Origin of the sequence: Clostridium sp. (assembly GCF_036781005.1) — a bacterium.
GTDB lineage: Bacteria > Bacillota > Clostridia > Clostridiales > Clostridiaceae > Clostridium_B.
Window position 1 is genome coordinate 1 of sequence record NZ_DAIQBT010000021.1, and the last position, 49296, is coordinate 49296.

53 protein-coding genes and 5 pseudogenes are annotated in these 49296 nt (G+C 30.7%); 15 read left to right on the forward strand and 43 right to left on the reverse strand.

Translation table 11 applies throughout. The annotated features are described in order from the left end of the window. Nucleotides 1-787, reverse strand: a 787-nt coding sequence (locus tag V7Q02_RS09745) for a DNRLRE domain-containing protein (RefSeq protein ID WP_333860824.1), incomplete at its 3' end; no start/stop codon positions are given. Nucleotides 788-1217: 430 nt separating this feature from the next. Next, nucleotides 1218-2669 (reverse strand): DNRLRE domain-containing protein, encoded by a 1452-nt coding sequence (locus tag V7Q02_RS09750; RefSeq protein WP_333860825.1) that lies wholly within the window; start codon nucleotides 2667-2669, stop codon nucleotides 1218-1220. Between the two features lie 190 nt (nucleotides 2670-2859). On the opposite strand from V7Q02_RS09750, the gene V7Q02_RS09755 reads away from it, so the two are divergent. From V7Q02_RS09755 to V7Q02_RS09765, 3 genes are all read left to right on the forward strand, one after another. Beyond that, nucleotides 2860-3321, forward strand: a complete 462-nt coding sequence (locus V7Q02_RS09755) for a PPC domain-containing DNA-binding protein (RefSeq protein WP_333860826.1) — start codon at nucleotides 2860-2862, stop codon at nucleotides 3319-3321. Between the two features lie 267 nt (nucleotides 3322-3588). Further along, nucleotides 3589-3984, forward strand: coding sequence for a metal-dependent transcriptional regulator (locus V7Q02_RS09760; RefSeq protein ID WP_333860827.1), 396 nt, complete (start codon nucleotides 3589-3591; stop codon nucleotides 3982-3984). A gap of 54 nt (nucleotides 3985-4038) precedes the next feature. Beyond that, a complete protein-coding gene (locus tag V7Q02_RS09765) occupies nucleotides 4039-4539 on the forward strand; it encodes an amidase domain-containing protein (protein ID WP_333860828.1) in 501 nt (166 codons plus the stop codon). A gap of 145 nt (nucleotides 4540-4684) precedes the next feature. On the opposite strand, the gene V7Q02_RS09770 is transcribed toward V7Q02_RS09765, so the two are convergent. Both V7Q02_RS09770 and V7Q02_RS09775 read right to left on the reverse strand, forming a co-directional pair. After that, nucleotides 4685-5440, reverse strand: coding sequence for a class I SAM-dependent methyltransferase (locus V7Q02_RS09770; protein WP_333860829.1), 756 nt, complete (start codon nucleotides 5438-5440; stop codon nucleotides 4685-4687). A 29-nt stretch (nucleotides 5441-5469) separates the two neighbouring features. Further along, complete coding sequence (locus V7Q02_RS09775; protein ID WP_333860877.1) at nucleotides 5470-5790, reverse strand: heavy metal-binding domain-containing protein; 321 nt, start codon at nucleotides 5788-5790, stop codon at nucleotides 5470-5472. A gap of 194 nt (nucleotides 5791-5984) precedes the next feature. On the opposite strand from V7Q02_RS09775, the pseudogene V7Q02_RS09780 reads away from it, so the two are divergent. Beyond that, a pseudogene (locus tag V7Q02_RS09780) lies at nucleotides 5985-6179 on the forward strand (peptide-methionine (R)-S-oxide reductase); the annotation flags it as partial. Here the strand turns inward: V7Q02_RS09780 and V7Q02_RS09785 are convergent. Further along, nucleotides 6089-6314: pseudogene (locus V7Q02_RS09785) on the reverse strand (winged helix-turn-helix domain-containing protein); the annotation flags it as partial. The pseudogenes V7Q02_RS09780 and V7Q02_RS09785 sit on opposite strands and share 91 nt — an antisense overlap. A 179-nt stretch (nucleotides 6315-6493) precedes the next feature. Between V7Q02_RS09785 and hcp the strand changes: the two are divergent. The 3 genes and pseudogenes from hcp (at nucleotide 6494) to V7Q02_RS09800 (ending at nucleotide 9245) form a co-directional block, all read left to right on the forward strand. Then, a complete protein-coding gene (gene hcp, locus V7Q02_RS09790; RefSeq protein WP_333860830.1) occupies nucleotides 6494-8146 on the forward strand; it encodes a hydroxylamine reductase in 1653 nt (550 codons plus the stop codon). 415 nt (nucleotides 8147-8561) lie between these two features. Further along, nucleotides 8562-8700, forward strand: a pseudogene (locus V7Q02_RS15945) (IS982 family transposase); the annotation flags it as partial. Nucleotides 8701-8948: 248 nt separating this feature from the next. Then, nucleotides 8949-9245, forward strand: coding sequence for a 5-fold beta-flower protein (locus tag V7Q02_RS09800; RefSeq protein WP_333860832.1), 297 nt, complete (start codon nucleotides 8949-8951; stop codon nucleotides 9243-9245). A gap of 229 nt (nucleotides 9246-9474) precedes the next feature. On the opposite strand, the gene V7Q02_RS09805 is transcribed toward V7Q02_RS09800, so the two are convergent. From V7Q02_RS09805 to V7Q02_RS09835, 7 genes are read right to left on the reverse strand one after another with little or no spacing between them, the layout of a single operon-like run. Beyond that, nucleotides 9475-10218: a TIGR03943 family putative permease subunit gene (locus V7Q02_RS09805; protein WP_333860833.1), complete on the reverse strand. Its 744-nt coding sequence runs from the start codon at nucleotides 10216-10218 to the stop codon at nucleotides 9475-9477. Then, nucleotides 10218-11882, reverse strand: coding sequence for a permease (locus tag V7Q02_RS09810; RefSeq protein ID WP_333860834.1), 1665 nt, complete (start codon nucleotides 11880-11882; stop codon nucleotides 10218-10220). Before V7Q02_RS09810 ends, V7Q02_RS09805 begins: the two co-directional genes overlap by 1 nt. Nucleotides 11883-11897: 15 nt before the next feature. Then, entirely contained in the window at nucleotides 11898-12866 is a 969-nt protein-coding gene (locus tag V7Q02_RS09815) for a GTP-binding protein (RefSeq protein WP_333860835.1), read from the reverse strand. Between the two features lie 22 nt (nucleotides 12867-12888). After that, nucleotides 12889-13545 (reverse strand): potassium channel family protein, encoded by a 657-nt coding sequence (locus V7Q02_RS09820; protein WP_333860836.1) that lies wholly within the window; start codon nucleotides 13543-13545, stop codon nucleotides 12889-12891. Between the two features lie 24 nt (nucleotides 13546-13569). Beyond that, nucleotides 13570-14922: a TrkH family potassium uptake protein gene (locus V7Q02_RS09825; RefSeq protein WP_333860837.1), complete on the reverse strand. Its 1353-nt coding sequence runs from the start codon at nucleotides 14920-14922 to the stop codon at nucleotides 13570-13572. Next, entirely contained in the window at nucleotides 14919-16646 is a 1728-nt protein-coding gene (locus tag V7Q02_RS09830; protein ID WP_333860838.1) for an ABC-ATPase domain-containing protein, read from the reverse strand. Before V7Q02_RS09830 ends, V7Q02_RS09825 begins: the two co-directional genes overlap by 4 nt. 45 nt (nucleotides 16647-16691) lie before the next feature. Continuing rightward, a complete protein-coding gene (locus V7Q02_RS09835) occupies nucleotides 16692-18365 on the reverse strand; it encodes an SWIM zinc finger family protein (protein WP_333860839.1) in 1674 nt (557 codons plus the stop codon). Nucleotides 18366-18851: 486 nt separating this feature from the next. On the opposite strand from V7Q02_RS09835, the gene V7Q02_RS09840 reads away from it, so the two are divergent. The 3 genes from V7Q02_RS09840 (at nucleotide 18852) to V7Q02_RS09850 (ending at nucleotide 22997) form a co-directional block, all read left to right on the forward strand. Beyond that, nucleotides 18852-20441: a spore germination protein gene (locus V7Q02_RS09840; protein ID WP_333860840.1), complete on the forward strand. Its 1590-nt coding sequence runs from the start codon at nucleotides 18852-18854 to the stop codon at nucleotides 20439-20441. A 3-nt stretch (nucleotides 20442-20444) separates the two neighbouring features. Further along, nucleotides 20445-21629 (forward strand): Ger(x)C family spore germination protein, encoded by a 1185-nt coding sequence (locus V7Q02_RS09845; RefSeq protein WP_333860841.1) that lies wholly within the window; start codon nucleotides 20445-20447, stop codon nucleotides 21627-21629. A gap of 279 nt (nucleotides 21630-21908) precedes the next feature. After that, the gene (locus V7Q02_RS09850) at nucleotides 21909-22997 is read left to right on the forward strand and encodes a GerAB/ArcD/ProY family transporter (RefSeq protein ID WP_333860842.1); all 1089 of its coding nucleotides are present in this window, start codon (nucleotides 21909-21911) and stop codon (nucleotides 22995-22997) included. A gap of 1 nt (nucleotide 22998) precedes the next feature. Here V7Q02_RS09850 and V7Q02_RS09855 read toward each other — a convergent pair whose 3' ends face one another. The 18 genes from V7Q02_RS09855 to V7Q02_RS09940 all read right to left on the reverse strand — a co-directional run bounded on the left by V7Q02_RS09855 (nucleotide 22999) and on the right by V7Q02_RS09940 (nucleotide 36332). Then, nucleotides 22999-23160: a hypothetical protein gene (locus V7Q02_RS09855; RefSeq protein WP_333860843.1), complete on the reverse strand. Its 162-nt coding sequence runs from the start codon at nucleotides 23158-23160 to the stop codon at nucleotides 22999-23001. A 242-nt stretch (nucleotides 23161-23402) separates the two neighbouring features. After that, nucleotides 23403-24125: a hypothetical protein gene (locus V7Q02_RS09860; protein ID WP_333860844.1), complete on the reverse strand. Its 723-nt coding sequence runs from the start codon at nucleotides 24123-24125 to the stop codon at nucleotides 23403-23405. Next, complete coding sequence (locus tag V7Q02_RS09865) at nucleotides 24122-24832, reverse strand: acylneuraminate cytidylyltransferase family protein (RefSeq protein ID WP_333860845.1); 711 nt, start codon at nucleotides 24830-24832, stop codon at nucleotides 24122-24124. Before V7Q02_RS09865 ends, V7Q02_RS09860 begins: the two co-directional genes overlap by 4 nt. A gap of 42 nt (nucleotides 24833-24874) precedes the next feature. Next, a complete protein-coding gene (locus V7Q02_RS09870) occupies nucleotides 24875-25921 on the reverse strand; it encodes a nucleotidyltransferase family protein (RefSeq protein ID WP_333860846.1) in 1047 nt (348 codons plus the stop codon). Between the two features lie 10 nt (nucleotides 25922-25931). After that, on the reverse strand, nucleotides 25932-27089 hold the full coding sequence (locus V7Q02_RS09875) for a LegC family aminotransferase (protein WP_333860847.1): 1158 nt from the start codon (nucleotides 27087-27089) through the stop codon (nucleotides 25932-25934). Nucleotides 27090-27141: 52 nt separating this feature from the next. Beyond that, nucleotides 27142-27813 carry a PIG-L deacetylase family protein gene (locus V7Q02_RS09880; protein ID WP_333860848.1) on the reverse strand — a complete coding sequence of 224 codons (672 nt, stop codon included), beginning with the start codon at nucleotides 27811-27813 and terminating at the stop codon, nucleotides 27142-27144. Between the two features lie 11 nt (nucleotides 27814-27824). Further along, the gene (gene neuC, locus V7Q02_RS09885) at nucleotides 27825-28982 is read right to left on the reverse strand and encodes a UDP-N-acetylglucosamine 2-epimerase (RefSeq protein WP_333860849.1); all 1158 of its coding nucleotides are present in this window, start codon (nucleotides 28980-28982) and stop codon (nucleotides 27825-27827) included. Further along, entirely contained in the window at nucleotides 28972-29919 is a 948-nt protein-coding gene (locus V7Q02_RS09890) for a GNAT family N-acetyltransferase (protein ID WP_333860850.1), read from the reverse strand. Before V7Q02_RS09890 ends, neuC begins: the two co-directional genes overlap by 11 nt. 14 nt (nucleotides 29920-29933) lie before the next feature. Next, nucleotides 29934-30932, reverse strand: coding sequence for an N-acetylneuraminate synthase (neuB, locus tag V7Q02_RS09895; protein WP_333860851.1), 999 nt, complete (start codon nucleotides 30930-30932; stop codon nucleotides 29934-29936). Further along, complete coding sequence (locus V7Q02_RS09900; protein WP_333860852.1) at nucleotides 30929-31564, reverse strand: acetyltransferase; 636 nt, start codon at nucleotides 31562-31564, stop codon at nucleotides 30929-30931. Before V7Q02_RS09900 ends, neuB begins: the two co-directional genes overlap by 4 nt. Nucleotides 31565-31599: 35 nt before the next feature. After that, nucleotides 31600-32586: an NAD-dependent 4,6-dehydratase LegB gene (locus V7Q02_RS09905; protein ID WP_333860853.1), complete on the reverse strand. Its 987-nt coding sequence runs from the start codon at nucleotides 32584-32586 to the stop codon at nucleotides 31600-31602. A 28-nt stretch (nucleotides 32587-32614) separates the two neighbouring features. Continuing rightward, the gene (locus V7Q02_RS09910; protein WP_333860854.1) at nucleotides 32615-32866 is read right to left on the reverse strand and encodes a hypothetical protein; all 252 of its coding nucleotides are present in this window, start codon (nucleotides 32864-32866) and stop codon (nucleotides 32615-32617) included. 35 nt (nucleotides 32867-32901) lie between these two features. Continuing rightward, a complete protein-coding gene (locus tag V7Q02_RS09915; protein ID WP_333860855.1) occupies nucleotides 32902-33216 on the reverse strand; it encodes a hypothetical protein in 315 nt (104 codons plus the stop codon). A 26-nt stretch (nucleotides 33217-33242) separates the two neighbouring features. After that, nucleotides 33243-33581 (reverse strand): hypothetical protein, encoded by a 339-nt coding sequence (locus tag V7Q02_RS09920; protein WP_333860856.1) that lies wholly within the window; start codon nucleotides 33579-33581, stop codon nucleotides 33243-33245. Then, on the reverse strand, nucleotides 33559-33732 hold the full coding sequence (locus V7Q02_RS09925) for a hypothetical protein (protein WP_333860857.1): 174 nt from the start codon (nucleotides 33730-33732) through the stop codon (nucleotides 33559-33561). The genes V7Q02_RS09920 and V7Q02_RS09925 overlap by 23 nt, the downstream gene beginning before the upstream one ends. Nucleotides 33733-33748: 16 nt before the next feature. After that, nucleotides 33749-35467, reverse strand: coding sequence for a motility associated factor glycosyltransferase family protein (locus tag V7Q02_RS09930; RefSeq protein WP_333860858.1), 1719 nt, complete (start codon nucleotides 35465-35467; stop codon nucleotides 33749-33751). Nucleotides 35468-35639: 172 nt separating this feature from the next. Beyond that, on the reverse strand, nucleotides 35640-35927 hold the full coding sequence (locus V7Q02_RS09935; RefSeq protein ID WP_333860859.1) for a hypothetical protein: 288 nt from the start codon (nucleotides 35925-35927) through the stop codon (nucleotides 35640-35642). A gap of 105 nt (nucleotides 35928-36032) precedes the next feature. After that, on the reverse strand, nucleotides 36033-36332 hold the full coding sequence (locus V7Q02_RS09940; RefSeq protein ID WP_333860860.1) for a hypothetical protein: 300 nt from the start codon (nucleotides 36330-36332) through the stop codon (nucleotides 36033-36035). A 146-nt stretch (nucleotides 36333-36478) separates the two neighbouring features. On the opposite strand from V7Q02_RS09940, the gene V7Q02_RS09945 reads away from it, so the two are divergent. Further along, nucleotides 36479-37345 carry a DMT family transporter gene (locus V7Q02_RS09945; protein WP_333860861.1) on the forward strand — a complete coding sequence of 289 codons (867 nt, stop codon included), beginning with the start codon at nucleotides 36479-36481 and terminating at the stop codon, nucleotides 37343-37345. A 43-nt stretch (nucleotides 37346-37388) separates the two neighbouring features. Here the strand turns inward: V7Q02_RS09945 and V7Q02_RS09950 are convergent, their stop codons facing one another. From V7Q02_RS09950 to V7Q02_RS09960, 3 genes are all read right to left on the reverse strand, one after another. Further along, nucleotides 37389-37568 (reverse strand): hypothetical protein, encoded by a 180-nt coding sequence (locus V7Q02_RS09950; protein ID WP_333860862.1) that lies wholly within the window; start codon nucleotides 37566-37568, stop codon nucleotides 37389-37391. A 51-nt stretch (nucleotides 37569-37619) separates the two neighbouring features. Next, complete coding sequence (locus V7Q02_RS09955) at nucleotides 37620-38252, reverse strand: ankyrin repeat domain-containing protein (protein WP_333860863.1); 633 nt, start codon at nucleotides 38250-38252, stop codon at nucleotides 37620-37622. Nucleotides 38253-38349: 97 nt separating this feature from the next. Then, a complete protein-coding gene (locus V7Q02_RS09960; protein WP_333860864.1) occupies nucleotides 38350-38970 on the reverse strand; it encodes a DUF3885 domain-containing protein in 621 nt (206 codons plus the stop codon). A 224-nt stretch (nucleotides 38971-39194) separates the two neighbouring features. Between V7Q02_RS09960 and V7Q02_RS09965 the strand changes: the two genes are divergently transcribed. Further along, entirely contained in the window at nucleotides 39195-39602 is a 408-nt protein-coding gene (locus V7Q02_RS09965; protein ID WP_333860865.1) for a hypothetical protein, read from the forward strand. Between the two features lie 125 nt (nucleotides 39603-39727). After that, nucleotides 39728-39826 carry an aminotransferase class I/II-fold pyridoxal phosphate-dependent enzyme gene (locus V7Q02_RS09970; protein WP_333860878.1) on the forward strand — a complete coding sequence of 33 codons (99 nt, stop codon included), beginning with the start codon at nucleotides 39728-39730 and terminating at the stop codon, nucleotides 39824-39826. A 143-nt stretch (nucleotides 39827-39969) separates the two neighbouring features. Here V7Q02_RS09970 and V7Q02_RS15950 read toward each other — a convergent pair. The 4 genes and pseudogenes from V7Q02_RS15950 to V7Q02_RS09990 all read right to left on the reverse strand — a co-directional run. Next, nucleotides 39970-40144, reverse strand: a pseudogene (locus tag V7Q02_RS15950) (IS66 family transposase); the annotation flags it as partial. A 107-nt stretch (nucleotides 40145-40251) separates the two neighbouring features. Then, a pseudogene (locus V7Q02_RS09980) lies at nucleotides 40252-40407 on the reverse strand (AAA family ATPase); the annotation flags it as partial. An 84-nt stretch (nucleotides 40408-40491) separates the two neighbouring features. Next, complete coding sequence (locus tag V7Q02_RS09985) at nucleotides 40492-40950, reverse strand: AraC family transcriptional regulator (RefSeq protein ID WP_333860867.1); 459 nt, start codon at nucleotides 40948-40950, stop codon at nucleotides 40492-40494. A 57-nt stretch (nucleotides 40951-41007) separates the two neighbouring features. Next, nucleotides 41008-41184 carry a hypothetical protein gene (locus tag V7Q02_RS09990; RefSeq protein WP_333860868.1) on the reverse strand — a complete coding sequence of 59 codons (177 nt, stop codon included), beginning with the start codon at nucleotides 41182-41184 and terminating at the stop codon, nucleotides 41008-41010. Between the two features lie 220 nt (nucleotides 41185-41404). On the opposite strand from V7Q02_RS09990, the gene V7Q02_RS09995 reads away from it, so the two are divergent. Further along, nucleotides 41405-41959, forward strand: coding sequence for a protein kinase (locus V7Q02_RS09995; RefSeq protein WP_333860869.1), 555 nt, complete (start codon nucleotides 41405-41407; stop codon nucleotides 41957-41959). 108 nt (nucleotides 41960-42067) lie between these two features. Here V7Q02_RS09995 and V7Q02_RS10000 read toward each other — a convergent pair whose 3' ends face one another. From V7Q02_RS10000 to mscL, 5 genes are all read right to left on the reverse strand, one after another. Further along, nucleotides 42068-44968 (reverse strand): DEAD/DEAH box helicase, encoded by a 2901-nt coding sequence (locus V7Q02_RS10000; RefSeq protein WP_333860870.1) that lies wholly within the window; start codon nucleotides 44966-44968, stop codon nucleotides 42068-42070. Nucleotides 44969-45139: 171 nt separating this feature from the next. Further along, nucleotides 45140-45523: a (deoxy)nucleoside triphosphate pyrophosphohydrolase gene (locus V7Q02_RS10005; protein WP_333860871.1), complete on the reverse strand. Its 384-nt coding sequence runs from the start codon at nucleotides 45521-45523 to the stop codon at nucleotides 45140-45142. Between the two features lie 189 nt (nucleotides 45524-45712). Next, nucleotides 45713-46360: an HAD family hydrolase gene (locus V7Q02_RS10010; RefSeq protein ID WP_333860872.1), complete on the reverse strand. Its 648-nt coding sequence runs from the start codon at nucleotides 46358-46360 to the stop codon at nucleotides 45713-45715. A 194-nt stretch (nucleotides 46361-46554) separates the two neighbouring features. Beyond that, nucleotides 46555-46776 (reverse strand): hypothetical protein, encoded by a 222-nt coding sequence (locus V7Q02_RS10015; RefSeq protein WP_333860873.1) that lies wholly within the window; start codon nucleotides 46774-46776, stop codon nucleotides 46555-46557. After that, on the reverse strand, nucleotides 46769-47203 hold the full coding sequence (gene mscL / locus V7Q02_RS10020; RefSeq protein WP_333860874.1) for a large conductance mechanosensitive channel protein MscL: 435 nt from the start codon (nucleotides 47201-47203) through the stop codon (nucleotides 46769-46771). Before mscL ends, V7Q02_RS10015 begins: the two co-directional genes overlap by 8 nt. A 467-nt stretch (nucleotides 47204-47670) precedes the next feature. Between mscL and V7Q02_RS10025 the strand changes: the two genes are divergently transcribed. Next, the gene (locus V7Q02_RS10025; RefSeq protein ID WP_333860875.1) at nucleotides 47671-47841 is read left to right on the forward strand and encodes a hypothetical protein; all 171 of its coding nucleotides are present in this window, start codon (nucleotides 47671-47673) and stop codon (nucleotides 47839-47841) included. A 289-nt stretch (nucleotides 47842-48130) separates the two neighbouring features. On the opposite strand, the gene V7Q02_RS10030 is transcribed toward V7Q02_RS10025, so the two are convergent. Further along, complete coding sequence (locus V7Q02_RS10030) at nucleotides 48131-48694, reverse strand: reverse transcriptase domain-containing protein (protein WP_333860876.1); 564 nt, start codon at nucleotides 48692-48694, stop codon at nucleotides 48131-48133. Nucleotides 48695-49296: the final 602 nt, after the last annotated feature.

The window sequence follows — 49296 nt, forward strand, 5'->3', positions numbered from 1 at the left end:
TGGCTCCAGTTTCTCCGGTTGCTCCAGTTTCTCCTGTGGCTCCGGTATCTCCTGTGGCTCCAGTTTCTCCGGTTGCTCCAGTTTCTCCTGTGGCTCCGGTATCTCCTGTGGCTCCAGTTTCTCCGGTTGCTCCAGTTTCTCCTGTGGCTCCGGTATCTCCTGTTGCTCCGGTGTCTCCCGTCGCTCCTGTGTCTCCCGTTGCTCCGGTTGGACCTGTTGGTCCCGTTGGGCCTGTAATACCAGTAGGTACTAACGTAACATATTCTACATTTAAAAATGGTCTCTGACTAGAAACTTGCCATTCCTTGGAGAAATATCCTATTATAGTATCAATGACATTTTCTATCCCAACCAACGTAATTCCATTATTTGTAATTGAGCCATTAACCCAATCAGTTACTAAATCTGTTATATCAATACTAATAAAACTACCAATATCACCATCCGTTACATTCACAAAATCGCTTGTTGCATTCAATGCAGGCGCGTTATTCCACGTAACTGTATCCTCTGAAAAATCACTTACATTCGTAAATACATTAACAGTTTGCGGTGATAATACTGAATCAGGTGTATCTTTTCTAAAAACAAACAATTCTAGTGAAGCTTGCAATATACTACTTCCAGAAGGAATATTAGACAAATCAAATTTCAGTAAACTTCTAAATATATCATTAAGTGGAACAAATACTCCTGTAAATAAAAGACTTGAACTACCGAAATTTGTATTAGGATTCAATTGAGATATATATGCATCATCACTAGGATTAACTTGTATAACTGGCATAATTTCATCTCCTTATTCTCTTTTGATTCTTATGACAGCATTTATAATTAGCCCATTTATAATATATGTTTCTATAATAAAATTGGTACAATTAAAGCTCAACTAAAAAAGCCCTACAATACGCAGAGGATCAATAATCATTTAATTTAATTGTGCAATAGTCATTTGTATTAGAATTTAACAGGGATATATATGCATCATTACTAGGCTTAACGTGTATAATTGTCATAATTTTATATCCTCGTTCTATTTTAATTTTATAATGCTATTTATACTTTAACTATTATAATATATGTTCTTATTCTAAAGTTAGATATATTAACTAAATATTTACAACGCATGAGAATAAATAATGATCGCACATCAATTTAGATATGCGATCTAAAAAATAATAATTTTAAAAATAATTTTTAGTTAATTTGCTCCAGTATTATCTTTGATCACTGATTGAAGCAACACTATTATTATCAATCAATTCTTGTAAAGGATCATATGGTGCACCTGTTATTGTGCCAACTAATAATGCAATATCTACGGCATTTACCGGAATTCCCCATGAATTGCCTGAGAACACAAATACTGCTCCATCAACAACAAATCCGCGAGTATTATAAACTACATTATCGACTATATTGCCTGTGGAATCTGGATTTAAATAAGCTGGCTGCCTTAAAGAATAAAAGATATTGTTCTGAACTATCAAATCCACTACATTGCTTTGAGTCACAAATCCACGATTCACTACCCATCCTGTTGATGGACCTGCCTGAGGTGGTCCATAAATAACATTATCAACAAGTTTATGATTTGTTCCAGCAAATTGTATGAATTCAACGGCATACGGATTATCGCTGGTAATTGTTAATCCATCTATTGTTACACCACTTCCAGTAACAAGAAACAAAATAACTGCAGCTTGTAATTCCACTAGTGTATTAGGATATCCTTTTAATGTTACTCCAGCTTTATTAATTGTTATTTGAGAAGTAATAGGATAAGTGCCCCCTAATATATGAACAGTTCCTGTTGGTGATACAGCTGTTATACCTTGTTGTATTGTTCCGAATGGCTTGGCCTGAGTTCCATCTCCACCAACTGCTCCTGCTTGAACAAATACTTCAAATGGATTAGGTTCAAAGGTACCTGTTGGTCCTGTTGGACCCGTTGCTCCGGTTGGCCCTGTTGCTCCCGTTGGACCTGTTGGTCCTGTTGGTCCTGTTGGACCGGTATCTCCTGTTGCTCCTCCTGACGGGCCTGTTATTCCAGTTGGGCCGGTTACTCCAGTAGGACCTGTCGGGCCTGTTGGTCCTGTTGGACCTGTTGGACCCGTTGGTCCTGTTGGCCCTAACGTAGTATATTCTATATTTAAAAATGGTCTCTGACTAGGAACTTGCCATTCCTTGGAGAAATATCCTATTATAGTATCAATGACATTTTCTATCCCAACCAACGTAATTCCATTATTTGTAATTGAGCCATTAACCCAATCAGTTACTAAATCTGTTATATCAATACTAATAAAACTACCAATATCACCATCCGTTACATTCACAAAATCGCTTGTTGCATTCAATGCAGGCGCGTTATTCCACGTAACTGTATCCTCTGAAAAATCACTTACATTCGTAAATACATTAACAGTTTGCGGTGATAATACTGAATCAGGTGTATCTTTTCTAAAAACAAACAATTCTAGTGAAGCTTGCAATATACTACTTCCAGAAGGAATATTAGACAAATCAAATTTCAGTAAACTTCTAAATATATCATTAAGTGGAACAAATACTCCTGTAAATAAAAGACTTGAACTACCGAAATTTGTATTAGGATTCAATTGAGATATATATGCATCATCACTAGGATTAACTTGTATAATTGGCATGATTTCATCTCCTTATTCTCTTTTGCTTTTATGACAATATTTATAATTAGGCTATTATAATATATGTTGTTATAATAAAATCGGATACAATAAAAAATATTTATTCCTTTTTAAATAGTAAAAAAACACATTAAATAATATAATTATTTTATAAACAAAATAATTATATATGATAAGAAAGGATAAAAAAATGATATCATCAGAATTAAAAATAGGAAGAACTTTTGGGATAAGGTTTGAGCATGGAAAAGATTTTATGACTGAGCTTGAAGAATTCTGTAGTGTAAATAATGTAAAGCAAGGATACGTACCATTCTTCTCTGGAGATTTCATCGAAATAACTATAGTTGGCACCTGCAACAAAACTGAACATCCTGAAGCACCAATGCTGAATTCACCAGCATATTTCGAAAATGTAGAATCCTTTGGCTGCGGCACTATAGCCTATAATAAAGAAACTGGTAAAATACTTCCTCATTTCCATATAAGCATTGGAAGTAGACTTAGTTCTGCTACAGCACATACAAGCCACTTTATTGGTGGCAAAGTTCAATTTCTTATTGAAATGATACTTGTAGAAGTTCTTTCCCCTTCAATGGAAAGAATCACAGATGAAGATGTATTTAACCTTAAACTTCTGGACTTTATTTAAAATTCTATCAATCAAGTGATTCTTAGATTCAGGTGGAGTTTGATTATAAGGACTTTCTGCCTTTGAACCCTATAACAGTATTTTTAGTGTCCTTAGCACTATAAAATACGTTATCCTTTAGGGAAAGAACTTATCCAGAGGTGCAGCAGTGCTTATCCACCACTTTGAAGAAGATGGGGATGTTGATAAGTAGTAGCCTTCGAATAAACTATTAAAATTTATATCATAGAACTGTTAAAACTACTCTTAATAAGGAGACGAATAATAATGAATAAATTAACCTATACAATGGAAAATTATCTAGAAGCAATATATGAACTTTCAAAAGAAGAATCAGGAGCGAGAGTATCTGACATAGCATATCGTCTGGGTGTTACAAAGGCCAGCACTAATAGGGCAATGACTACATTAAGCGAAAAAGGATTAATTACAAATGAAAAATATAAAGAAATATTTTTAACTGAAGCGGGGAAAAAACTGGCAGAGCAGACTTCTAAAAAACATCATATTCTCCGCAAATTTTTTATTGAGATTTTAAATATTAATCCAGATATCGCAGATAAAGATGCCTGTGCTATAGAACACGTTATCAGCAATGAATCTATTTTTGCCATGCTAGAATATTTTAAAAAATCAGAGCAAATTCCATTAGATAGAAAGTAATTTTTTATTATATATTCACATAAATTATAAAGTAAACAATTTTGTGGAGTACTTATGAATTATAGAAATAATTTATCTTATTCTAGAATAGACGCTGTAAATTATGCCTTAAATTATGCTAAATCGCCAAACCCTGCTTATAAATATTTTCCAGTACACGATGACAACGGAGGTGACTGTACAAATTTTGTATCTCAATGTCTTAAAGCCGGCGGATCCCCAATGGTATCTTCACATAAAAATCAATGGTGGTACAGCGGTCCCAGATGGTCGGTTTCATGGACTGTAGCCGGTTCACTTTATTGGTATTTGAAAATTAATGCTGATGAAAAATTATACGGTACCAAAGGTATAGAAGTTGATTCCGTATCAATGCTTGATATTGGGGATATCATATTTTACAAAAGTAAAAGAGGTAAAATTCAACATTCAGCAATAATAACTTCTTTTTACAAGGATTCTCCCCTAATATCGCAGCATACTCCAAACCATTTAAATATACCCTATGAGAAAGACTGGGCTGTTAAAATGTATTTTCTAAAAATATTCTTATAGCATTTCTTCTTTTAAGAACTATATAATTTGCAATAACACATAGCTAATCTTGAAAAAACTCTTAAATAGCTCGTAAGGTCATTAAGAAAAATTTTTATAATCATCTGTTAGTGTAAATTATATAGTTACAGCAAATACCGTTGGTTCAAATTTTCTTTTTCAAAATTTCTACTCTATATGCGGTTATATAATTCTTACTGTAAGGATAATAATCTTTAACTTTTTGGGGTAAATTATCTAAAATTCCAAATACTTTATCCCTATTTTTTTGTTCTGTTTCCATACGCTCAAACCATTGAGGTAGTTCATATGAAACTTTATGTAAATTCAATTGTCCTCCTTCTAAAGGAAGCTCTCTTAGTAATTTAGTCCATAAACGCGGTGAATATGAAAATACATGAGAACTATCCCTCAATAGTTCAATCTCATTAAATATCTTTTCAGATTCATCTCCATCAACTACAGAGCAATCTAAAATATATAATTTTCCTCCTATTTTTAAAACTCTGCACATTTCTTTAAGGGCGATTTTAATATTTGAAAAGTGGTGGGCAGCTAATCTACAAACAACAATATCAAATGTGCTGTCTGGAATTTTCATATTATGGACATCTTCAATACGAAATTTTATATTGGTAATTCCATTTTCATATGACTGTTTTTTTGCTTCATGTAACATTTCATGTGTAATGTCAATTGCTTCAACCTGCCGAGTATATTGTGCAAGTTTTATAGCTGTGTTACCTGTACCAGTTGCCACATCTAAAACCCTATCTTCAGGTTGTGGATCTAATAATTTTATCATTCTATCAAGATCCCGAGTATTATTATGGACTGAACTATATCTATAATTAGAAGCATTTTTTCCAAAATTTTGTTGTACTTTATTTTGATTTTCCACCTACAGTCCTCCTTCAATTAAATCTATTTTTACCCAACTACTACTGCTGTTCCAGAAACAGTTACCATAAGCATATTTCCGCCCTGTCCCAATACCTCATAATCAATATCTACTCCAATAATAGCATTTGCTCCAACAGCGTATGCCCTATTTTTTAATTCTTCTAACGCTTCTTGTCTAGCCTGTATAAGTTCTCCTTCGTAAGATTTTGAACGTCCTCCAAAAAAATTAGTAAACCCTGCTGCAATATCTTTAATAGCATCTACACCAGAAATTACTTCTCCAAAGACAATCCCTTTATATTCCAAAACTTTTTTTCCCTCTATACAATTTGTAGTTGTTACAATCATCATTATACCTCCATTTTTAAATCTTAAAATACAAAACTTTGAAAAGTTTATTATTAAATATAATCGAGTAATCTTCTATCCACTTTAAATAATATCAAATAATTCTAATATAAAGAAATAATTTAATATCTTAGTTCACTTCTATTATGGTTATAATAAGTATATATTAATATTTTACAATCTAACTGCGGGCTGGCCATGTTTTTGATAACGCTCCAAAGGAATTAACAGGCTTCAGATACTGTATAAATAGTGCTTCCATAAAATTTATACCTTTTTTTATAAATAAAAATTGTATTTATAACTTAAACCTATACCCAGTTCCCCATAATGTTTCTATAAATTCTGGATTTGAGGGATCCTTTTCTATTTTCTTTCTTATCTTCTGAATATGTACTGCTACAGTGGCCAGATCACCAATAAACTCACTTCCCCATATGCTGTCGAATATATAATACTATATTAGGATTTGAAGCTAAAAATATAATCTCGTACTCCTTTGAAGTTAATTTTACTTCTTTCCCATATCCTCATCCCTGTCATCTGAAACAAGTGAGATTAATCTCCCTTCCAATTCCTCCTATATATAGTTAATGAAGTTTGGGTACAATTTTAACACCCACGAAAATATACATGGAATAATTATTATTAAAAATATAATAATAACTATATGAAATAATTATTTACAGGAGGCGATATTAAAATGGGAAATCCTATGTTTTGCTATCAATGTGAACAAACTTTTGGTGGAAAAGGATGTACAAAAAGTGGAGTTTGTGGCAAAACTCCAGAAATTGCAAATTTACAAGATTTATTGATATATCAATTAAAAGGTATATCCTGTTATGCAAAAACCCTAATTGACAGAGGAAAAACCATAGATAAAAATATAGTAATGTTTTTAGAAAATTCCCTGTTCACTACCCTTACAAATGTGAATTTTGACTCAGACTCTCATGTAAAACTACTAAAAGAATCACAGAAGGTAAAAGAATTACTGAGGAATAAATCCCCAGAAAAAGACTATCCAGATGCAGCTACATATAATTTAAGTGACACAAAGGAAGATATGTTAAAGGATTCAGTTAAAGCTGGAATTATGTATGACGAAAATCTGGATGCGGATATCAGATCCCTGCGTTCCACCATATTATACGGATTAAAAGGTATAAGTGCTTATGCCCATCAGGCAAGATTTATAGGATACAACAGCGAACAGGTAGATCAATTCTATTTTTTAGCATTAGAAGCCACCACCAATGATAATTTAACCCTGCAGGATATGATCCGCATGACAATGAGAACTGGTGATATGAGTATAGAGGTTATGAAGACATTGGATAAGGCAAATACATCAAGATATAAGGATCCATCCATTCATAAAGTTAATGTAAGCATAAAAAAAGGTCCTTTTATAATTGTATCAGGGCATGATTTAAGGGATTTAGAAATGCTTCTTAAACAGACAGAAAATAAGGGAATCAATATTTATACCCATGGAGAGATGCTACCTGCACATGGATATCCAGAGCTGAAAAAATATAAACACCTGGTAGGGAACTATGGTTCAGCCTGGCAAAACCAGCAGAAAGAATTTGACGGAATACCTGGATGCATTTTAATGACTACCAATTGTTTAATGAGACCAAGAGAAACATATAAAGATAGAATATTTACCACCAGTGTGGTAGGGTGGGATGGAGTCCAGCACATAGATGTAAATAAAGATGGAACAAAAGATTTTAGTGTAATAATAAATAAGGCCCTGGAACTTGGAGGATTTAAAGAAGATGAAGACCCAAAAGAAATTTTAGTAGGATTTGGTCATAAGGAAACCATGTCTCATGCAAATGAAATAGTAGCCGCAGTAAAAAAAGGCATCATAAGACATTTCTTCTTAATAGGTGGTTGTGATGGAGCAAGGCCTGGCAGAAACTACTATACCAGCTTTGCACAGATGGTGCCAAAGGACTGTGTAATACTTACTTTAGCCTGCGGAAAATACAGATTCAACAAATTGGATTTTGGAACCATTGAAGGCCTTCCAAGATTACTTGATGTGGGCCAATGCAATGATGCCTACTCAGCAGTTAGAATAGCTACAGCCCTTGCAGATGCTTTTGATACAGATGTAAATTCTCTTCCGCTGACAATAATACTATCCTGGTATGAACAAAAAGCAGTAGCGGATTTATTAGCATTACTGTCCCTTGGAATAAAAGGAATATACTTAGGACCAAGTTTGCCTGCATTTATATCCCCTAATATACTTCAATATCTGGTGGATACCTTTGATATAAAGCCAATTAGTACTCCTGAAGAAGACTTGAAAAGTTCTCTTAAACAGACAAATTAAAAAAGTCCTGAAAATAGAAAATTCCCATTTCATAAGAATGTTTTTGGTTTTAAAAATTTGCCATAGAATATATCTATATTTTACGGCTTTTTTTCTGCTCTAAGCCCCGCTTAAGAAGTTAAATTACACTTCCAATCTGTTTTTTAAAAAAGTTATTAAGATTTCTTAATAGTTCACACAGAAGATAAAATTCATGTTAAACTTAAACTATTTCACCAGGAAAAAATTGAAGAAACAGACGAAGACGGAAAAACACAAACTCGTTATAAGACAAGATTCAAGGGTCAGTGGCTTATTTGTGATTTTCACAAAGAACTTGCAGCTCATTTGCAGATCAGAGAGAATCATGAACGCAGAATTTTCAGTTGATAACTAATGTATAGCTTTTGAAGAATACTGCCGGAGCCATTTTATAAATGTATGTCAAATAGAGCACAGCCGCCATAGAAGCTGTACCAATTTTATGGTAAATATAGTTTTCAGGACTGGCAACATATAGTTTTCTTCCTAAAAAGCCTTCTTTGAAATTGGACAAACATTCTTATTTAGCTTAATCACAATATTACTTTAAATTTAAATAAATGTTAAATTATTTTTTAGATTTTCTATATCTATATTTATACAAAATTGTATTTTATTTTTTTCGAACTCAGGTTATTTTAATGTTTCTATTTTTACTATAACTTCCAACTTATAAAATCATCTAATATCTGTAGCAATAGGACTGACTCTTCATATAATATAGCATATAAATTTGACTATTACAACTTATTGAAACACAATAGAAAAAGGTGAGAATTATATGGAAAAAATATACGATAGCAATGATATAAGAGTAGGATGTTTAAAGCATAATGATACTGTTTATGACAGATATCATAGAGTTGTAGGATATATTGATGCTCCAGTGCTTTACGATGCAGATTACAGACAAGTCGGATATGTAAAAAATGGAACCATATATAAACGTAATGGCCATCCGGCCTGTTATTTCAATGGTTGGCATGTTCATGACATGAAGGGGCATAGATTGGGGCATGTAAACAGTTCCTGGTTGGGACTGCTTGCAGCTGGACTGTTGTTAAGTCTGTATTATTAATTTTCAGTACCTAGATAAATCTATGAAAAACTTTGGGTAAAGCAAATAAAAAACACTCCCTTAAAGCAATAATTTCAAATGATAAATTTATAATTATTGGCATAAAGGAGTGGTTTTTTATAAAGTTGGAAAGAACCACTTTCATGCCAGTGCCATTAACATATAGATTTTCCTAATAGTCATGCCGTCTTTTCTAATTGGGAACGTACCTAGGTTTGTGTAAAACAAATCAAGGATAAATATATACATTCTCTGGGGCTTCTATACTTTCTATTTTTTGTACAACTATTAAAGGTATTATGTCTCCCTTATTTGCACCGCCACTTCCATATGTAGTACTTTCAAGGGTACCTTCTACACTTATCCATTGTTCTCTGTTAAGCTGTGGTGCATTGTCCCATCTGCACATTAATCCTACAACTTGAGCATCAGCAGCACAACAGCTCATCATCATTCTTGCCACAACAAATTCATTTTCCTCAAAACCCTCTTCTTTATACACGAAACCTTTTATTATTATCTTCTTTCCAATATACTGCTGAACATTGCCTTCCAATCTAAAAATATTTTCATAATAATTGTGATCCTGAAATAAAATTACATCTCCTGTAATATCTTTATTTATATTCTCTCTGGCTGAACTGTTATTATTTGAATTAGCTATCGTTACCCCTTTGTTGTCAGTAATTTCTCCATTCAAATTACCTGGAACTGTGGTAAATCCAATTAAAATCACTACAAAAAACATTAAATAACTTACTCTAAATTTATTTCTGGTCATTACTGTAAATATTCTTGTGAATTGAAATAAAGCCAATATAAAAATTGCCACTACGGTAATCTTTATATACATAGACATTTTAGGGTTAATAAAGCCATTAATCTTTCCTGTTTTCAATAAATAACATAAAAAAACATTAAAAGTTATAAAAATAATAAATTTTATAAACTCTTCCGTATTAAACCTTCTCATTACACCACCCCCAAAGAGGCTAATATATTTATTATACAGCCGATTATGTAACAAATAGATAAAATACATATTATCAATCTTATGACAAAACCTTTTTTAAAGCTTGCCCCAAGCATTATGGTATTTTTTATATCCAGCATAGGTCCTAAAATCATAAATACAGAAACAGACCCCAGCGTAAACTGATTTAAAAATGTCCTTGCAATAAAAGCATCTGCCTCAGAGCAAACTGATAGCACAAATGCTAAAAACATCATTACAATTATAGAATATAAATTATGTTTTCCAAGAGAAGTTATAATGTTTCTAGGTACAAATGCCTGAAATACCGAGGACAATAGCGCACCTATTATTAAATACTTGCTTATATCAAAAAATTCAATTGTGGTATGCTCTAAAACACTTGAAATTTTTGAATTTTTTAAGCTATATTGATGACTATAACCACATCCGCAGAAAATGTCACCCCGGCTCTGAAACATTTCTTCTTTTACTGGAATTTCTCTGCCTTGAACAATTTCTACGAGGAAACCTATGGTTACAGCTGCTAAAATTCCAAATACTGCCCTTAACAATACAACACTTGGTCTATTATAAAAAGCACTATAGGTGGCTAATAGTACAACAGGGTTCACTATAGGTACCGCAAGCATAAATGTAACAGCTATACTGGCTGGAACGCCTTTTTTCATAAGCCTCCTTGTTATAGGAACAATGGCACATTCACATACTGGAAATACAAATCCCATTAAGGAAGCTCCCATAATTCCTAGAAATTTATTTTTAGGAAGCACCTTTGAAATAAATTTATCTGATATAAAAACTTGTATCACTGCTGAAATAAAAGAGCCTAAAAGTATAAATGGAATAGCCTCCAGCATTATACTGATAAATATGACAAAAAAACTGTTACCAAAGCTTAAATTAAAATCAGTGAATTCTCTTATTCCATTAAACATAAAAAGAAGCAATACCCCTAAAATCATATATATGATTATTTTTGCACTGCTCCGTTGAGTTTCTTCCATATGACAGGAATCATTGTTATTTCCTCCATAAAAGTAATCCCTTATAATTGTTTTTATATTTTTAAAAACTCTATTTTTGAATATACCTGCTTTCAAAAGTTCTTCTTCCAGGCAATGAATATCTTTAATTCCCAGTATAACTGCATGGGAGTTAATTTTTTCAACCTTCTTTTTAATCCTCCATTGGTCTTCTTTATTCATTCCTTTAAAATTATTCATCATTATTAAATTACTATTATACACAGGTGGAAAAATAAAAGGTTCCATATTACTCAAATAAAGTTCAAAACTTTCTGCATCTAATATGTTGAATATAGTTGATATACTGCATGTACTCCTTATTTCATCCTGATTTAATACATCTAACAAATCCTGCAATAAGGTTGCTCCATTATGTTCAATAATAATCCTATGAGGTTTATAACTTTCAATCACATCCATTGAAATTACATTCTCCATGGTAACTTGTCCACTTTTTATATATTTGTCTTCAATACTTTTTTCTCCCATTTCATTTTGAAATATAAGCACTCGTTCCCCCTGAGATAAGGTATTGCCAAGGAAAGCATTTATAAAAGTAGTTTTTCCTGTCCCTAAAAATCCTGTAACTATTTCTATATTAATTTTTTTTATCATACATTATACCTCATATTAAGCAGTAAACAGCTTATCTATATAATCCTTGTTTATTTTACATCCTATTACACATACTCTTCCAATAAAATCAGATGTAGTTTCCCTTATATTCAATTCATTTGGTACATAATCAAACTCTATCCATTTTTCATTTTCAACCTGAAATATCCCCTTTGCCCTGAGCACTTTTCCAGTAAGTTTTTCATTTCCCAACTTATTTAAATTATTAATCAATTTGTTTTTATTGTATACTAATGAAGTTTCCATTCCATAACTGTCAAAAATGTCATCTACACCATTTTGTTTTTTATTTGAAACTCTTGTACCAATTATATTTAATTTCGTCCTTTTAATCCTTACTGCCTGGTTTAAAAGTTCACCCTTGAAATCTTCCCTGGCAGCTTTGACAATTTTATCCCCCTTTAGCTGCTGAATAGGGGTGGTAACAATACTGCACTTCCCATTGAACTTTTTAATTTGTTCTATTACCGATTGAATCTTTTCACTGCTTTGATTTTCTGTTCTAGTTAAAACAATACACCTGGTACTTTTAATCTGATCCTTATAAAAATCTCCAAAATTCATTATATAAGCATTGAATTTTGTTACATCTATCAAAGTTATAACCAGATTTAAATTCACTATTTTTTTAAGGTCATCACTATTTATAATCTTCAATATTTCTGAAAGTTTCCCAACACCGGAAGGTTCTATTATAATGCTTGAGGGCTTGTATTTATTGCATACCTCCTTTATAGCCCTTTTAAAATCCCCGGTAATGGTACAACATATACAGCCTGCATTTATTTCCTTTACTTTCACATTTGTTTCCCTTAAAAAACTTCCATCTATAGGCACTTTCCCAAATTCATTTTCTATTATAGCTACATTTTCTGCATATACTTTTTCAAAAATCAACTTTTTAATAAGAGTAGTCTTTCCTGCCCCTAAAAACCCCGAAAAAATATCGACTCTGGTTTTCATAAATACATACCTCCTTATCCAATCAAATACTATTTTCTAATTTTTCAATTTCCTTTTGTCTTCCTATAGCAACAATTATATCCCCTTCTAAAAATACAAAATCTGAAGCAGGTGATACATTTATATCGTCACCTCTTTTTATTATTATAATATTTATTCCATACTTAGACCTTATATTCAATTGTTTTAGATTTTTTCCAATCCATTTTTTTATACATAGTATTTCCGCTACTCTATATTCCGGGGATAACGCTATAAAATCCAGTATATTATTTGATACCAGATTATGGGCAATTCTAACCGCTGTATCTTTTTCAGGAAAAACCACTTTATCAGCTCCTATTTTATATAAGATTTTGGCATGCAAATCTGTGTTGGCCTTGGCAAGTACAAACTTCATACCCATTTCCTTTAACAGCAAAGTAACTATAACGCTACTTTGAATATCGGTACCTATTCCTATTACAGCTACATCAAAATTGTTCACACCAAGAGCCTTCAGGTTCTCCTCTTCAGTAGCATCTGCTTCAACTGCCTGTGTAACATAAGGAGTTATATCCTCAACATTATCTGCCCTTAAATCTACTGCAAGTACATCATTTCCAAGCTCATAAAGAGTCCTAGCTATTGATTTTCCAAATCTGCCCAAGCCTACTACTAGGTATTGCTTTTTTTTCATAAAATCACCTTCAGTTTTTAGATTTTATCCAATTAACATTTTACCTTGGGGGTATTTTATGGATTTAGGTATTTTTCTATTTACCATAGACAATACTATTGTAAGACTACCTAGTCTTCCAAAAAACATACCCACAATTATAATAATTTTTCCTATGCTGCTTAACTCAGATGTAATTCCTAAACTTAATCCTACAGTTCCAAAGGCCGATACACATTCGAAAATTATAGATTCTAAAGATTGATTTTTTTCACTTACACCCAATATGAAACAAAATGTTAAAATACAAATTATATAAACTACAAATATTGCAACAGCTCTGTAAACCAAATCTTTTTTTATAGTTCTTTTATAAATTTCAGTTTCCCCCCTGCCTTTTATTATGGATACAGCTGTCATTATAATTAGAGCCGCTGTAGTTGTTTTTATTCCCCCTGCGGTAGAACCTGGTGCCCCACCTATAAACATAAATACAATAGATAAAAGTTTACTGTTTTCACTTATATCAGACATAGAAATCGAGTTAAATCCAGCGGTCCTTAAAGAAGTTGAAAAGAAAAATGAAGATAATAACTTATTTTGTAGATTCATATTTTTTATAGTAACTGGATTATCAAATTCAAATAGCAATAAAAGTATAGTTCCAGAAATTAAGAGTATAATAGTCATTGTTATACAAACCTTTGAATGAAAAGAAAGTCTTTTTGTATATTTAAAGCTTAAATTATATATTTCCTGCCATACATAAAACCCCAATCCTCCAATGATAATCAATATACTTATGGTAAATATTATTGTAAAATTATCATAATAAGGCATTAAACTTCTACCCTCTCCCACCAAATCTATACCAGCGTTACAGAAAGCAGACACAGAATGAAAAATTGAATAAAAAAGTCCTCTATAAACTCCAAATTGGGGAACAAACTGAGAACATAGAATAACTGCACCTACGGCCTCTACTAAAAAAGTAAACAGCAATATGTATTTTGACATTTTTACAAGTCCCTGTATATTAAAAGAATTAAGTGACTCGTGAATTAAAAGTCTTTCTCTTAATGTAATTTTCCTTCCTAGAATTAATGCAATAAGCGTAGAAAATGCCATAAATCCAAGCCCTCCAACTTGAATTAAAATTAAAATCACAGTTTTCCCAAAATAATTCCAATGAGTCCCTGTATCCACTGTTGTAAGTCCCGTCACACAGGTCGCAGATGTAGCTACAAATAATGAATCTATAAAATTAGTATACTTATGATTTTGAGAGGATATAGGGAGACATAATAAAATAGCACCTACCATAATTATTAACAAAAACCCCCATATTAAAATTTGAATTTCACTTATTTTAAATAGTGGTCTACTTTTAAGTTTCATTTAAAATTCACCTTCGATATTTTTATCTTTAATCTCCTATAGCGGTTCAAAGCAGCACAAAATTCATATTTTCTAGGCAGTGCCAGATTGCCCGGGTGGCCTGTATAGGGAGAAATAGAATCTAGCCCATACTTTTCTATCTGCTCATATAATTTATTTACAGCTTGGAAAATAGATATCTTATCATCTAAAATACTCTTTCTCAAAAAATCAATCATCACAGCAATACAATTGGTCTGGCTGTCATCTATTAATTGTTCCAAAGCAGAAAGATCGATAATTTCTTTTCCATATAAAATTTTATATTTTCCTTTACACTTAATACGCTCTTCTTTTCCCCTTCCTGGAAATCCCGTCTTTAAAGGTATTCTATGTGTAATTTCTCCAAATTTACTGTTTATGATCCCTTCCCGTCTGTATCCATGGGAAGCTGCAATCTCTTTGGCAGTGGCTGTTACATCCTTCGGAACATATTCATCCATCATAATAATTTGGTGGGCTACATCAAAATAATCTCCTGAACCTCCCACTATTAATATAGTTGAAACCCCATTTTCATCATATAATGATTTTACCTTGTCAATAAAAGGTGTTATTGGTTCTTTATCATTTGAAACCAGTTTTTGCATTCGCCCATCTCTTATCATAAAATTGGTGGCAGAGGTATCTTCATCAATCAGTAAAAGAGAAGTTCCAACTTCCAAAGCTTCCACCACATTTGCCGCTTGAGAAATACTTCCGCTTGCATTTTCCGTGGAAAATTGGAAAATATCTTTATTGCCCGGAAGATTATTTATAAAGGTGCTGATATTAACTTTTTCTACATTTCTTCCATCCTCAGCACGAATTTTTACTGCATCCTCCAAGGTGATTACAAATTCCCTGCCATCACCGGGGATATGATTGTATACTCCAAGTTCAAGTGCCTTAAGTAATGTGGATTTTCCGTGGTAACCTCCACCCACAATTAAAGTTATTCCCTTAGGTATCCCCATTCCTGTAATTTTGCCATTATAAGGCAATAAAATTTCTGTCTCAAATTTTTTAGGACTTTTAAAAGGAATCCCTTCCTTAGATAAGGGTTTGTCAGATATACCACTTTTTCTTGGCAAAATAGACCCATTGGCAATAAAGGCAACAAGCCCCTTTTTTTTCAATTCCTTTCTGATATACATTTGATCCTGAATTAAATTTACCTGATTTTTTAATGCTTTTTCATCAATATTTTTATATAACAAAGAACTATCTACTATTTTAGGAAGAACATCCTGAAAAATACGGTTGGCAGCTTTACCTAAAACCCGTCTTCCTGCAGCAGGCAAACCAATTTCAAATCTAACTTCAATGTGATTATCTTTAATCAAAACTGCTGTTCTCTCAAGCATTTCCTGTCCGCAATGATCAATTGACAACAGTCCGCTTCCCCCTGTTCCATCAACACCCTTGTTTAGATGTTTAATATTATTATCAAAAACCCTTATGAGAAAATCGGAAACAGCTGTTATTTTTTCTTTAGAATCAACTAGCTCATCTGGTATACCTGTGATATCACGATTAATTACAATGCGGACTTTAGAGGGAGGAGCATATGGATCTGCCTGGACATGGTCAACCAAAAGTTTGTAGCCTCTAAAATTATATACTCCCTTTATTTGTTTATAAGCAGAATACCCACGCCCATCTATAGACATCAACAATTTTTCAAGTTCATGATGGTTTTTCAAATTAAATGCCTCCTAATTATACGTTTTTTAATAATATCTTTTCATTTATCTGATTTTATTAAGTTCATCTACAAATGCCGGTCTTTTCCTATATAAAACATTCAGTTCATTTATCATGCCTTTTTGTTTCTCTTCTCCAGCTATTTTTTTATACCTTTTCAGTATCTCACACACTCTCTGATAATCCTTTCTATTTGATGAGAAACTTGCTGAGGATTTTATATGTTTACTATAAATATCTATAACATCATCTTTAAACTTATTTACCAGCATATCTGCGTATCTTTCTATACTTGTTGGATTTTTTCTCACAAATTCCATTATTTCATCTAAATCATTTTTCTCTACTATAAGCTTAAGGTAAATACTTGTTCCATATCCATTTCTGTCATTTTTCAATTCTTGTTTTAAATTATTATATAATATTTCTTTATCTCCTGCAGCTAATTCTTTTAATTCATCATAATATTCAAAATCTCCATGAAGTAAGAGTTCTTTTGCCAATTTGAATTGTTCTTCTTTTAATGAGAGATCTTTATAAGCTGTGTATCTTATTTTTTTCCATGTTGATATCAGCCCTCTATACTGCTTATCTTGTTTTTCTCCTTCTAAAGCTAATTCTATTACTTTGTGGTAATTTTTTTCTTTAATATATTTATTTATAAGTAATTCTCTGAAATATGTGAATACACGATTATCTCTTATAAAATTATCTTCTTCTTTTTTTGTACCATATTTTTTTATCATATCAAATAATATTCTCATCATACTTTCATTCATGTATTTTCCATATTCTTTATTCAAATTTTTATTTAGTAAATATTCTATTTTTTCCCTTAATTTCTCCCTGAATTCTTCTACATCAGCAAATTCTGTACATAGCCTAAGCATCTCAATTTTATATTCATCCCATCCTCCGAAAACCTCATTATTACTTTCTTCTAATATCTTATTAAATACTTTTTCTCTCAAGTTTATATTTGAAATATCTATTTTCATTACAATTTCCTTTATCATATCTATAGTTTCATTTACTAAAGATCCTATTTCTCCGTTAGAATCATCTGCATACTGGAAAGCTTCAACAGCTTCATTAAATAGTAAAAAAGCAATATCCAAAGCTAATAATATATCCTCTGTATTTTTTATCTTTCCTAATAAGTCTTCCATATCACTGACAAAGCCATAGGTTTCACTGTATTTTATAAATCTTTCTCTTCCCGTATATTTTCTTACAATAGAATCTATAAGATTTTTGCACCTTTCAAGTTCCTGTTTGTGATTACCTTTTGAGTACCTGACAATAATACTATTTTTCAAGATTTTATCTTTTTCCGTTATGTCTATTATAATTTTGATTAATTCATCTTTAGAAATATTGTCTAACACTTCCTTGAATGTTGGCTGATTCACTGTTTCTTTTTTTATGCTTTTTATGTTATCCTCATTATTTAAAATATCATATAGCTGAAAATAAGCTGCTGCTTCATGTTTACATACAAGCCCAAATTCATAAGGACAATCACACTGAGAATACAATATTTCTCCCATATCATCCAACTTTACTACAACCTTATAATCCTTACTTCCCTGAATTTGAAAAATATATTCATTGTTCCCCTGACTATAAGTTTCAAGTATATTTCCCGCGTCATAATATGCACATCCTCTATCTAAAATTTTTTTATCTATATGGTTTTTAAAATTATTTAAATTCATCTTTCATTCCTCCTAAGCAATTAAAAAATATTTATCCCAACGTTACCATTGCTAACACCCCATCTTCCTCAAAGTAGTGAGTAACCTGGATAGGCTTTTCTAAAATTCAGATGAAGATATGCATTCCTCATGAACAAACTCCACCTGAATCTTAGAATAACTTGATAAAAAAGAATATCCCTCGCACTAAAGATGTAGTATTTCCTGGGTTACCATGAGCTTAGTGGAGGGTTACTTGTGAGTATTTTACCATACTTTTACACTATTGACCATAAAAAATATGGCAATTCAGAAAATGAACTCTAGGCTACTATCAGTAGAATAAAAATATTTTTATCCAAGCACCCTAATTAACTATTTTTAAACAATCTTTTACTTATTTTTTCATCTTATCACCTTTGAATACCATATTGAATATTTTCGCTCATAATACACACAATAATTATAAGTTATAAACTAATTTTTATAGCAGGAGTGATTTTAATTGTGAAGAAATTTTTTAATTCTAAAAGCACCTCAACTTTAGCCCCCATTTATACAGAAAAATCATCTTATGCCGAAGAATATTTACCTTTAAGTAAATCTCTTTCAGATAATTTAAATATTTTATATAGCTTATTTTCAGATTGTATTGATATTGTTTATCATGAATTTTTTATAGATACAATTAAACGTTCTTCTGTTCTTATTTTTATAAATGGACTTGCAGATATTAAATTAATTAATGAAAGTATAATAACATCAATTATGAATATTAAAGAAATGCCTTCAGAATTACTAACATCCGACCATATTACGCAAATAGCAAAAAAACATTTTCTTAAAATTGCCGATACAAGTGAACTATCAACTATTGGAGAAGTTGTATATACTTTACTAAATGGAAATACTGTATTTTTACTAGATGGAGATATTAATGCTTTAAAAATCACAACACCAGGCTGGAAGGAAAAAAACATATCAGAAACAAACACTGAAAAGGTAGTTAGAGGACCAAATGAAAGCTTTACAGAAAATATTTCTACTAATGTTTCTCAGCTTAGACGAAAGATCAAATCCTACCAATTAAAAATTGAAGAATTTATAGTTGGTAGACAGACCCAAACAAAAATAAATATTACTTATTTAAAAGGTATAGTGGATGACAATATTGTTAAAGAGGTAAGAGAAAGAATTGAAAAAATAGACGTAGACTCTATTTTGGAAAGTGGATACATAGAAGAATTAATAGAGGACACATCCTATACACTGTTTCCACAAATTCAACATAGTGAAAGGCCAGACAAAGTAGCAGCTGGGATTTTAGAAGGCAGAGTAGCAGTTTTAGTGGATGGTACACCTTGTGTTCTTATACTTCCTGCCACTATGATTCAATTTCTACAAGCTAGCGAAGATTATTATGAAAGATACCCAATTGCTTTACTCATTCGCTTAATACGTTTAATTTTTTTCGGAATTTCACTTTTACTTCCCGGATCTTTTGTAGCAATTATTTTATATCATAAGGAAATGATTCCTACCCCCCTATTTATTAGCATCCTTGGAGCTGCACGGGGAGTTCCTTTTCCTATTGTCTTGGAAGTATTAATGATGGAGATAACCTTTGAAGCCTTTAGAGAAGCAGAAATTCGCCTTCCTGCACCTGTTAATCAAACTGTAGGTATGGTAGGTGCACTTGTCATTGGTGATGCGGCTGTTAGAGCCGGTATTGTTTCGCCTATTATGGTTATCATTATAGCTATTACAGCAATAGCTTCCTTTGGTATTCCATCTTATGATATGGGTTACACTATTCGCATTTTACGGTTTTTTATGATTTTTTTAGGGGCATTTTTGGGTTTATATGGAATTATGTTAGGTGTTATTCTAATCTTAATTCATCTGTCATCATTAAGATCCTTTGGCGTAAATTATCTTTCCCCTATTTCACCTTTAAATTTAAGAGGGCTTAAAGATTTCATAGTAAGATTTCCTTGGTGGCATATGAGGCATAGACCACATTATGCCATCAATTCACGCCGCCAGGGATCTCATTTAAAACCTCACCCACCTACTAAAAATAAGAAAGGATACTAAAATATGAAAGATACTATCAGGCATAGATTGATATTATTTAATATTTTCATTTTTATATCTTTTATTTTACTTTGTGGGTGCGGTAACGATAAAATTGAGTTGAATGAAACTTCTATTGTAATGGGTATAGGTATTGATAAAATATCTGGCGATAAACCCTTTCTTGTAACATTAGAAATTATTGATCCCAAATCTTCTCGAAGTGACAATAATACGTATCAAAAGGGGAATAGATCCATTATAAAAATAAGCACAGGTAAATCTATTTTTGATGCAATCCAAAACTTCTCAAAAAACAATTCTACGATTGTAGATTTTTCACATACTAAAACAATCATTCTTTCAAAAAATTTATGTGAATCAAAAGTTTGTGAAGTAATGGACTATTTAAATAGAAATCGTGAAATTCGTAGTATTAATTGGATACTTGTTGCCAATAAAACAGCCCGGGAAATTTTAGAGAGTAAGATACCTGGAGAAGATACCACTTCAATGGGTATAACCAATATGATGGAACGATTTAAAAAGGATCCATCTATTTTACCTGTTACCCTAAATACTTTTATTATAGAATCAAAAAAGGAATCGAAGACAAGTTTTGCTCCTGTAATCGAACTTAAAAATTCAAAAGATAATACTGGCGGAAAAATCATAATTGAAAAAACAGCTATTTTTAAAAATAATCGTTTAATTGGAACTCTAACAAATGAAGAATCTAAAAACTTATTATGGTTAATTGATTATTCAAAAGGTCATATGGTTATATTCCTGGATAAATTAATGAAAAATAATGAGAATATAACTGCAGATATTTTTAAAAAATCCAATAAAATTATTCCTCATATAACTGGAGATAAAGTTAATATAGAAATTGAATGTACAGGAGATGCCTTTATTAGAGAAATACAAAATATTACTATGAGTCCTGAAATGTTAGATAAGTTAGAACATAACATTGAAATAGCACTGACAAATCAATTAGGTGAATTGGTAGATAAATCACAGAAACATTTCAATGCAGACTTTGTCGGTTTTTCAACAAAAATATATAATAATTATCCCCAAAAGTGGATTACCATGAAAAAAGATTGGGATAAAATATTTCCAAATATAAATTATAAAATTAATTTTAAAATTAAAATAACTAATATAGGTATAATTAAAGACTCTGTTATATCAAATGATTGAGTATACTTACTAATTTTAAGTACCTTAAGGAGGAAAAAGCTAAATGATAGCAATCATAATTATTTCAATATTGCTAATATGTATACTGGAAGGAATTCCTTTAATGAAAAAAAAATGTGGAAAGAATTATTGTCCGTGGGGTTCATACTATTAATATGCTTATTTCTTCAAATTGGTAAAAGTTTAGGTATAATTACTCCAATAAATCTTATAGGAAAATTATTTGAACCCTTGGGAAGAATATTTTTCAATAAATTATAAATGGGAGATGAATAAAATATGCATGAAAAAGAAGTTATCAGTACAAATCAATTTATATGGATGCTTTTTTGTATCATTACCTCTTTTACCGGTCTGCAGGTATTAAGACTATTGATCTTTCAAGCAAGAAGAGATGCCTGGTTATCTGTAGTTTTAGCCTGGTTTCTGGATGTTCTTCTTGCTGTAGTGTATGCTTATATGGGTATAAGATTTCCAGGGCAGAACATGGTACAGTATAGTATAACTATTCTTGGGAAAAAATTAGGTAAAGTTATAGGAATATTATTTCCCATTTTCTTTTTACTAATTTCTGCTACACTACAAAGAGGATTGAGTATGATTCTCAGTGTAGTGTTTTTTCCTAAAACCTCAGAAATAGTATTTCTTATTGCTTCTTATATTACAATTGGTTATGCTGCTATAAAAGGGATAGAAGTAATAGGAAGAGTATGTGAAATTTTAGGACCTATATATTTATTTAGTTCCATTGTACTTTTTTTATTTCTTATCCCTGATATAAAAATAGATAGGCTTAAACCACAATTTGAGCTTGGTATATATCCAGCTTTAACAGGTACTCCCCTTATTTTATCTTTTATAGGGATATGTATTATCATGGGAATGTATATTCCTATTTGTAATCACCCTGAAAATGGCTTTATTGCAAAGTTCACTGCTGTCAGTATCGGTACTTTTATTATTATTATATTTATTATTAGTACAATAGGAATATTTAGTTATCCACAAGCCAAAAATATGCTTAATGCTACCCTTGAACTTACAAGGTTTGTTCATATTGGTGAATTCTTCACACGTGTAGAAGCTATCTGGCTTATGATTTTTATTGGAGCAGCAATTATGGTCTCATCAAATATGATATGGGCTTTTAGTTTAGGAATATCTCAAATTATAGGATTAAGTACATATAAACCTCTTATATTTCCAGCTATACTTCTTTCTTTTGTTATTAGTACTACCTCATTTAAAAATAGCCTGGATTTAGTAAACTTTGGTCTTTATTCATATCCTTTTATGGCTATATTTATTCAGACTGGATTAGAAATGTTTCTTTTTTTTATGGCACTAATTTTAAAGAAAAGAGGATAATTTAAGATATAGGTTTGTCATTTTTGCCTACTATATTTTTCACTTTATTTCTATACTTACTAAATAGATGCTTTTGAAAAAGATAAGAAATTATACAACATGATAAGATTAAAGATATTCCCACAATAATAGAAATAAAATTGTTTATACCTATATTTTCCATATTTATATCCTCCTTTTACAATACTATCCCCAAATATCATAAACTTTATCCTAGCACTGCCATTGCTGAAGTCTCTATGACTACGATCATAATTTTGACACTACTTAAAAAATAAAAAGAAACTATATAGTTTTCACTAACAGATAACTACAAAAATTTTTCTTAATAACTTTACCAGCTATTTAAGAGTTTTTTCAAGATTAGCTATGTGTTATTGTAAATTATATAGTATTATATATCATTCAGAAATTCACAGAGGATACAAAACATAGATTCACCGCAATTCCATCATTTCCCGATAAACTAATCAGTGCTATACCTACACCTGTTGCAATAACTACATTATTGCCACCTGAAATTACACTATTTTTATTTGTATCTATATTGGAAACCTGCTTTCCTATATTATCTACAAAAAGTATTCTTAATTGTTCCTGACAACATGTTTTGCATATTTTGGGCATATTAAAAATAGTCCTATCCAAGGCAGCTTTTAACATACTCAACATAAATCCAGAAGAATTATCGACTAAAGCACTACTCTGTATTATCTCTATTTGACAGATAGATACAATTTCTCCACTGGAGAATTGCACCAATAATGCTGTACATTCATTATTTCTATCAGGATAAAATCTAATTACACTTTGATTGTTTACAACCGGCTGAGAAGCTATTGTTTCAACTATTATATCTGTTGCCCCAACATTCTTTAAATATCCTAGAACAGCTCTTAATCCTGCCATGCAATATTTGCCTACAGCTTGCCTGGCAACTTTTGGAGAACAAATATTATAAAAATTATATTTGGAATTATAATTATCTGAACACTTTTGATTAAAACAATGTAAAGATTCATCATCTATGAACTCCCCTAGACAGTTATCCTCAATAACTTCCCAATGGCTGTATTTTAACCCATTGATATAATAGTTCATACTAATTGAATCCTGGTTGTTATTCATATTTCCCCCTTTAAAAAACTATGATTTTTCAGTATAAATTTTGCAAATTCAAATTGATACATATCATCTATATCTATAGATGATATTTTATCCATTATATATGGGTAGCTTTTCTCTTTATAAAAGCTCTTATATTTTAAAAAATAACTTGTTCTACATATATAAATAGCTCCATTTATTCTATATTCCCTCTTTATATCCTGTCTTCTTCTATTTTTACTGTCATCAAATAAAAAATCCAGGCGCATATTTGAATCTAAAATTACATTAATACCTGACGGATAGTCAACTTCACACATACCTACTACTGAATTTGCATTAAAACTCAATAACTTGTCTACACTTTCTAATATATGATTTTCATTTCTAAGAGGTGATGTAGGCTGCAGCAAAACAGTATAATCATAGTATTTTCCAATTTTTTTCATTTTATCTAATACATGTAGTATAACATCATGATTTGAAGCAGTATCCGTAGACAACTCCTTCGGTCTCAAAAATGGAACCGAAGCTCCAAATTTTTCTGCTATTTTAGCATATTTTTTAGAATCAGTAGATACAATTATATCTTCAAATATTTTAGATCTTATACAGGACTCTATAGTATAGGCCATCAATGGTTTATCATTCATTTCTTTTATATTTTTATCAACTATACCCTTTGAGCCGCTTCTTGCAGGTATTATGGCTAAAAAGCTTTTATTCATATACATTTATTCACCAACTCCTCAACCTACAAGTACTTTTTATCAAATATTCAATTTTTCTATCATGGTTTTCATCTCTTCAAACTCCCCCATATCCAACCAGTCATTATCAGTTACAGGGTATGCCCCTACTTTTTCGCCCTTTGATAAACAGGTATTTATCAGATCTGTCATATCAAAATATATATCTCTTGGAATATACTTCAATACATCCTTTTCTAACACATACATGCCTGTATTAATTAAGAATTCATAGTTAGGTTTTTCATTAATGGACTCTATATCCCCTTTTTGATTTAGATTAAAAACCCCATAGGGAATTATATAATTTTTAAGGGCTGTAACCACCGTTACCTTGTTGTTGTGGTTTCTGTGGTATTCTAATATTTTGGAATAGTTGGCATTGACTAATATATCACAATTACTTACAAGAAAAGTATCTTCTATGATGCCATCCAGCAAACTCAATCCCCCTGCAGTGCCAAGGGGTTTTTTCTCTTCTAAAAAACCTATTTTATAGGGCAGCTTTTCATTAAAATACGCCTTTATTATTTCCTTTTTATAATTAACCGTAACATAAAAATTTTGAAATTTAAATTCTAAAAATTTGTTTATTACTCTCTCTATTATAGGTATTTTTCCAATTGGAATAAGTGCTTTTTGAATAATCTTTGTATAGGGATTAAGTCTGGTACCTTTTCCTCCAGCCATTATAACCACTGATATATCTCTTGTATTATTGTAATTAAACTTATCTTTATATAGGTCATCCCAGAATATTATATCTACGACCTCATTATATTCATTTACTAGAGGTACACTTTCAACACGATATTTTTTCATTAATTCATTTACTCTATCTCTATTCTTTATATTTAAATATACAGGCCGTACATTCATTATATTTTCTACTGGATAAGATAGGTCCCCATTTTTTACAATCCACCTTCTTATATCTCCATCTGTAACTACAGCTTTCAATTTTCCATTCTCCACTACAATAAGAATCTTTTTTGCAGTTTTATTTAACTTTTCAATTGCTTGCCGTATTGATATATTTTTATTTATAAAAAGATTCTGAATAAGCATAAAAACACTCCTAATTTGATTTGACTTTTTCCAGCACATCTATGATATATTCTATGCTTTCCCTTTTTAAATTGGTACTGCAGGGAACATTCAATACTTTATTATAATATTTAACCGCCTTTTCAATTTTATATGATTGATTTTTTATATAGGGTCTTTGGGTATGAATTAGTTTCCAGATAGGTCTTGTTTGTATTTGATTTTTTAAAAAATACCTTAAAAGTTCATCTCTATTTAAAGAATAATTATCTATATACAAAGAATAAAACCAGTGATTGTTTCTTGCATCATTGTTAAATTCTAGAAGTTTCAATCCTTCTATGTCATCTATCTTAGATTTATAAAAATTATAGTTTCTAATTTTTATTTCAATAAATTCCTCTAATCTTTCAAATTGTGCCCTTCCCAGTGCAGCTTGCAGATTATTCATTCTATAATTGTATCCTATATGATTATGCACATAATATAATTCATCATCTTTAGCTTGAGTTGATAAATACTTGGCTTTTTTTATGTCCTTGGGTGATTTTCCAACTAGCATCCCACCCCCTCCAGTTGTTATTATTTTATTTCCATTAAATGAGTACACTCCAAAATCACCTATGGTACCTGCAAACTCTCCTTTGTACTTTCCACAGTTATAATAGGTTCCAAGGGCTTCAGCAGCATCTTCTATTAATTTTATATTATACTTGTCTGTTAACTCTTTTATCTTTTCAACCTGGGCCATATTCCCAAATACATGAACCAATATTAGTGCTTTAATATATCTTTTAGTATTCTTGTTTTTTAATCCTTTTGTAGTCATTACACATTCATTTTTCAAAAATTCTTCAAGCTTTGTGCAGTCCATGTTCAAGCTATCATCACAGTCCATAAATACAGGTTCTGCCCCTAAATATTTAACAGGATTAACAGAAGCTATAAATGTAACCGTTGGCACTATAACTTCACAGTTTACAGAAACTCCTGAAAGCCTTAAAGCTAAATGAATTGCTGCAGTACCGCTTCCACAGGCCACAGCATTATCCACATTCAAGTATTTTGTTATGTCATTTTCAAATTCACTCACATAGCTGCCTGAAGTAGAAATCCATTCACTTCTTATGGCATGTGATACATATTTTTCTTCATTCCCCTTCAAATTTGGTACAGATAACGGGATCATGATTATCTTCCTCCCTTATCTTAAAATATTATCTTTAACCCATATGATAAAGCTACTCTATCCTCTCTCTTAATAACATGAATGCTTCAGCATTTTTATAACCCGAAGCCCCTCCTCTAAATATAGAAAGCCCTCTTACTACATCTTCAGATCTGGGGAAAGGGGCTCTTCCTACTTCACTTTTAAATATACCCATGATTTCTAACTTTTTTTCTATAAAGTCCTCTATATTTATAAATACATTGGGTCTAAAACTCTCTAGAGAATTATTTATTCCAAACTCAGTCTCAGATAATGTTTCATAAGCATATACCTTTTTAACTGTATTATATCTAAACCACTTGGTACAACACAGGGAAGCTTCTGAAACAATTCTATGATCACTGTGTATGTCACCGTAATTTGGAATATATAAAATCTCACATTTTGTATCAATAATACACCTTGATATTTTATCCACTAAATCCTTAAAAGGTATTCTATCTAATTCCATAGTGGGAAACTCCAATTTAAATACCTTTTCAAACTTATATTCATCTGCTGCGTCTTCTATTTCCGATTCTCTGTTATTTATTCTTTCTTTAGAAAAACCTAGCTCCTCTGTCATTGAAGTTACTATAACCCAATAAACTTTATAACCTTCTCTTACATACTTTAATATAGTTCCTCCGCAGCCAAGGGTTTCATCATCTGCATGGGGTGCTATAATTACCACATTACTCATTATTCTCCTCCCTACAATAAAGGGTCCTCCCTTTTAGCTACATAATTTTTAAAATCCAATTCCCTCATCAAAGTTATAATTTTATCAGCTGAATTTCCGCTGCCATAGGGTGACTGCACCTTATCCAATGAGGCCTTAAACTCTTTACTTAAAACCTTCTCTACTCCCCTTATTATATTACTCACCCCCGGATCTACAAAAATCACATTTTCTCCGCACAACCTCCCTTTTTGTCTATTTCCCACATTAATTGCACCTAATTTCAACAAAGGTGCTTCATATAATGCTGCACTGGAATTTCCAATGATAAACATGCTATTTCTAAGTAAATTTATAAATAAAGTTCTGGGAACATTTTTATAGAATTTAAAATTTTCTTTATCATGGTATTTTGTTATTACTTCTATAATTTTTTTGTTGCCGCTGTCTACATTTGGATAACCTACAAATGCATTTACAAACTTTCTTTCAAGGGCAATTAATATTTCTTCAAAGCACCTGCCTGCCTTATCTTCTTCCCCTGCCAGGGGGTGAAACATAACAACTGCATAATTGTTCCAATGTGATCTTTCCATAATATGAACTACTTCTCTTTTTTTCATATATTTAGCGGAAACAAACTTATCCAGTGATGGACTTCCCACATTAAATATCCTGTTTTTATTTTCTCCAATCTTTATTAGTCTTTCTTTTGACTGCTCATTACTGACAAAATGAAGAGATGATAATTTAGATACTGCATGCCTCACTGGATTATCAATATTTCCATCCACAGCATGATCTCCGGCAAAAAAATGTATAGTTGGAATTCTAAGGTATGTTCCTATTAATGCTCCCACAACCACTTCTTCTCTATCTCCAGCATATAAAATAATATCTGGTTTATACTCCTCCACTATATGAATACAATCCTGTAATAGTATGGACAGTGATTTAACTCTTGAAGCTCTTGAATTAGAGTCAATAAGATTTTCAATTTTAGCTATTATAGGTATTCCGTCTTCCACTATATTTTTTAAAGTATATCCGTAGGTTTCCGATAAATGGGCTCCTGATACAATAAGCTCTATTTCAAAGTCCTCTGCTTTATTCAACTTTTTATACAAAACACTCATAAGTTCATAATCTGACCTAATTCCAGTAAAAGCTAAAACTTTTTTAATACACATCCGAATCCCCCATTTGTATATTCCAATTATCACAAGCACTTAAATCAGTGCTTTTTTCTTTAAAATCTTTAACACCAAAGTAAGAAATAGGTTCACAGTTAACAAATCCATACTCTTTTACCGCTTCATACATGATATCATTTAACTGACACCACATATTTACATATTTTAAATTATCTTTTTTCCCTTTTTTAATAACCCTTTCTAATATCTGCTTTGTATAATAATCCTCTAAAGAATTAATTTCTACTATATCAATTTCACTATTATTAAACTTCTTAGTAACTATTGAGGAAACTACACTTTGTCCCTGAACTATTACATAATTGTCATATTTGTTAACAGGATTATCTCTAAATCTCCATTTTAGATATTTCAAATCCTTATATACTCTCATTTTTTCATTATGGTTATTTATAAGTTTTGAATAATCAAGCAAAAACTTTTTGTCATTAATAATATTAAAACTTCTGTAATTTACAAGGCTTCCTATTGTAGATAAATTTAATTTCATAGTGGGCATTTCACATACATCTCTCCAATTTAATCTATTTACAAAAATAAAATGAGAATTTCTGTTTGGAAAACCAATTACTGCTCTATAATCATATTCTTTCATTTTCTCGTACAAGCTATTTGCTAGTTTAACAAATAGTCCTCTTCCCCTAAAATCAGGATGTGTCATTGTAGTCATAGATAACGCAGCTTTTTCTATATTTCCATTAACACAAATTTTACAGGGTGATACAGAATAATTTGCTATTACCTTATTATTTTCAAGGGCAGCATTAACCAATATATCTTCCAGGGGATTATTTAAATATCTCCATGTTAAAAATTCTTCAGATATTTCTCTATTAAAACAATCCCTAAACAATCCTTGAAATTCTCCTATCCTCTTTAAATATTCAGTTCTATCTATAAATTTGAATTCCACTAAACTTACCTTCTTTATAGTTCTATAAGTTCATCTTTTTTAAAACTTTTTTTTGCCTTTTTTCCAATAACATAACTCCAATTTTTAGGTGATATTCCCGTTCCTGGTCTTTTTACACATATATTTTCTTCTGTAAACACCTCTCCAGATGCTATGGAAATTTTAGCTACCAGACTTTTTCTTGCTGCCAATCCATTCACTTTTTCCGAAGGTGTCTGAGCCTTTATTCCATCTCCAAGAGCTCTTTCTATATTTCTTACGCATTTTACCATATACTTGAGTTCCAAAGGCCCTAAACTCGCCTTGTGATCCGGTCCCTGCATATTTTTATCCAGTGTAAAATGCTTTTCTATTACCTTTGCACCTAATGCTGCAGCTGCTATAGCCACTTCTATTCCCTCTGTGTGATCTGAATATCCTACAGGCACTTTAAAGGCACTTTCCATGGTCTTCATGGCAAACAAGTTTACTTCTTTCATTTTAGTTGGATAATCACTATTACAATGAAGTAGCACAATATCTTTTGTACCATTTTCCCTTAAAATATTTAGTGCAAATTCTATATCCGCTAGATTACTCATACCTGTTGACAGTATAACTTTCTTTTTAAGTTTTGCTATTTTTATAAGATAGGGCACATTATCTATTTCACCGGAGGGTATTTTAAAAATTGACATATCCATACTGTTTAAAAAATCAATACTCTCTAAATCAAAGGGAGAGGATAAAAACATTGTCTTTTTCATATCACAATAATTTTTTAATTCCTTATATTCTTCAAAGCTTAGTTCAAGTTTTTTTAACATTTCCAGTTGAGAGATTTCTTTTCCTGAATTATTAATCTGATAGGGGGCTTTTTTTGCATATTTTGTAACCAGATTATTTGCTTTAAAGGTCTGAAATTTTATTGCATTCACCCCTGCATCCACTGCTTTATCCACCATTTTTTTTGCGGTGTTTAAATCTCCATTATGGTTTACTCCCGCTTCCCCGATTATAAAAATATGGCTCATAAATTCACTTCCCTGCCTGGATTGCCATAAACCTTAATTCCATCTTTAACATTTTTAATAATTACAGAACCTGCCCCTATAAGTACGTTTTTTCCCACCTGAATATTTTGTATTACTGCAGCATTAGTCCCTATATGTGTTCCCCTTCCAATAGAAACTCCTCCACTTAATGCTGCCCCAGGTGCCACATGAACAAATTCATCTATTTTACAGTCATGTTCTACTATGCTCCCTGAGTTTATAATACATTGCTTTTTTATTATGCTGTTTGTATTTACAATTGCCCCTTTTCCTATAAATACGCCTTCTTCGACCTTCGCACTGCAGGATACCACAGCGGTACTATCAATTATAGTCGGAAAACAATATCCTATGCTTTTTAACAAATTATAAATTTTTATTCTAAGATTTGGATATCCAATGGATCCAATTGCAATAAATGCATTTTTTATACCGTATTTATATAAAGAGTAAAGTTCTTCATCATAGAAGACCTTATCTGTGTTTAATTCACTGTATTTTTTTTCTTTCTTATCCACAATACCCACAATTTCAAAACTCTTCAGCTCATTTATAGAATCAATAATACTTCTACAGTGTCCCCCTGCTCCAATCAATATTATTTTTTCCAAAGGTTATCCTCCCTGTCATTGCTCAATTAAAGAATTTACATAGTATATATATCCCTTTTATATTTTTCTAAGTTTTTTTCCTCTCTAAACCACTTTATAGTCTCTTTAATACCTTCCTGAAAGGTAAACCCGGGAGTCCAACCCGTTAAATTTTTAATTTTTTCATTAGAGCCCAATAGCCTGTTTACTTCACTTTTCTCAGGCCGTGTTCTCTCCGTTTCACATATAATTTTAGCTTTTGGGTTCAATTGCCTAATAAGTTCTTCCGCAAGTTCCCCTATGGATATTTCCTTTTGAGAAGCTATATTTATCACTTCCCCTATTGTCTTGTCACTTTTACAAACTTCTATAAAGCCCTCTACAGTATCTTTTACATAATTAAAATCCCTTGTGGGCGTTAACGAACCTAATTTTATCTCTTCTTTTTTTGACAATAACTGAGTTATTATGGTAGGTATTACAGCTCTTGCTGATTGTCTGGGACCATAAGTATTGAAAGGCCTTACTAGAGTTACAGGCAGTGAAAAACTTCTATAAAAAGACTCAGCTAGTTTATCAGCTGCTATTTTAGTAGCCGCATAAGGTGATTGTGCCTGACAAGGGTGCCCCTCTGTTATTGGTACAAATTTGGCACTGCCATAAACCTCTGAAGTGGAAGTTATAATAATTCTCTTTACATTTAATTCTCTAGCCCCTTGAAGCACATTTAATGTACCTTTTATATTAGTATCCATATAAGAATAGGGGGAATAATAACTAAAGGGAATGGCTATTAATGCTGCCAGGTGATAAACATCATCTATGTCTTTTAAAGAATCCTTTACTCTAGCTGGATCCCTTATATCCCCGCTGAATATTTCTATTTCCTTTAACATATGTTCTGGCAGTGTATCAAGCCATCCCCAGGAATTAAAGGAATTATAATATACAAAAGCTCTCACCTTATATCCCAAGTTTAAAAGTTTTTCCACCAGGTGGCTTCCTATGAATCCATCTGCTCCTGTTACTAAAACTCTCTTCATTAATTGCCTCCTACTTATACTCTATACATTATTCAAAGTATATACTGCAATCTTCATTACTTAAACATTCATTATTGAAAACTTTTAATTTATAATAATATCTTTTATTGTAAATTAAACAACAAAACTCTCCATTACAATTTGTAAGTGTATATCCACAAAACTTTTTATAATCTGAATGTGGAAGAAATGCTTCCAATATAACTATTGCATTTTTAACTGGATTTCCATTTCTATAACATACTTTTCCATTTATAAGTACCCTATTACAACTCTTCATTTTGGCATTCCTTCCACTTAACTTGTAATTTACTCCTAACATAAAGGTTTAATTATCGGTTCATATACATATAGTTCATAGCTTACATTGTTGATTTTGTTAACATTTATGGCATAGGATCCAGAATTATTGGTAATTGCATATCCAATATCTGTTTCTTTAGGAGGTCTATAATTGTAATTTATACTTTTGATACCAATAACAGCTCCCTCCACCGGGTTATACTCTGAATTTAATACCTTTCCTTCTATTAATATATCCTGACTGCTTTCTAATACAATTCTCTTATCCAATACCCTATATAATCCTAATTCCTGTGGGGTTATAATAATCTCTGCATAAGATTTCAAAATTCTACCCTCCCCTTTACTGTTCACTACATATTTAAAGGAGAATATATATTCATTTCATAAAATATATTCGATAAAATCTCCAGAGAAAATAAATATTTTCCTTTATTATCCGTATATGCATAGCCAATTGTTTCTCTGGCATTACTGCTATAATTAACTCGAATCACCTCTATGGCAGCACCTATACTTGGCATTTTATTCAAGTTGTATACAGTGCCTTTAATAATTACCCTTTCATGCTCCTTTAAAATCAGATTTAAATTATATTTTCTGCATGGATTTAAATTATTAGAATTTATTATTATGGGATTTTTTTTATATAACTCTATAGTATCTATATTATTTATCATCATTTTCCTCATCTATATCCTCTGTAAATATAGTCACTGTGGTATCCTTACCCGCAGCAGTATCTTCTGATGATATTATCGATCCCTTCTTTTCTTTTCCGTCGATTACCATCTTGCTTATTTTTACTTGTTTATATACCTTACCATTTATTACCTTTTCCATTACTTTACCTCCATTACTAAAACTCTGCCATAATTTCTGCCATTATGGATTCAACTTCTCTTAAGAAATCTTTCATTTTTTTGAAATAAGCTAAAAAACATTTGCTTTGATACCTTAAGTTTGAAGTAAGAGAATCATACTCTTTAGCAGACATATTAAAAGTTTCTTCCTTTATGTCAAATAAGAACTTATTAAAATATCCGCCAAGGTAGAGTCTTCCTAATGATGATTCAAATCCACCTACTATCCCCATAACATGCAGAAACTTTTCAAGTTCTACATCATCTTCATCCATATCCATTAAAGACTTATAGGATTTTACAGATAATAAATCTTTACAAAGTTCCTCCCCTTCACTGGCTGCATCTATGCATCTTTTTACATATTCCAATATATTACAAGCTATATTTTCTGCGTCTATTTCAATGAATTTATTATCTACAACACAATTTTTTTTCGTGTTTTGAACCTTATATATTTTAAATACATCACATAATTCCATGTGGGGTGCACCTTTAATTTCTGCTCCATAAGATGCATTGATGAATTCTACATTATTTACTCTGCTTTGAAAACTTATATACTCTTCTATTTTTGTCTTGAATTGATTCAGTGTTACATTGGTTTTTACTTCCTTACCAAATATATCTTTAACATTGAAATCAGCATCATATCTATTTTTTTTATCACCATGGAAAATAGAAGAATCTGAATGATGTTTACCATAGGTAAAGGCAAAATCCTGTCCTACTAATATAATGGGAGAACATGCCATAAAATTTGCAATGTCCACACAAGTATGAGCTACAGATCCTCCAAGATACACTCCTTTAAGTCCGCTTAACTTAGGTATGGTTTTTGACAATAGTGTAGATAAATATATTTTTTTTCCTTTATAATCTCTTATCAGATATCTATTGCTATATTCATAAAATGCAAGGGGTATATCTTCCTCCAAATAATCTTTCATCATATCATAATTGTCATACACAGGGTCTATGGATACAACCATGTCTGGTCTTATACCATTTTGAAGCATTGCCTTTAATGTTCTGCTTCCTGCTATTATAAAATATTTATCCAGATATCTTTTATATTTAACCATCTGCTGAATATTTTTGTCTAAAGAAGGCCCTGCTGATACTATTATTGCCGGAATACCTCTATTTATATTTTCATATAAATTAAGGGGTACTGCACTATTTAAAGATTTCAGATTGCCTATTAAATTTCTGATAAATACTTCTCTGAACCTATTTGCAATACTTATGGAAGAACATGCTGTATAATAAACACATTCCAAATTTTCCATAAATGTTTCGTATTCTTCTCTATATACACTAGAATAATTTCCAAAGGCATGAACATATAAATTATTAAAGTTTGTAATATTTATTATGCTGTACAATTTAGATTTTACAGAATTTCCATCATAAAAAACTAATTTTACATTATCACTATTTATATTATTTTGATTTTCATCAAATATTTCTTTATTGGGTTCAAAAATCAGTATTCTATTTTTACTGCACAAAAGCTTATATAAATCCTCTAAATATTCTCCTGTATCAATGCCAAAGATAATGATTAATGAATCGAACTTAATATCATCTACAGTTTTTAATAAAGCATTGATATCTTTTTTATAATTATCCCTGTCTGCTAAATAATTATATTTTTTTCCTTTTCTTATATAATAAACATGATATCCGTCCAAGGTTTCAATTTTTTGCATAGTATCTCCCTAATATTATCTCTTTAGAATATTTTCTTCTTTAATTTTATAATATTAAAAAATGCACTGTTTGTTACTCATAGCTTTATATAAAAAACTGTCCCAAAACAAATTTAAAAATTATTTTGGAACAGCTGTATTTTAAATTATATTGTTACTAAAAATCTAATTATTAAACTCCAAAGAATTTAATTACTAGGGCAACATTAGCCTTACAAGTTACCCCATACCTACCTACTGCATCTGTAAAAGTGGTGTGTTGTGCTTCGCCAGTTGTTGGAGCAGTACTTTCCCAAACCTGAACAGCGCCACTTTGCATAGCTGCTCCAGTAGGACTTATGGCTGTTCCTCTTAATAGAAACATTCCCCAGGTACTTGTACTGATATCTTTAGTATAGGCTGTTCCTGAATCTGCAAGAGATGCTTCAACAGTAACTGCTTTTGGTCTATAGTTAGCCATAGCACTCTCTCCTTTTAATTTACATTTTGAGCATTAATCACTCTAATTATATATTATATATAGCTTGTGAAATTAGTTACAGTTCTTATGAATTAGTTACAGTTCTTATGCCGGTGAATATGCAGTTAATTTATAAGAATATCCACTTTTCCATAAAAGTGACACCCCATAGGAACCATCATCCAGTGTAAAAGTTACACCTATATTTCTCTCTGCTTTTGGTATTACATTACTGTCAATTTGAACTATATCAATAGCTGCATGGGGCAACGGTATTTTCTTTGGACTGTAAACTATGCCTTTTAGAAGTACATATTCTTCATTTGGCAAGACAGCATTCTTACATATCACTCTTTCTGTGGTTAATTCTTCTCTAGATATTACTTTTTTTACTAAAGCACACATACTACTTCCCCTTTTCTATATTTTATCTACTTAGTTATTAATATCATATATTACAATTTTACTAATAAGTAGTCCTATGATAATATAGAACAATAATAAATACAAATGTCTCTTTTATGCAATTAGAAATGGAGTTGAACTATACTATGAATGAAAAACTCAAAGTGAACATATTAGGATTTTTTACTGTTTTTCTGTGGGCATCTGCCTTTCCACTTACAAAAGTAGCAATGGCTCATTACACCCCAAATGCACTAGGATTTGTACGATGCACTGTGGCATCTATTTTTCTGATTATAATTGGAATATTTAATAATATACGCAAACCCGAAAAAAAGGACATACCCTTGTTTTTCCTGTCTGGCTGCCTTGGATTTACCCTATATATGGTTACTTTTAATACTGGTATTCAAACATTGACCTCTGCCACCTCCAGTATCATTATAGCACTCACTCCTATCATGACTGCAGTAATTGCTTCTAGCTATTATGGAGAAAAGATTAAAGCTATAGGCTGGTTTGCTATCACATTATCCTTTATAGGCGTTTTAATTCTTCTTCTGTGGGATGGTATATTCTCCGTGAATATAGGTTTAATTTGGACTATAGGTGCCGCTATTGTTTTTTGTGGTTATAACATTTTAAACAGAAAACTCTCCTCTATGGGATATACATCACTGGAAATCGCTACATACAGTATGGTCTGTGGTACCATATTACTGGCAGTTTTCCTGTCAGATGTAGTTACACAGACACTGACTTCTAAACCAGAACATATTTTATCAGTTATATACCTGGGTATAATGCCAAGCGCAATAGCGTACTTTCTCTGGGGTACAGCTCTATCCCTTGCAGAGAAAACAAATGAAGTCACCAATTTTATGTTTATTACTCCGCTGCTTTCCAGCCTGCTGGGATTTATGCTGTTAAAAGAGGTTCCAAGTATGGGTACTTTTATTGGTGGAACAATTATTATTTTAAGTATTGTCTTATTTAATTTAAAAGGAAAATAGAAAAGTTCTAAAAATATTTAAAAATTCAAAGAGTAGTTTAAATTTAATTATCCTTTTTATTTTCTAATTTATTTAAAATACTATCTATTTTTTTATCCATCTCTTTATTTCTATCAATAAAATTTTTAAACCCTCTTATTGATTTATATATTATTACCATAATTAAAAATAATAAAATAAAATTAATGACAGTACAGATAATAACTCCATAATCAACTTGCATATAAAAACTCCTTCCTAAATAGCAGATGTGAGTGTTAACCTAACAATGTAACTAAAGGTTTACTTTTCCACCATATCTTATAAATATTTTTTCAATATATTTATTTTTACATAGATAAAGAGGGGTGTGTCCTGCATTATTCTTTGAATTTATATTGAAATCAAGGGAGATAAGTACTTTTAAAAAATCTTCAAAAGTTTCAGCATTACAATTCAAATAGTCATCATGTAAAAGAGTATTGTTGTATTTATCGGTGTGCTTCACATTTGCTCCATATTTTACAAGAAGCTTCAAAAGATCCACAGAATAACTAAAATTACAGTAAAATACCGGGGTTTTGCCAGATATGTTTTCAGCATTTACTTTGGCTCCCCTATCTAACAATAATTGCACAACATCAATTTTAGGCTTTATTCTTGCACATATTCTATGCAGAGGTGTTTCTTTCAAATAACTTTGGTGACTATTTATATCCGCTCTATTATCAATTAAAAACTCTATTACTTTAAAATAATTATTTTCACAGTTATCTATGGCAAAATGAAGCAGACTTTTACCATCATATTCTAAATTAATGTCTCCTCCATTTTTTATAAAAACTCTAAGTTCATCTAAATTTCCCTCTTCTATTATTGTTAAAACAGATTTTGGCCTTGAACCAAACAAAATATCATAAATTTTCATAATACTCCTCCCAATAATATTCTATTAGTATACAGTACCCCATAATTCTTCTATGACTAATTCTAGTATATCATGAAATTTCTTGATTATAATGTTACTAAAGAAATATTTTATCTGTTTGTTTACGATCATAATAAAGTATCCATGTATTTAATTTTTTATAAAATGATATCAAAGTATTCTTATCATGGGCAACAATATCAAGACCTCTATCATCATATAAATGCAGCATAATATGGTTCTGAATATCAAATAAATATACAGACGCAACAAACTCCTGCATCCCCCCCAAATCTCCAAGAATAATTTCTGTAAATACTTTGTTTATTGGAATTTTACATTTTTTTAAATCCCAATAAAATTCAATTTTCTTCATAATATCCCCATCACTCTTAATATCTTTTAAATACTCTTCCTGTGGTAAGATTGGTGTAATTCTTTCTGAAAAAAGAATTTGAAAATCTCCCTTATTTCTTTCAGGTTGAGAATACACTTCCCACATTAAAATACCTAGAGATTTTATTCCATTATTATATATGGTCATAGCACGCCTCAAAGCATTTTTAACATATTCTTTTCGTGGGATCATATTTTTGCCATATACATCGCCAATACCTATTTCAAAGCGAATGCCATAAGGACAATTATAGAATATAGGTTGTTTTAAAAGATTTAATCCCAATAATTTCAGTTCTTTATCCACTTGCTCTTTAAACAAATTTTTTATTCCACCTTCCTTATCTTAATATATCCACTACATAATTTTTTTGATAATATATAATAATAATGTCATACTATTATTAAATCAAAGTATTATTATTAAAATTCTTTAGTTCTTATATATTCTATTCAAGTGATTCTTTGGCTCAGGTGAAGTTTGCCTATAAGGCATAGGCTTCACTATCTGAACCTTTTTGTAAAAAAGTTATAAGGAGTGTTAACATGATTTACAATTTTGATGAAATTATTGACCGAAAAGGTACAAACGCCATGAATACAGATGGCTTTCGTGATTATATTTTTCACTCAGCTCCAACAATGAAGTTTCCATTTGCTGATGACGAATTTATTCGCATGTGGATAGCAGATATGGAATTTGCCACACCTCCTGAAATTATACAAGCTGTAAAAGAACGTTTAGATCGCAGAATCTTCGGTTATACAAAAATATTTGATACTGAATATTACAAAGCATTTTCTAAATGGACAAAACGTCACTATAATTGGACTTTTGAAAAAGATCATCTACTTACTTCCCCAGGTATTATTCCTGCATTGTATGAACTAGTGGAATATATATGTAAACCAGATGAAAAAATTTTAATAGTAACTCCCTTATGCTTTCTTTAAATATGCTGTAAAATATAATAACTTGGAATTAGTAACATCTATTTTAATTGTAAACAATGGATATTATACTATGGATTTTGATAACATAGAAGAGAAAGCAAAAGATAAAAAAAATCTCCCTCTGTATTTTCTGTAACCCTCATAATCCCAGCGGACGTGTATGGACACCTGAAGAATTGACAAAATTAGGAGATATATGTTTAAAGGTGACTATTCAGCCATGATGACATGATTACCTGAATTTCAGATATGCCAAGAAGAGATATCCTAATAAAAATATCCCTTTTATTAAAAGCTTAAGTCACTGTAGGATCTATATGATTATCTGTAAAAGCAGACTCTAAGCAGTCCATAATATTCTTAGAGTGCTTACGTACAGTAGATATATATCCGCGGATCCTAGCAAAGAATTCTGCACCACGTGAACTTCTAAATGTACCAGAAACTTTTTGCTTTACCTTCGTCATACGAATATCACGTTCTGCCTGGTTATTATCAAATGGTATATCGAAGTCATTCATAAATCTTAGTACTTCATCCTTATGTAAAGAAAGACGTTCAAGTAGGCTTTTACTTTTGCTATTTTTTCTTTTACCAGTTTTAAAATCAATGTTTAGCTTAAAATCCTCTTCTTGTCCAACTTTAATTATGTTACTTTTGGATGGAACTCTAACACAGATAAATTCTTTATTGGGGATAAGCAATATGGATATTTAGAAAGTGACTATATATTTTTTCTGCACAATTCAACACACCTTAAATATTGATTATATTTTACCGAATTTATTCTTACACCCCCTATCATATAAAATCCTTTTTTCCATTAGATAACTTGCTTAAACCTACTGGTATTATTATTGATACTATATTAAAATCTTGTCTTTTCATTCTACTTAATGGCAATATATAAATAGCAATGTGCTTTTCCATCTTTGGTATATTCACCTGGAACAGTGCTTTCATAATCTTTAGTAAAAGCTCTCTTTATATCTCCTGTTTTTTGTTCAAGCCACACTTTTTCCCATGCCTTTCTTGTGCATACATCTATCTCTCCATTTTTATCTTTTTCATCATATTTTTTATACAACCCTTTATTTACTTCTATTTCCATTATTCGAAAAAAATCAGCTGTTACAGTCATTATAGTAAGATCATAATCTCCATTTTCATCACTGGAATAGTTACTGTATTTTGAAACTGGAGAAATCCCCTGTTGAAATACATGCTCACTATCAAAAATAATAGGTAGTTTACCACTGATAACATCTTTCCAAACTTCACTAATTATTTTTGCTCCCTCTTGAGTATTATTCGTTCTCACTGTTACTTCCTTTAATTTATAAGACATGATTTTATTCCTCTCCTTATATGAATAATTACTTTTTTATTTTTTAATAGTACCACACTAAATGTGACAACAGTATGTCATAATAGTTTTACCTGCACCATTGGAGCTGAGAGAGGTTAAAATCCCACCTAACTTCATTTCAATTGCTTTTTCCATCTCTATATACCCTTCTTTTTTAAGATTTATGGCGATGATTTCGCTTTCCAGACGAAATATCTTAACTAAAGACATCATTAGAAAATTAAGTTTTTTAGCCTGGGCAGCCAGTTCCTTTGCACATACAGCACTGTCGCACTGTCCTCTGGCAGATTATGTTCCATAAGAATCTGGAAATAACTAACTTAAACAATCAGTAACATAATGAACTTACTTTAATATTATATGTTAAATGATTCTTTATTTTATCGTTGAATCCTTTGTTTTTATGATACATAAAAACAAAGGAGGTGTTATTGTGAAAAACAAACATGGTTATAATAAAAATATTCCAGTCAATTTAAAATATTGCAGATATTTAGGAGAAGGTCATAGTGGACAAGTATATTTAATGCCAAATGGAAAAGTTCTAAAAATATTTAAAAGTTCAAAGAGTTGTAAAAGGGAATTTGATATATTAAAGTCAGTAGAAGAAAGCCCTCATTTTCCTAAAGCCTATAAAATGGACAACTATTATATAATTAGAGAATATGTAGAAGGAATGAATGTAAAAGATTATCTCATAAAATATGGTTTAAGCAAATCTTTTGTTATAAGAATAGCAGAATTAATTGACCATATGAAGAAACTAAAATTTACAAAATTAGAAATAAGATTTCCACACCTATTTATTCAAGAAGATGGAACACTTATGCTAATAGATCCAAGAAAAAGCTATGAACAAAATATACCTTATCCAAAATCTTTTTTAAGAAAGCTAAAAAAAATGGGATTATTGGAAAGATTTATAAAAATATTAGATGAAGAAAGGCCAGACATGAAATTCCCAATTACCCATAACAAAACAAAATAATTCAAATTATATGTGGGGGTATAACTACAGCCCCCACTATATTAATTTTGTATATAAACCTTCTCCCTAATATTACTTTTATATACATTAATGATAATTGTAAAATATTTATATCTTTTTAATAAACTCAGTATATATAGTACTTGGTACTTCATTTTCTAATTTTATTTTAGCAGTTATAGGTTTTTCTCCTTTATATTCTACTACATACCCTTTTCCTATGTAAATATACGGTTGAACAACTCCATCTATTTTCTTATATTTTCTTAAAAAGATATGCAAATTAATACCTCTTTCTTTATTAAATATAATATTTTTTCCTCTTTCTGAACTCTGTGATGTACTATTAGGACTTTGCCACTGAAAGTAGTTTCTGTCTATAAGTTTATCTTTATAATTAATGCTTTCTTTTATATCTTTTTCTTTATGCAAATCCACAAAAATAAAATATTCATTTTTATTAGTTATAAGTCCACTTCCTCTAAAAGAGCTATGGATTTTAGTATAATTTGAAAGCAACGCCACATCTACCATTTTGTACTGCTCATATAGTTTTAAAAATGGAACTCCATAATAATTACTTGAAAAGTTTTTTTCATACCTTATAAGTGCATAATTTATAATATCTTCAATATAACATCTATATTCTTTATTATGTATCACTTTTTTAAACTTCCAAGTACAAACTAATATTTGATCCTTAAATTCAACTAATTTAACAGTACTTTTTATTTGAGCTGTATCATAGTAACTTTGATTTAGACAATTAAACGCATGTATAATACTATTATCATCTACATAATCAATACATTTTAATATTTCACCTCTAGCCTGCTTTAAGTTTATTTTTTCATGATTCAAAAGATACTTTAATATACTAAACTCATAAATTCTTTTTATTGGTAACTTATCAGCAATCTCTTTCAATATTTTAGAGAAATCCTCATCTTCCAATATCCTTTTTAAATTTTTATTATTTTCCATTTTAGCTACAAAAGAGAGATAAGTTTTTTCCTTGCTTAAAAATCTTAAGGGATCTGGTGCTCCATCATACTTTATATAATCCATAAGAAAATATGGTACTTTTCCTCTATTCATTTTTTTAAATTCCAAATATTCTTCTTTTAAATACTTCATAGAATTAAAATTTTCTTTATTTAATTGCTCTAAAATTCTCTCTTCAGCAACTTTATCCATTTGAATATTAGTACATCCCGGTATATTTGCAAATTGAGTTGATACCACTACTTTTAAACTATCCTTATCATAATACCTTGAACCATTTAATGCTATAGCTATTAAAAATGTCTTTTTATGATTTCCTATAAAGTCCAACACGGTTAAAAAGGTTTTACCTTCATGTTTTCTAAGTCCCCTTCCAAGCTGTTGTATAAATATAATAGGTGAGCTAGTAGGTCTAAGCATTAAAATTAAATTAATAGATGGTATATCCACACCTTCATTAAAAATATCTACCGTAAATATAACTTCTAATTCATCATTATCATTTTCTAATCTTTTTATATAAACTTCTCTTTCATTAGGAGAATTTTTTCCTGTTAAGCATACACTTTTTATACTTCTTTTATTAAATTCACTTGCCATATACTCTGCATGATCTATATTTGCACAGAAAGCTATACACTTACATTTTTCTCCGTCATATCCGTAAAACATCATTTTTTCTATTATAAAGTCAACTCTTTCATTAACTTTCAATCTTTTAACTATTTCATCAATATCCTGTAAACTTACGTCACTTAAGTCTATGCCATCAATATCTATTATACCAAAATAATGAAATGGAACTACTAATTGTTGTTCTAAAGCCTCTTTAAGTCTTACTTCTAAAGCTATATTACCATCAAAAACATCAAATATATTCCCACCATCACACCTTTCCGGTGTTGCAGTCATTCCAAGTAAAAATTTAGGTTTAAAGTAATCCATGATTTTTTTATAAGATGCACTAGCTGCATGATGAGCTTCATCTATAATAATATATTCAAAATCATCTTTTTTAAAATTATCAAGATAATTATTCATTGATTGTACAGTGGAAAATACATAATCTGCATCTATTTCTTTAATTGTACCTGTTAAAAGTCCTGTACTCTTATTTTTATTCTTTACTAATTTCTTGAATGTTTCCTCCGCATCTCTCAAAATTTCTTCTCTATGTACTAAAAAAAGCATTCTTTGGGGATTATATTTTATAACATCAAAAGCTGACATATATGTTTTACCTGTACCAGTAGCTGCAACAACCAATGCCTTATTTTCACCTGAATGCCTTAATCTATCTAAACTTTTCATTGCCATTTTTTGCATTTGATTTGGTTTTATTAATTCGTAATTACTAAAATCTAAAGCCTTATTAATCTCACTTTTTCTAATTTCCTTGAGAAAACTTCTGTAACTATTAAGAAAGTCATCACTTACAATAGTGGTTAAATTCCATAATCCCAAGTATTCTTCTAAAACCTGACGCGTAAAACTATTATCTCTTTTTGAAACAACTTTTACATTCCATTCAACATTACTTTTTAAAGCTCTTTGAGTTATATTAGAGGAGCCTATAATTATTTTATATTCTTCTCTATTCTCAAAGATATAAGCTTTAGTATGAAACCCCTTATCCTTATCAACAATAAAAACCCTTAAATCAATATTACTAAATTTTCTTATTCTTTCAAGCGCCTTGGGCTCAGTAAAATTAAGATATGTTGAAGTTAATATTTTTCCCTTAACACCTTTTTTATGAAGTTCTTCAAAACTATCCAATAAAAGTTGAAGACCACTAAAATTAATAAATGCTACACTGAAATAAAATTCATCACATTGGCTTAAACATACCTTAAGTTCTTGTAACAGATTCCCTTTTTGTGAATTAACTATTAATTCATTATTAATAACAAACCTGCTATCTTCTATTTCTTTACTGTTAATATAAAAATCATTACTATCTTGCTTTTCTATATTACTTATTTTATCAAATATTGATTTCACATTATCACCTGTATTAATTTAATATTTTTATACAGAGAACACATCATATAATATTTTACTAAAAATCTAATCAACGCTTATCACATGAAACACAAATATTTTCATATAAAAAAGCAATGCTTATTGTCATCTGTATGTAATACATATCTTATATCTATAAATGCTATTATTTTATACTTTTTTTAATTCCTCCATAACTAATATATCTGCTGGAACCCATGTAAGTTTGTCCAATTCATTTAATGGTATCCACTTAGCATCATTATGAACATTTAAATGAATTTTTCCTCCGCACACATCACACAAGAAACAATGCATTATAAGATTAAAATTTGGATAATCATAATCAATAGTAGTTACATATTTAGAAACATGTATATCCAATTCTAATTCTTCTTTAATTTCACGAACAAGAGCTTCTTCCCTTGTCTCTCCAGATTCTATTTTGCCACCTGGAAATTCCCACATATCCTTAAACTCACCATAGCCACGACATGTAACAAATATTTCATTACCCTGCTTTATAATTGCAGCTACTACTTCTACTGTTTTCACTTATATACTCACCCCAAAACATATAATAATTATATTATAATTTGATATATAATCGCTACTCTAAAAATAAAATGGATTAGCAGCCAAATGTCAAAACCTATCTTTATTATTTATTAACTGAGTTTGATATTTATAGTGTTTCTTTAACTAAAGACTATTAAAACTTCTTTTAGAGCACTAAGTTTTCCATTAGATTAACATTTTCTCAATATCTAATACAGTATTAACAATAAAATCTGCGCCTGCTTTTTCAAGTTCAACTCTATCACCATATCCGTACAGAACACCAATTGAATCTATTCCTACATTTTTTGCACCATTAATATCATGCTCCCTATCTCCTATCATTATTACTTTTGGTAAATTGGTAATATTACAGCTTTCTAACGCATATTGAATAACCTCATCTTTTTTAACTCTTGTTCCATCAAGATTACTTCCCGCAATATACATGAAATATTTGGCAATATGAAAATTCTCTAATATTTGTTGTGCAAATACTTCAGGTTTAGATGTTGCAACAACCAGTGTTTTGTTATTATATTTTAATGTTTTAAGTAAATCCTCAATTCCGTCATAGATCAAATTCTCAAATATACCCCTTTTTCTATAATACTCACGATAATATTCTACAGCAGTTTTTGCTTGTTCTTTTGAAAATCCGTAGTAACATTCAAAAGAATCCTTTAAAGGAGGTCCAATAAATTTATTTAATTCCTTTCTATCATTTACCTTTATATCATATTTTTCAAGAGCATATATAACTGAGTTTATTATGCCTACTGCAGAGTCCGTTAGTGTACCATCAAGGTCAAATAGTATGCTTTCATATTCCATTACTCATTCCCCCATCCTACATTTATTCACTATTATACACATTGTCAATACTTTAGGAAATAATATCAAATATATTTTTCACTTTTCATCATTATTCTGTCTAAATGTTCTCTTTTACTGTCTATATATAAAAAGCCTATACCGTTTGATATAAACTCTAGTTATATATTAAAGAATGTAAAGTAATCTATTTTCTAAAACCACCTTCTTAACCTTGCAAAAACGCCTAAAATTATTACAGCTATAATATCTACGATAGCAATTATAGGCATCGTTATTACAATAATTAATGAATCCGATTTAAAATAGGCAGCCAAAAATAAATAAAGAATATTTAGGCCAATAACTATGTTATTGAATATGGTTTGCCTTGTTCTAGATAAACTATCATTGTTAATAGTAAATTTATTAATCAAGGTGCGAAGTGCAATGCGGGCATCTAATTGCATCTATGGGTATATCGCTTGAACAATACTTACATTTTTTAGTATCTACTAATTTTTCTTCTTTCTTCTTATTTAAAAACTTATTCATTTGATTTATAACTATAAATATACAAAATGATATTATAAGAAAATCAATTACGTTATTTATAAATGTTCCATAATTTAAGGTTGGAACACCTGCTTTTTTAGCTTCCTCTATTGTGTTAAAGTCACTATTGCCTAATGTTATAAATAAATTGGAAAAATCGATTTTACCAATCAGTAGTCCTACTAATGGCATTATTATATCATTCACTAAAGAAGATACTATCTTGCCAAATGCACCTCCTATAACAACACCTATTGCTAAATCCATAACGTTTCCCTTCATAGCAAAATCCTTAAATTCTTTTAACAATATAATCTCCCTTTCCGTGATCTAAAATTAATCTACTCTTTACATATTATATCAGGAGATATTTTCCTTATCCACCTTTAATTTTTTCATATAAAACACCTCACCTGTTTAACGGCATCATGATTTTATCATATAGTTTTTTGTTATATTATTATCGTTACTATTATGTACTTTTAATTTTTAAAAAACAAAAGATTTCTCATTATAAAAAATACTCTTACCTCAAAATATTAAATCTGCAACTGTGATTTCATTGCGGTTTTGTCTGTGAATTTTGTTGAAATTTTTTAATCTTATTAGAATAAGCCTTAGAATCACTTATCCAGGGGTACAGCAGTGATTATCCCCAACTTAAAGAAGATGGGAGTGTCAGCTAATTCTAGCCTTCGGATAAAAATTGCAGAATATACAGGGATTTTGACGAGTTGATTAGATTAGGTATAATGGAATAAAAAGGGGATGATCATATGGTAATGTCCAACAGGGAATTATTTGCTTTAATATACAATAAAGTATTTGAAATTGCTAGTAACTATAATTCTGATTGTATATATGATGAGAAGGTTAAGGAGGAAGTGGCAAGACAGTTTGGTAAAGAAAAAACTGATTGGTTCTATCATACTTGGAAAAAAATTTGAGAGCATTAGCTCTCTTTTTTATGATTAAAACTCTCCAGTTGAATTGAGTAGGGGTTTTGGGTTGATTTCTGTTTCTAAAAGATAAGGAGGTAATTTTTGTCTTGTTAAATGGAGAATGTTACGACAACTCTTGTTAAGGTTCAATCTTTAATAATCTATATAATTTTCACTAACAGATGATTGGTACCATTAATTTCAGAATATCAGCACTCAATGTAACTTCCGTATTACCATGTAAACTTTATCTATATTCCAAGCCAATACCTGATTCTCTTAGGAAATTTTCTTATTAATACTTCAGCAATAAAAACAGGTTCAACCACGACTTTTGTGAATAATTAAGGATACCATTAATTGTATTACCAAGTGCAGAACCATCTACGCTTTCTTGGAATACTCCATCGGTAATAACACCAGCTTTCAAGTATTTCCTACTCCAATCATAATTCATATGGTCAAAGAACCCTTTAATATCCGCATCAACAACGTAGCTTATCTTTCCACTATACATTCTGTTATGAATTTCCTTGATAGCATCATGACAGCCACGTCTTGGACGGAACCCATACATATTTCTTAGAAATCTTGGCTCATAAATTGCCTCCAATATTTTCTTCACAGCAAGTTGTACTATCTTATCTTCATAGGATGCAATTCCTAATGGGCACCTTTTACCATTACCTTTCGGTATAAATACTCTTAATGATGGTAATGGCTTATATGACTTATTCTTTAGCCTTTTTAATAAATTTGATATATTTCCTTCTAAATTGACTTCATATTCTGCTTTTGTAACTTTATTAATGCCTACTGCCTTATTCCCATCCAGTTCTCTGTGACACTGCTTAAGCATCTCATCATTAATATGATGATACAGTGAAGTAAATTCTGACTTTCTTGTATTTGCTGATATTTCTGCTATTCTTTCTAATTTTGTTCCTATTATTTCTCCTGCCCCTGAGTACAGATAATGTGTCCTCAGAAAGATTGTTATTATGTAGTCCCCTTCCCTCCATTGGCATTACCCAACCTCAGAGGTACTATGAGACTACCCGGCTGCCTGTCGTTCATTTGACATCCTCCGTTTTATTGTTGTTCATCATACTTATTACTAAGAAACGGCAGGCTCTCCCCAGTTGATAATTAACCACAATGTAAAGCATGATTAGCCCTTTGACCCCGCAGTGCCACATAGTTCTTACCATTACGACCTATGTGATTTTGCTTTCCCCACCAATTAAGACGTCAGCCCTCTGATATACAAAATTTCGAGGCTCAATAGCATTTCAACCCTACTTTCTCGCTGTCTACGCTTAGCTCCCATCATTACTGATGACAACTCAAGACTCGCTACTGCTGGTTGGTTAGACCTTGCTCAGACAGGATTTCCACCTGCTAGGTTATACTAATTTTCTTTAGTAAACATAGAAACTATCCAATTCCAACCTGTAATGG

What these genes read in the sequence shown, in the direction of transcription:
- V7Q02_RS09815 (WP_333860835.1), bottom strand. Translation starts at nt 12,866, where the DNA reads ATGAAAACCAGAGTCGATATTTTTTCGGGGTTTTTAGGGGCAGGAAAG.
- neuC (WP_333860849.1), bottom strand. Translation starts at nt 28,982, where the DNA reads ATGTGTATTAAAAAAGTTTTAGCTTTTACTGGAATTAGGTCAGATTAT.
- V7Q02_RS09945 (WP_333860861.1), top strand. Translation starts at nt 36,479, where the DNA reads ATGAATGAAAAACTCAAAGTGAACATATTAGGATTTTTTACTGTTTTT.
- V7Q02_RS09750 (WP_333860825.1), bottom strand. Translation starts at nt 2,669, where the DNA reads ATGCCAATTATACAAGTTAATCCTAGTGATGATGCATATATATCTCAA.
- V7Q02_RS09850 (WP_333860842.1), top strand. Translation starts at nt 21,909, where the DNA reads ATGCATGAAAAAGAAGTTATCAGTACAAATCAATTTATATGGATGCTT.
- V7Q02_RS09865 (WP_333860845.1), bottom strand. Translation starts at nt 24,832, where the DNA reads ATGAATAAAAGCTTTTTAGCCATAATACCTGCAAGAAGCGGCTCAAAG.
- V7Q02_RS10025 (WP_333860875.1), top strand. Translation starts at nt 47,671, where the DNA reads ATGGTAATGTCCAACAGGGAATTATTTGCTTTAATATACAATAAAGTA.
- V7Q02_RS09930 (WP_333860858.1), bottom strand. Translation starts at nt 35,467, where the DNA reads ATGCAAAAAATTGAAACCTTGGACGGATATCATGTTTATTATATAAGA.
- V7Q02_RS09875 (WP_333860847.1), bottom strand. Translation starts at nt 27,089, where the DNA reads ATGATCCCGTTATCTGTACCAAATTTGAAGGGGAATGAAGAAAAATAT.
- V7Q02_RS09910 (WP_333860854.1), bottom strand. Translation starts at nt 32,866, where the DNA reads ATGAAGAGTTGTAATAGGGTACTTATAAATGGAAAAGTATGTTATAGA.
- neuB (WP_333860851.1), bottom strand. Translation starts at nt 30,932, where the DNA reads ATGAGCCATATTTTTATAATCGGGGAAGCGGGAGTAAACCATAATGGA.
- V7Q02_RS09990 (WP_333860868.1), bottom strand. Translation starts at nt 41,184, where the DNA reads ATGATGTCTTTAGTTAAGATATTTCGTCTGGAAAGCGAAATCATCGCC.
- V7Q02_RS09775 (WP_333860877.1), bottom strand. Translation starts at nt 5,790, where the DNA reads ATGATTGTAACAACTACAAATTGTATAGAGGGAAAAAAAGTTTTGGAA.
- V7Q02_RS09760 (WP_333860827.1), top strand. Translation starts at nt 3,589, where the DNA reads ATGAATAAATTAACCTATACAATGGAAAATTATCTAGAAGCAATATAT.
- V7Q02_RS09920 (WP_333860856.1), bottom strand. Translation starts at nt 33,581, where the DNA reads ATGAGGAAAATGATGATAAATAATATAGATACTATAGAGTTATATAAA.
- V7Q02_RS09950 (WP_333860862.1), bottom strand. Translation starts at nt 37,568, where the DNA reads ATGCAAGTTGATTATGGAGTTATTATCTGTACTGTCATTAATTTTATT.
- V7Q02_RS09810 (WP_333860834.1), bottom strand. Translation starts at nt 11,882, where the DNA reads ATGATAAAAAAAATTAATATAGAAATAGTTACAGGATTTTTAGGGACA.
- V7Q02_RS09935 (WP_333860859.1), bottom strand. Translation starts at nt 35,927, where the DNA reads ATGGCTAACTATAGACCAAAAGCAGTTACTGTTGAAGCATCTCTTGCA.
- V7Q02_RS10030 (WP_333860876.1), bottom strand. Translation starts at nt 48,694, where the DNA reads ATGCTTAAGCAGTGTCACAGAGAACTGGATGGGAATAAGGCAGTAGGC.
- V7Q02_RS09835 (WP_333860839.1), bottom strand. Translation starts at nt 18,365, where the DNA reads ATGAATTTAAATAATTTTAAAAACCATATAGATAAAAAAATTTTAGAT.
- V7Q02_RS09765 (WP_333860828.1), top strand. Translation starts at nt 4,039, where the DNA reads ATGAATTATAGAAATAATTTATCTTATTCTAGAATAGACGCTGTAAAT.
- V7Q02_RS09805 (WP_333860833.1), bottom strand. Translation starts at nt 10,218, where the DNA reads ATGAGAAGGTTTAATACGGAAGAGTTTATAAAATTTATTATTTTTATA.
- V7Q02_RS09855 (WP_333860843.1), bottom strand. Translation starts at nt 23,160, where the DNA reads ATGGAAAATATAGGTATAAACAATTTTATTTCTATTATTGTGGGAATA.
- V7Q02_RS09955 (WP_333860863.1), bottom strand. Translation starts at nt 38,252, where the DNA reads ATGAAAATTTATGATATTTTGTTTGGTTCAAGGCCAAAATCTGTTTTA.
- V7Q02_RS10010 (WP_333860872.1), bottom strand. Translation starts at nt 46,360, where the DNA reads ATGGAATATGAAAGCATACTATTTGACCTTGATGGTACACTAACGGAC.
- V7Q02_RS09965 (WP_333860865.1), top strand. Translation starts at nt 39,195, where the DNA reads ATGATTTACAATTTTGATGAAATTATTGACCGAAAAGGTACAAACGCC.
- V7Q02_RS09925 (WP_333860857.1), bottom strand. Translation starts at nt 33,732, where the DNA reads ATGGAAAAGGTAATAAATGGTAAGGTATATAAACAAGTAAAAATAAGC.
- V7Q02_RS09985 (WP_333860867.1), bottom strand. Translation starts at nt 40,950, where the DNA reads ATGTCTTATAAATTAAAGGAAGTAACAGTGAGAACGAATAATACTCAA.
- V7Q02_RS09880 (WP_333860848.1), bottom strand. Translation starts at nt 27,813, where the DNA reads ATGAGTAATGTGGTAATTATAGCACCCCATGCAGATGATGAAACCCTT.
- V7Q02_RS09860 (WP_333860844.1), bottom strand. Translation starts at nt 24,125, where the DNA reads ATGAATAACAACCAGGATTCAATTAGTATGAACTATTATATCAATGGG.
- hcp (WP_333860830.1), top strand. Translation starts at nt 6,494, where the DNA reads ATGGGAAATCCTATGTTTTGCTATCAATGTGAACAAACTTTTGGTGGA.
- V7Q02_RS09825 (WP_333860837.1), bottom strand. Translation starts at nt 14,922, where the DNA reads ATGAAACTTAAAAGTAGACCACTATTTAAAATAAGTGAAATTCAAATT.
- V7Q02_RS09800 (WP_333860832.1), top strand. Translation starts at nt 8,949, where the DNA reads ATGGAAAAAATATACGATAGCAATGATATAAGAGTAGGATGTTTAAAG.
- V7Q02_RS09905 (WP_333860853.1), bottom strand. Translation starts at nt 32,586, where the DNA reads ATGAAGAGAGTTTTAGTAACAGGAGCAGATGGATTCATAGGAAGCCAC.
- V7Q02_RS09820 (WP_333860836.1), bottom strand. Translation starts at nt 13,545, where the DNA reads ATGAAAAAAAAGCAATACCTAGTAGTAGGCTTGGGCAGATTTGGAAAA.
- V7Q02_RS09870 (WP_333860846.1), bottom strand. Translation starts at nt 25,921, where the DNA reads ATGCTTATTCAGAATCTTTTTATAAATAAAAATATATCAATACGGCAA.
- V7Q02_RS09755 (WP_333860826.1), top strand. Translation starts at nt 2,860, where the DNA reads ATGATATCATCAGAATTAAAAATAGGAAGAACTTTTGGGATAAGGTTT.
- V7Q02_RS09845 (WP_333860841.1), top strand. Translation starts at nt 20,445, where the DNA reads ATGAAAGATACTATCAGGCATAGATTGATATTATTTAATATTTTCATT.
- V7Q02_RS09940 (WP_333860860.1), bottom strand. Translation starts at nt 36,332, where the DNA reads ATGTGTGCTTTAGTAAAAAAAGTAATATCTAGAGAAGAATTAACCACA.